The sequence below is a fragment of the Streptococcus sp. ST16 genome (genome assembly GCF_046098135.1).
In the GTDB taxonomy this organism is placed as follows: Bacteria; Bacillota; Bacilli; order Lactobacillales; family Streptococcaceae; genus Streptococcus.
The window spans coordinates 113795-171465 of record NZ_JBJUSE010000004.1 but is presented as its reverse complement, the minus strand read 5'-3'; the positions used below and the strand labels follow the sequence as shown (position 1 = coordinate 171465).

Genomic DNA, 57671 nt, shown 5'->3' with positions numbered 1-57671 from the left:
AAGCTATACCGTAGTTGAGAAGACGCGAAAATCTTTGTCACTTTTGCAACGTTTTTGGATTACTAGTATCTTTACTGTGCCTCTTGTGATTCTCATGATTGGGATGTTGACAGGGACTATTAGTCATCCAGTCATGCATTGGGGTACCTTTTTAGCTACAACACCTATCATGCTAGTGGCCGGTGGTCCTTATATTCAGAGTGCTTGGGCCAGCTTTAAAAAACACAATGCCAACATGGATACCTTGGTGGCACTGGGAACTCTAGTGGCCTATCTTTATAGTCTAGTAGCCCTCTTTGCTGGGCTTCCTGTCTACTTTGAAAGTGCTGGATTTATCCTCTTCTTTGTTCTTTTGGGAGCCGTTTTTGAGGAAAAAATGCGGAAAAATACTTCCCAAGCTGTGGAGAAACTACTGGACTTGCAAGCTAAAACAGCAGAAGTCTTGCGTGATGACCGCTATGTTCAAGTCCCCTTGGAGCAAGTCAAGGTAGGTGATCTGATTCGAGTGCGTCCCGGTGAAAAGATTGCGGTTGATGGTGTTGTAGTCGAAGGTGTGTCCAGTATTGACGAATCCATGGTGACAGGTGAGAGCCTGCCGGTAGACAAAACAGTTGGAGATACCGTCATTGGCTCCACCATCAATAATAGTGGAACGCTTGTTTTTAGGGCAGAAAAAGTTGGTTCAGAGACTGTTTTGGCACAGATTGTGGACTTTGTGAAGAAAGCCCAAACCAGCCGCGCACCGATTCAGGATTTGACAGATAAGATTTCAGGGATTTTTGTCCCAGCAGTTGTCATTTTAGCGATTTTAACTTTTTGGATTTGGTTTGTCTTGCTTGGGGCTAGCTTTGTGGCCTCTCTTCTTTATGGGGTGGCAGTTTTGATTATCGCCTGCCCTTGTGCCTTGGGACTTGCAACACCAACAGCCCTCATGGTGGGGACTGGTCGTAGTGCCAAAATGGGTGTTCTCCTCAAGAATGGAACCGTCTTACAGGAAATCCAGAAAGTCAAAACTCTCGTCTTTGATAAGACAGGAACTTTGACGGAAGGAAAACCAGTAGTCACCGATATCATCGGTGACGAGACAGAAGTGCTTGGCTTAGCTGCCTCTTTAGAAGAAGCCTCTCAACACCCATTGGCTCAAGCTATTGTGAAACGGGCGAGTGAAGCAGGACTTGAGCTTCAACCTGTAGAAAATTTCCAAGCCCTACACGGAAAAGGTGTTTCAGGGCAAATCAATGGGAAACAAGTCTTGCTTGGAAATGCTAAAATGCTAGATGGAATGGATATTTCGAGTGCTTATCAGGAGAAACTTGAAGAACTGGAAAAAGAAGCTAAGACAGTTGTGTACTTGGCTGTTGACAATGAAATTAAAGGCTTGCTTGCCCTGCAAGATATTCCCAAAGAAAATGCCAAGCTCGCCATCAGCCAGTTGAAAAAACGTGGTCTCCGAACAGTTATGCTGACAGGAGATAATGCAGGTGTCGCGCGTGCCATTGCAGATCAGATCGGCATTGAGGAGGTTATTGCTGGTGTCTTGCCAGAAGAAAAAGCTCATGAAATCCATCAACTGCAACAGGCTGGGAAAGTAGCCTTTGTTGGTGATGGTATCAATGACGCTCCTGCTCTCAGTGTAGCAGATGTGGGGATTGCTATGGGAGCTGGAACCGATATCGCCATTGAGTCAGCAGGGATTGTTCTTACTCACAATGATTTGACAGGAGTTGTTCGTGCCTTTGATATGAGCAAAAGAACCTTCAATCGTATTCTTCTCAACCTCTTCTGGGCTTTTATCTACAATGTTATCGGAATTCCGATTGCAGCAGGAGTCTTTTCAGGAATTGGTCTCGTTCTCAATCCAGAGCTGGCTGGTCTTGCCATGGCCTTTAGTTCTGTATCTGTTTTAACCAGTTCACTCATGCTAAACTTTAGTAAAATAGACTAAAAGCGAGCTTGCTCGCTTTTTATTATAAAACAGTTATATAAAACGTTTTCAAACTGTACTGTAATAGAGAATAAAAACTTCTGAGCACATTCTTAGGAGACCCAAAACAAATGTGGTAAAGTAGTAGAGTAAAAATTTGCTGAAACGTTTCCAATTAGTATATGAAAACGGATTTATCAAGTTTTAAAAATATTTGAAGGAGAGTTATCATTATGACTCAAGGGAAAATTACTGCATCTGCAGCAATGCTCAACGTATTGAAAACATGGGGCGTAGACACAATCTACGGTATCCCATCAGGAACACTCAGCTCATTGATGGATGCTTTGGCTGAAGACAAAGATATCCGCTTCTTGCAAGTTCGCCACGAAGAAACAGGTGCTCTTGCAGCGGTTATGCAAGCTAAATTCGGCGGCTCAATCGGGGTTGCAGTTGGTTCAGGTGGTCCAGGTGCGACTCACTTGATTAACGGTGTTTACGATGCAGCTATGGATAACACTCCATTCCTTGCTATCCTTGGATCACGTCCTGTTAACGAACTCAACATGGATGCCTTCCAAGAGCTTAACCAAAACCCAATGTACAACGGCATCGCTGTCTACAACAAACGTGTAGCTTACGCAGAGCAATTGCCAAAAGTAATCGACGAAGCTTGCCGTGCTGCAGTTTCTAAAAAAGGTCCAGCTGTTGTTGAAATCCCAGTAAACTTCGGTTTCCAAGAAATCGACGAAAATTCATACTACGGTTCAGGTTCATACGAGCGTTCATTCATTGCTCCTGCCTTGAACGAAGTTGAAATCGACAAAGCGGTTGAAATCTTGAACAATGCTGAACGTCCAGTTATCTACGCTGGTTACGGTGGTGTCAAAGCGGGTGAAGTGATTACTGAATTGTCACGTAAAATCAAAGCACCAATCATCACAACTGGTAAAAACTTTGAAGCCTTCGAATGGAACTATGAAGGTTTGACAGGTTCTGCTTACCGTGTTGGTTGGAAACCAGTCAACGAAGTTGTCTTTGAAGCAGACACAGTTCTTTTCCTTGGTTCAAACTTCCCGTTTGCTGAAGTTTACGAAGCCTTCAAGAACACTGAAAAATTCATCCAAGTGGATATCGACCCTTACAAACTTGGTAAACGTCATGCCCTTGACGCTTCTATCCTTGGTGATGCAGGTCAAGCAGCCAAAGCTATCCTTGACAAAGTGAACCCAGTTGAATCTACTCCATGGTGGCGTGCAAACGTTAAGAACAACCAAAACTGGCGTGATTACATGAACAAACTCGAAGGTAAAACTGAGGGTGAATTGCAATTGTACCAAGTTTACAATGCTATTAATAAATATGCTGACCAAGACGCTATCTACTCAATCGACGTAGGTGACACTACTCAAACATCTACTCGTCACCTTCACATGACACCTAAGAACATGTGGCGCACATCTCCACTCTTTGCGACAATGGGTATTGCCCTTCCTGGTGGTATCGCTGCTAAGAAAGACAATCCAGATCGCCAAGTATGGAACATCATGGGTGACGGTGCATTCAACATGTGCTACCCAGACGTGATTACCAACGTTCAATACGACCTTCCAGTTATCAACGTTGTCTTCTCAAATGGTAAATATGCCTTCATCAAGGACAAATACGAAGACACAAACAAACACTTGTTTGGTTGTGACTTCCCTAACGCGGACTACGCGAAAATCGCTGAAGCTCAAGGAGCTGTTGGATTTACAGTTGACCGTATCGAAGATATCGATGCAGTTGTTGCAGAAGCTGTTAAATTGAACAAAGAAGGTAAAACTGTTGTTATCGATGCTCGCATTACTCAACACCGTCCACTTCCAGTAGAAGTACTTGAATTGGATCCAAAACTTCACTCAGAAGAAGCAATCAAAGCCTTCAAGGAAAAATACGAAGCAGAAGAACTCGTACCATTCCGTCTCTTCTTGGAAGAAGAAGGATTGCAATCACGCGCAATCAAATAATTCCTCTCATCGAAAATCAAATGTAAACTTTGTAGATTTTATTCTTTGATTTTCTTAGAGCAGAACTTGAAAAGATCGGAGCAATCCGGTCTTTTTGTGGAGGATAGTAAATGAATTTAAATCAATTAGATATCATCGTTTCAAATGTTCCTCAGGTCTGTGCTAACTTGGAGCGTATTTTGGATAAAAAAGCCGATTATGTTGATGACAGTTTTGCTCAGTTTACGATTGGCAGTCATTGTCTCATGTTATCTCAAAATCACCTGATTCCTTTGAACAATTTTCAGTCAGGAATCATTCTTCACATCGAGATTGAGGATCTAAATCAGAATTACCAACGGTTAAAAGAGATTGGCACTGAGATTTTACACGGTCCAGCTGTAACTGATTGGGGAACAGAATCGCTACTAGTTAAAGGCCCTGCTGGTCTAGTGATTGATTTTTATCGTATGAAATAGGTCGCTTAATCATTTGAAGCTAACCATAATTATTCTTAAAACAGAATGTGAGAATAGGAACTATTGAAAGATCGGAGCAATCCGGTCTTTTTCTTATCACAAGATTGTGATAGTTTACATCTTCATAACAAAAGCATCAAAGTCTTGATTGTTTTGGAAAAAGATTATAAAATATGATTCATAAAAATGAAAGAGGTTTTGAAAATGTCTGAAAAACAAATGAAAGTTTTGGGTTGGGTAGCGACCTTCATGTCTGTTATGATGTACGTGTCTTACTTCCCACAAATTATGAACAACCTAGCTGGTCAAAAAGGAAATTTCATCCAGCCCTTGGTTGCTGCAATCAACTGTAGTCTCTGGGTTTACTACGGTCTTTTCAAAAAAGAAAGAGATATTCCACTTGCAGCTGCCAATGCACCGGGTATCGTTTTTGGTCTAGTAACGGCTATTACAGCTCTGATTTAACTTAGATTAAAGAGGAAGGAAATTAGTTACTCCTTTTAATACCAGACTCAACTGTATCACGTATAATACACCAGAAATAAAGTGTGGTAAGATATTCGTAAACGTCGTTCCAATAAGATGTGATTCAAAATTTGGAAGCAGTCATTGAGAAGTTTTAAGATGGTATATAAGGATGAGGATCGAAAATGACATGACCTATCATTAATTGTTCATTGGACTAGAATACTTTTTGAAAGAAGATGAGACAAGTAATGCTAACTCAAGTTTGTCCTGCTGTGTCAGTCTTTGAAACCAATTATATTGGTGCTTCTTTTACTGATTATTTATTGTTGGTTGTTGTAGTTTAAAATGATGTATATGAAAAAAGCTGAAAGGCCAGATATTCTGGTCTTTTTTTGTTATTCAGCCCGTTCTATTTATTTCTCTACTATAAAAAAACAAGCGCCTATCTAGCTTCTTCAAAAAAGTATATACTTTTTTGATAAAAGTATATACTTTTAAAAAATATTGTGCTATAATCTTATTAAAAGATATCTTTAAAACAAAAACACACAACAACGGAGGAAAATCTGATGAAAAAAAGTTTGATAGGTATTGGCGTGGTGACTCTAGCTTCAATGGTCTTGGTAGGATGCTCAAACGGAGGATCTCAAGAAGCGAAAGATGGAAAGGAAACCATTACCTTTATCAACCATCGAACAGACTGGGAAGCAAACGGCAAATGGGATGAATACATCAAAAAATTCAATGAAAAGAATCCAGATATTAAAGTGGAAATTCAAACTATTACTGATTACGCTGGACAAGTTAAAACTCGTATGAACAGTGATGATTACGGTGACTTGTTAATGATTCCTGGTGATATTAAGGCTCAAGATTATGCGAATTTCTTTGAGCCTTTAGGACAAAAATCGGAACTATCAGAAAAATACCTTTCATTGAACGATCGTTCTTACGAAGGTGTCAGCTATGGTATTCCAAGCCAGTTGAATGCGACAGGTATGGTTGTCAATATGAAAGTTTTTGAAGATGCAGGTATTAAAGAGTTTCCTAAAACTCCAGAAGACTTCGTAAAAGCTTTAAAAACAATTAAAGAAAAGAATCCTGAAGTGACACCTCTTTATACAAACTATGCGGCAGGTTGGACCTTGTCAAACTGGGATTTTGTAAAAGCAGGTGTTGCAGGTGATATGGACTACAGTTTCAAAATGACATCAGACAAATCTCCATTTGACTCTGGCAAACCATTAAATACAATCTACAATCTGCTCTATACAGTAACCAAAGATAAATTGGTTGAAGCAGATCCAACCACATCAGATTGGGAACAATCAAAAGTGGATCTTGCAAATGGAAAAATCGCGGTTATGGTTTTGGGAAGTTGGGCTGTTCCACAAGTTCAACAAGCAAATCCTGATAATGCTAAAAATATTCAATTTCAAGCATTTCCAACAACAGCAGCTGATGGGAAACAATACATGACTTCGGCTGGTGACTATAACTATGGTATTAATGTTCACAGCAAACACAAAGAAGCTGCTCGCAAGTTGCTTGATTGGTTGGTCAATGAATCAGACTACGCAAAAGATAATGGTGGAATTCCGACACTTAAAGGTGCAGAATACCCAGACTCACTTAAATCTAGTCAAAAGGCAGGCGTCCAAATTGTAGAAGAAAATCAAGCACCAAAAGGAAAAGAATCACTCTTTAGTGACTTGAATAACGAATCTCAACTTGGTATCGGTACAACTGATAAAGAGAAACAACGCATTATTGATGCAGCGCTTGGTAATTCAAAAGAAAGCTTTGAAGATATCATGAAAGATTTCAACCAACGTTGGTCTGATGCAATTTCAAAAATAGCAACAAACTAATCAAATACGGGAGTGGAAACTGAAGGATGATACTAGGCATTCCGCTCCCTTATCTATTGAAGGAGGATCCGTATGGTGAGAAAATCATTTGGGAAGAATTTCGAAAAGAATCTTGTGATTTTTTGCTTCACTATTATTCCAGTTTTACTAATTTTAACTTTTTCTTACTACCCTTTATTAAAAATGTTTCAGTATAGTTTACAAGACTGGAATGGCTATAGTACAAATCCCAAATTTGTAGGTCTTGAAAACTACAAAACTGTATTGACAAATCCGAACTACTTTACAGTTTTTAAAACAAGTCTCTATTATTTCCTAGCGACCTTCTTACAGTTGGCTCTAGCATTGCTATTTGCAACCATCCTTTCATTCAAGGTGAAATTTGCCAATCTATGGAAAGGGATCTTATTCTTCCCTTATTTGCTGAATGGGGTTGCTATTGGTTTCATTTTTCTATACTTCTTTAAGGGGGATGGAACACTTGATACAGTCTTGAAAGCAATCGGTCTTGGAGACCAAATTCATTTATGGCTAGGGGACCGCTCGATTAATAATATTTCCCTTGCCTTCACATCAGTTTGGCGCTATACTGGATTTAACTTTCTTGTCTTTTTAGGGGCAATCCAGTCTATCAACCCTGAAGTATATGAGGCAGCTGAGATTGACGGTGCTAATAGATGGAATCAGTTTCGATACATCATTATGCCAAGTATCCGAAACATTATCTTCTTAAATATTATTTTGGGAGTTAGTGGTTCCCTTAGCGTCTTTGATATTCCTTATATCATGACGGGTGGTTCAAATGGTACAACCACATTTGTTATCCAAACAATTGATACAGCCTTTAAATATAATAAAGTTGGTTTAGCCTCTGCAATGGCGATCATCTTACTTGTGATTGTAATCGTTGTTTCATTGGTTCAAAAATACGCTACACAAGAAAGGAAACGGAAAGTATGAAAAGCAAAAGAATTACGGTAGGGAAATGTTTTCAATACCTTGTCTTAATAGCTGGGGCAATCGTTGCTTTATTACCTATCTTGGTGGTATTCATTGGTTCTTTCAAATCAAATCAAGAATTTTTAACTAGTGGCGTTTTAGAATTGCCCAAGTCACTTGATTTTTCAAATTACAAAACAGCCTTTGTCAATGGTCAAATGTTGTTGGGCTTTAAAAATACTTTGATTATATTTGTAGTAAGTATGTTAGGAAAGCTGACCTTGGCTTCTATGTTTGCTTATGCTATGAGTCGATTTGATTTTAAATTGAAGAAACCGATTTTAACATTATTCGTACTGGCAATGCTGATTCCTGGGATTACTAGTCAGGTGGCTACTTTCCAAATCATTAATTCTCTTGGATTGTTCAATAAGATTTGGTCAGTTATTTTGCTGAATCTAGGTACAGATGTTATCTCAGTATATGTATTTCTTCAATATTTAGATGAAATCCCAATTTCTTTGGATGAGTCAGCTTTTCTGGATGGTGCAGGGTACTTTGGAATCTTCTGGCGCATCATTTTGCCAAATTTGAAGGCTCCTATCGTTACTATGCTTATCATTTCAGGGGTTGGTGTCTATAATGATTTTTATAGTCCCTTCCTTTATATGCCAGATCGGAATTTGAAAGTTATTTCAACTGCACTCTTTGCTTTTAAGGGACCATATGGAACGAACTGGCCGGTTATTTTGGCAGGCGTTGTGATTGTAATTTTACCTATTTTGATTGTCTTCCTGACACTACAAAAATACATCTACAACGGAGTATCTGGTGCAGTCAAATAATTAGGAGGAGTGAATTAGATGACAGAGAAAAAATCGAAGCTCAAGCTGTTTGCGGATACTTGTTTGTTGGTTGTCCAAGCATCGTTAGTATTTTGGACGACACTCTTTAAAAGGGGATTTGTCTATGCTTGGATCCCTGCAATGAAATTAACATTTTCGTATGTAGAGTCTACTTCATCGACAGAACATTCCTTGCTAAGGTTTCTCAAACAAAAAGTACCAGCTTCAGGTTCAGATCGATTTTTCTCTTTCCTCCTATCAACCAGTTTGACTCTTAGTCTAGCTTCTTGGTTATTGTTTATTCAGAGGATGGGAGATGTGTCCCGAATTCTTTTTCTTGGATCAACAATCTTCTGGGCTATCTGCTTTATCATAGGAAGCATTTTTAGCCAATTTAAAGAGAATAGTGGAGAACAAACCCTAACTTGGTTTCGTCGTAGTTGGATCTTTGCTCTAGGTCTTCTTCTCTGTTTGCTACTTTTATTTTGGTACTCTTTAACTCAAAATATTATTGGTTGGATGATACTTCCGGGATTGTATTTCAAGACAATCCAATTTTATCAAAAATTCGAAAAGAGGAGTGCGACATGATTTTTGTCGATGACAATCAAAAACTATTTCACTTACAAAATGAACAAGTAAGCTATATCTTCCGTGTAATGGAAGATACGGGAGTGCTCGAACAATTGTACTTTGGAGAGCGGATTCCCCAACAGGGGGATTTTGGTTTTCTTATTGAACGTGAGATTCGCCCATCCAACAACTTGGTTGAAGGGAGTCAATTGACTTCCTTGGAGCATATTAAACAAGAAGTTCCGAGCTTCGGAACGACAGATTTTCGTTATCCTGCGATTGAAATTGAATATGAATCTGGTGATCGAATCAGTCAATTTCAATATCATTCCTATCGGATAGTAAATGGAAAATTAGTAGAAGGACCTTTGCCAGGAACTTTTGGTGATAAGAATCAAGTAGAGCAATTAGAGGTTAAGTTGAAAGACCGCTATTCGGAGGTTTACTTATACCTAACCTATTCACTCTATCTTGATGAATCTGTTTTGACGAGGCAGGCAAGGATAGAAAATGCTGGTGTAGAACCAATTTCCATTCATCGTTTGATGAGTTTAAATCTAGATTTACCAAACGAAAATTATGACTGGCTTCACCTAAATGGTGCTTGGGCTCGAGAAGCTCATATCAGTAGAGAAGGTATTCATATAGGTGTTCAACAAGTATCAAGTACACGGGGTGCAAGCAGCCATATGCACAATCCTTTCGTGGCTTTGTGTCAAAAGACTACGACAGAGTATCAGGGAAATGTCTATGGTTTTAACTTGATTTACAGTGGCAACTTTCTAGCTCAAATTGAACGAGATAACTATGATATTTTGCGTATTCAGCTGGGAATCAATCCATTTCAATTTAGATGGACTTTGAGAGCAGGTGAAGAGTTTGTTGCTCCAGAGGCAGTGATGGTCTTTAGCAACCAAGGTTTTAATCAAATGAGTCAAACCTTTCATCGTTTCTATAGAAAGCATTTGATTCGCAGTTCTTGGAAAAATCGTAAACGACCTGTTTTGATTAATAACTGGGAAGCAACCTATTTTGATTTTACAGAAGATAAGTTGTTAGAGATTGTCAAAGAAGCTAAGGATCTAGGCATCGATTTATTTGTCCTAGACGATGGATGGTTTGGAAACCGAAATAGTGATTCAGGCTCATTAGGAAATTGGAAAGAAAACTTAGAAAAATTCCCGTCAGGGCTAAAAGCTTTTTCGGAAAAAGTTCATCAAGAGGGCCTCTTGTTTGGTTTATGGTTTGAACCAGAAATGGTTTCGAAGGATACTTCCATTTATAAAGAACATCCTGAATGGGTGATTGGAAATCCTGCAAAAAATATTTCTCATGGTCGAAACCAGTATGTTTTGGATTTTGGCAATCCAAAAGTTGTAGAAGATATTTTTCAACAGATGAAAGAAATTTTATCCAATGTTCAGATAGATTATTTGAAATTAGACATGAATCGCTACATTTCAGAAGCTTTTTCTCAAGTTTTATCTAGCAACCAACAAGGAGAAGTTCTTCATCGCTATATTCTCGGGGTTTACTCTCTTTATGAACGCCTAGTGAAGGAGTATCCAGAAATTCTGATCGAATCCTGTGCTGGTGGAGGAGCTCGTTTTGATGCAGGAATGCTTTATTATAGTCCACAAATTTGGGCCAGTGATGATACGGATGCGGTTGAGCGCTTATCCATTCAAAGTGGCCTATCTATGGTCTATCCAATCTCTAGCATGGGTAGTCATGTTTCCGCAGTCCCAAATCATCAGGTAGCAAGAATAACTTCTCTTGAAATGAGAAAAGCAGTTGCGTTCTTTGGAACCTTTGGATATGAGTTGGATCCAACTCGATTGACTCAATCTGAAAAGGATGAAATCAAGACACAAATCAAGGATTACAAGAAATACCAAGAACTCATTTATCAAGGGGATTTCTATCGTTTGGAGACATACGATATGAATCGAGTTGCTTGGATGGTTGTTAGTAAAGATAAAAAGGAAGCTTTGGTAGCGCATTATCAGATTTTGGCTGAGCCCAATCCAAACTATAAGCGTTTAAAACTGTCTGGACTAGATAGTCATACTCGCTACCATATTAAAGAAAAATACATTGACCAAGTGAGATCTGGTGCAGATTTGGAGAATATCGGATTGCTTCTCAATCAAAATTACATTGGACGTGAACAGGAATATTGGTCTCGCGAAATGCCAGGAGATTTTCATTCAAGGATTTTCTATCTCAAGGCTCAAGATTAATACATCTCTTCTCGGAGAGTTAGAATGGATATAAAATGGAAAAATATAAAATCATAGCAAATAGTATTCGCAAGCGAATTATCGAAGGTGATTATGTATCGGACCAAAAGCTCCCCTCCGAGAAGGAAATGGGAGATGAATTTGCCGCAAGTAAATTAACTGTAAAGAAAGCCCTAGATATCTTGGTCGGAGAAGGGCTGATTATCAAACGCCGTGGAGCAGGAACTTTTGTAAAATCTTTGTCTGTTGAGGATAGGGAACGCCTGATTGTTGATAACCAGATGCGTGGGACAACAGCCTTTAACCCTGATAAGAAGGTTACCAGTAAGGTTTTGTCCTTCTCAGTTGTACAGGCTTCTCAATTGGTCAGCCGTAAGCTCAATCTGACTGAAGGAACCCCAGTCTATGAGATATACAGGGTTCGTTTAGTTGATGGCAAGCCAACAGTCATTGAAAAAACCTATATGCCCTTAGATGTTATTCTAGGACTGACGAAAGCTGATGTAGAAGGTTCTATTTATGAATACATTGAAGAAAAATTAGGATTGAAAATTCAGAGTGGGCATCGAACGATTTCTGTACGCAAAGCGACTGATTTTGAAGCAGATGAGTTGGCTTTGGAACATGGCGATCCAGTTGGCATTGCCGAGCAGATTGGGTATTTAAATACAGGTGTTCAATTTGAGTATTCCATCAGTGTTCATCGATATGACCAGTTCTCAGTTGAGATGATGGTCACACACTACTAAAGGAGAAATCATGGCCATTCTAGCATTTGATATGGGGGGAACAGCTGTTAAATATGGACTGTTCCGGGACGGAGCATTAGAGCAAACAAACTCTTTTCCTACTCCTGCGACTTGGGAAGAAATGAAGGGAACCTTGCTTACAGTTCGCAATCAATTTTTAGATGAATCTTTAGAGGGGGCTGCATTTAGCTCACCAGGGTCAGTAGACTCAGAAGCAGGCATTATTTATGGCAGCAGTGCTATTCCTTATATTCATCGTTTTGAAATTGTGAAAGAACTAGAAGAAACATTAGGCTTACCTGTATCAATCGAAAACGATGCGAATTGTGCGGCTCTTGCAGAGGTTGAATTTGGTGTTGCAAAATCTGTGAAGGACGCTGTCTTCTTCATCATAGGTTCAGGAATAGGTGGGGCGCTTGTCTTAAACCGTAAATTGCACAAGGGGAATAGTCTTTTCGGTGGTGAATTTGGTCGCATGCAACTTAGAGGTGACGAGACCTTGAGCGTGTTGGCTAGTCCAGTTCAGAGCGCGAAACGGTATGCAGAATCTCAGTCTATTTCTTCATCTTTCTCAGGTAAGGATTTATTTTCATTGGCGGATCAGGGAGTTATCGCTGCTCAAAATGCAGTTTCAGATTTATATGATAGCCTAGCTCTCGGAATCTACAATGTTTTAGTAGTTTTAGATCCAGAACTCGTTGTGCTTGGTGGTGGTTTATCCAAACAGGAGGAATTGTTAGGAGAAATTGACAGACGTGTCCGTAAATTGTTGAAAAATAATAATGCGACAGAACTGAAATTTCAATTAGAAAGATGTCAATATTTCAATGATGCCAATCTTTTAGGTGCTGTAGCTCATTTTCAATCACAGGGGGCGAGCAATGAAGCTAAAAAAGAATGATAGAATTGTCTTCTTTGGGGATAGTATCACTGAATGGGGGCGAAATAGAGAAGATAAAACAAGTCTAGGTAATGGTTATGTTGCAGCTCTTAGTCAGATGTTGACTGAGAGATTCCCTGAATCAGATTTTTATTACTTTAATCGTGGAATTGGAGGCAATCATATTCATGACCTAAATAATCGCATTCGTGATTGTTTGGATTTGAAACCAGATGTTGTCTTTTTACTTATTGGGATTAACGATGTTTGGCACCAAGTAGGCCAACAATCTTTCGGAAGTGAAAAAGAAGAAAAACGATTTGCAACGGAGTATAGAAAATTACTAACACAGTTACAGAAAGCGGGAATTCATCGTATCCTATTAATGGAGCCTTTTGTTCTACCTGAGCCAAGCGATCGAGAAAGCTGGAGAGTGGATTTAGACAAAAAAATTCAGGTGGTTCGAAAACTTGCTCAGGAGTTCCAGTTAGAATTTGTTCCTTTAGATGGGTTGATTAATGAAGAAGCTATCAAAGTTGGAGCCAAATCGCTGACGGGTGAGGATGGGGTGCATCCTACCCCTCAAGGGGCTCAGTTTATTGCTAGTGAAATTTTTAAGAGAGTAGAAGTAGGCAAGTGATATGTTGAAAGAAGAAGTAATCTCAAAGTGGGGAAATTATAATGGAAGCCAGAAGAAACCAGTTGATTTTGATAATTTTTGGGATAAAGCGAAGTTAGAAGTTGACACCTTGGGAACAGAATATCAACTGGAGAAAATGCTTCTCCCTTCCAAACAAGTTGATTGCTTTCTTCTTACTTTTAGGGGAGTTGGTGGTTCTAAAGTTTCTTGCCAGATGGTTTATCCCAAGAAATATATGAAACCACTCCCAGCCCTTCTCCAGTTTCATGGTTACCATTCGAGCTCAGGTGACTGGAGTGATAAAATAGGTCTGGCCTCAGAAGGGATGATTGTCTTTGCCATGGATGTTCGTGGTCAAGGCGGGATATCAGAAGATGGATCTTCCACCAAATATGCTACTTTGAGAGGACATTTAATTCGAGGAATAGAAGAAGGTGCAGAGAACCTTTTTTATCGCTCCATCTTTCAGGATGTTTATCAATTGACAAAAATTATAATGACGATGCCTGAGGTTGATTCTAGTAGAATAGTGTCCTATGGAGTATCTCAAGGTGGAGCCTTGGCTCTCGTTTGTGCAGCTTTGATGCCATCTGTTTCGAAAGTTTTTGTGCAATATCCTTTTCTTAGTGATTATCGTGAGGCTTATCGTTTAGATGTAAATCAATCCGCTTACGAGGAACTAGCCTATTGGTTTCGACAAAGAGATCCTCGTCATCAGCGAGAAGATGAGATTTTTTCAACTCTAGATTATATTGACATTCAATATTTGGTACCAAGGATTGAGGGAGAAATCTATTGGGCGATGGCGCTTGATGATTCTGTTTGTCATCCAAAAACTCAATTCGCTGTTATTAATCAGGCAAAAACTATCCAGGAAATTCTGTTTTATCCAGAATATGGACATGAGTATCTGCCACAATATCAAGATTTTATAAGAAAAAAATTATTTGAAAGAGAAGTGATTCTATGAGACAATTTCCAGAAAATTTTTGGTGGGGAGCTGCAACGTCAGGTCCTCAAAGTGAAGGTCGTTTTGACAAAAAACATAAAAATATGTTTGACTACTGGTATGATATGGAGCCAGAAGCTTTTTATAACTATGTAGGACCAGATACGGCTTCAAACTTCTATCATAGTTATGCGGATGATATTGCAAAAATGAAAGAAGTTGGCCTAAATAGCGTACGCACATCTATCCAGTGGACGCGATTAATCGATGATTTAGAGACGAATACGGTTAATCTTCAGGCAGTAGACTATTACAATCGCGTCATTGATACCTTTTTAGAGAACGGTATCCGTCCTATTTTTAACCTTCATCATTTTGATATTCCAGTGGAACTTTACCACAAATATGGGGGGTGGGAATCTCGTCATGTAGTGGAACTTTTTATCGGATTTGCAGAAAAGTGTTTCCAATACTTTGGTGATAGAGTAAAGGAATGGGTGGTTCATAATGAACCAATGGTAGTCGTTGATGGTGAGTACCTCTACCAATTCCACTATCCAAAGCTAGTAGATGGTAAAAAAGCGGTGCAGGTAGCCTATCATTTGAACTTAGCAACAGCTAAAACAATTCAACTCTACCGTGAAAAGGGATTTGATAAAGAAGGTGGACGTATCGGTACTGTTTTAAATCTAACTCCTACCTATGCGGCTTCTGAAGAACCAGAAGATCAAGCTGCGGCTCATTTTGCAGAACTTTGGAATAACAAGATGTTCTTGGAGCCTGCAGTACATGGACATTTTCCAGAGGAGCTTGTTTCAGTCCTTGAAAAAGACGGAGTCCTTTGGAAAACAGAAGATGGCGACGAAGAACTTTTTGCTACTAATACAGTTGATTTCTTAGGGGTGAATTTCTATCATCCAAATCGTGTAAAGAGACCAGATATCTCTCCAGACTCAGTTGGGGACTGGCTTCCAAGTCGTTACTATGATAATTACGACATGCCTGGACGCAGAATGAACATTGACAAGGGTTGGGAAATTTATCCCAAAGCCTTATATGATATCGCTGTAAATGTGAGAGACAATTACAAGAACATACCATGGTTCGTATCAGAAAATGGAATGGGAGTTTCTCGAGAAGAACGTTTCATGGATGAAAATGGACAAATCCAAGACGATTATCGTATTAACTTTATCAAGGAACATTTGGACTGGCTTCACAAGGGAATCCAAGAAGGATCAAACTGTTTTGGTTATCACTTGTGGACGCCTATTGACTGTTGGTCTTGGACAAATGCCTATCGCAACCGTTATGGTCTAATTTCAAATGACATTCATACGCAAGTTAAAACCATCAAAAAATCAGGATACTGGCTCAAAGGAGTCATTGAAAAAAATGCAATAGATTAAACAGAAGAGAAACGGATTCGTGAGCGGATGCTTGATAGAGCCTGCGAATGGCATCTGTTTCTCTTTTTTTAGAATAAAAAAGGAAGCAATTCATGAAAAGACAATTTATCCTAGGTCTTACACTAGGAACTAGTTTACTACTAGCTCCCTCTGTATTAGCCGCAGAAAATTCAGTACCTGTTTCTACAGATGAAAATACAGTGACTGTAGAAACACCTCGTGTTGAAAAAGTAGAAGAAAAAGAAGCTACTGGAGAGGTAAACGAAGAAATTACTCCAGTAACTGGTAAAGCATCGGAAACTAATGCCCCCTCTTCTGAAAAGAAGGCCGAGGAGAATAAGATAGCTATTGTTGATACCCAAGCAACACAAGAAACAAAAGAGTTATTTAACTACTTAAAAGAGTTGAATGGGAAAAAAGAAGTTTTATTTGGACAACAACATGCGCTAGATGAAGGAGTGACGCTGACAGAAAAAGGTCAAAGGATTGCTTCAGAAGAGTCTGATGTGAAAAATGCAGTTGGAGATTATCCAGCAGTATTTGGTTGGGACACTCTTTCAATTGATGGACACGAGAAACCTGGTGTTGAGGGAGATGTTCAACAAAGTATTCAAAATCTCAGCCAATCTATGAAAAAGGCCCACAATCTCGGGGGAATTTTAACTCTCAGTACCCATCCTTATAATTTTGTGACTGGTGGAGATTTTAAAGATACATCAGGAGATGTAGTGAACGAAATATTACCTGGAGGGAAGGCAAATGATAAGTTCAACGCTTGGTTAGACAATATTGCAACGTTAGCTCATAGCTTGAAAACCACCGACAATAAGTCTATTCCCTTTATTTTTAGACCATTTCATGAACAAACAGGCAGTTGGTTCTGGTGGGGAGAAAGTACGACTAACCCAGAGCAGTACAAGGCTTTGTATCGTTATACTGTAGAGTACTTGAGGGATAAAAAAGGCGTTCATAATATTTTATATGCTTACTCTCCTGGAGCAGGCAATGATCGCTATTTGAAAACTTATCCGGGTGATGATTATGTTGATGTTTTTGGCATTGATAGTTATGATAACAAAGAGAATGCTGGATCGGAAGCTTATATTTCATCCTTGTTAAAGGATCTTAATAAAATTGTTTCTCTAGCTGAGTCTAAGGGTAAGATTGCTGCATTAACAGAGTTTGGCTATAGTGCACAAGGACTGAAAGAAAAAGGAAATACGCTGGATTGGTATACTCGGATTTTTAAGGCTATCAATGGAGATTCGGAAGCTTCAAAGATTGCTTATATGATGACTTGGGCTAATTTTGACACAGTTAATAATCTTTATACTCCTTATAAAGACATTAATGGAAACTTAGGTGGAAATCATGAGTCATTGAAGGATTTCCAAGACTTCTATAAAGATAATCATACTCTTTTTCGAAATGAAGTTGGTAAGATTTATGGGACAAATAAAATAATACCTGTAAGTGAAAGAAAGAGCCAGCGTTATTTGATTCGACCGGCAGATCATTCTCTTGTAGAGTCAAGAAAATCAACTATAGTTACCAAGGGTCTTCCTGAGGACAGTCGAGTAACCTATGTATTTGCTGGTGAGGAAAGGGAATTATCAAGAGTAGGTGATTATTTCCAGGGGGAATTACAGATATCAGATAGTATAGATAAGAAAGCTCATACTTTAACTTTGAGATACTATGATAAAAATGGTTTAGTAGAAACTCAATCTTATACACTTTTTGTAAATACTAAGAAAGTACAACCGTCACCCTATTTAGTAGATGATTTTGAAAATTATCTGGGGGAAGATAGTCTGTTAGAAAAAGCTTACTCTTCAAATGGAGATCCCATCTCACTTTCTCTGCAACCAGCAGCGGAACAAGGAAAGTATAAGATGCGATATGACTATACGATTGCAAATAATGGCTATGCGGGACGTCAGCTTTCTTTTGATAAGAACTGGGAAGATCGGAATGCTCTTACTTTTGAAATGAAAACAACGGCCCATCCTAAACAGCATTTGACTGTTCAAGTTCAGATTGGGGGAGTTAGTTTTGAAAAAGATATTGATCTTGCTCAAGCGAGAGATGGAAAAGTGACCATTCCATTTTCTGAATTTAAACCAGCAGGTTGGGAAAGTCATCAAGAAGCACGCATTACAAAGGAACGCTTAAAAAAAGTGACACAATTCGCCTTTTATGTGGGGGGAGAAAAAGGAGTAGGAAGTATTGAGTTTGACACTATTGAAGCAATCAAAGATTCTCAGTTACCACCTGTTCCAGATAAGGAAGGTGAGAAAAAATACCAACCTTTGACCTATACATTTGAAGGTGATTCATTAGATTGGCAGGGGCCGGATATTCATGTCAAAGAAAAACAACTAGTAGCTCAGGTAAATGCTGAATCAGGTGAGAAGACTGAGGTGAAACTGACAAAAGGTCAGGACTTGAGTAGTTATGATTGGTATGTGGCACGTGTGAAAACAACAGTGCCTGTATCAGCTAAACTATTTTTAAAAGTTGGCGACAGTTGGCAATGGGTGAATTCAGAAGCCCAAAAGGTTTCAGATGAGTTGACAGAATTAAGATTTGATATTAGTGGAATTAAAAATCGTGATAGTGTTAAAGAAATTGGTATTGAATTTACTGGGCAGTCACAACAAAAACAAACTGGTTTTGTTAGCATAGAGCTGGTTAGTTTTGTGAAGAATTTATCTGAATTGACTCAAGAGAAAAAGCCTACGGAAGACCATAACACTGCTTCGCCTACTGAAAACAATCAATCGAATATGGGTGGAGGTAAAGAAAATGAGGAAAATAAAGTAGAGAATCCTGACGCTTCTATTTCTCCTTTAGGTGTAGATAAGACACAAATAAAAGCGAAAGAAAATAGTGTCGAAACAAAGGATTCGAATAAGCCAGAACAAAAAAGAAACCTCCCAAATACAGGAGAGAAGAAAAGAAATGGATTATTTGAGTTAGGCTATATTTTCCTAATAGTTCTCACTTTTTTGGTAGCAAGAATGAAACGACTAACCTCTGGGAAAATGTAGAAAATAACAAGAAGTAGTGATAGGATTGAAATGTACTCTAAAAGTGAGGTTCAGCTAATGGAATAATATAGAACAGTATCAAACTTTCACTACTTTTCATGGTATACTAGAATTAGCAAATCAATCGAGGTAAAGTGATGACAGAAATACTACAATTTCCAGAAGGATTTCTCTGGGGTGGTGCAACGGCGGCTAATCAATGTGAGGGTGCTTATAATCTCGATGGTCGTGGTTTAGCTAACGTTGATGTCGTCCCCATCGGTCCAGATCGTGAAGCCATTATCACGGGTCAGAAAAAGATGTTTTCGTTTGAGGAGGGTTATTTTTACCCATCCAAGGAAGCCATTGATATGTACCATCATTACAAGGAAGATATTGCGCTTTTTGCAGAAATGGGCTTTAAGACTTATCGACTTTCCATTGCTTGGACTCGGATTTTTCCTAAGGGAGATGAAGCAGAGCCAAATGAAGCTGGTCTAGCCTTTTATGAGGATTTATTTAAGGAGTGTCACAAGTATGGGATCCAACCTCTGGTGACTATTACGCATTTCGACTGTCCTATGCATTTGATTGAAGAATACGGTGGTTGACGCAATCGTCGGATGTTAGACTTCTATGAAAAACTTTGTCGTACACTCTTTACCCGTTATAAGGGTTTGGTCAAATACTGGCTTACCTTTAACGAAATTAATATGATTTTCCATGCGCCCTTTATGGGAGCTGGTCTCTGTTTTGAAGAAGGAGAAAATCAAGAACAGGTCAAATATCAAGCGGCTCACCATGAGTTGGTGGCTTCAGCCCTTGCGACGAAAATTGCCCACGAAATTGACCCAGAAAACAAGGTGGGATGTATGTTAGCTGCAGGGCAATACTATCCTAACACAGCTCATCCGAGAGACTACTGGGCAGCCATGGAGGAAGATCGCAAGAGTTACTTCTTCATTGATGTTCAAGCGCGTGGGGAATACCCAAACTACGCCAAGAAGCAGTGGGAGCGCGGGGGTATTGAGATTCAAATGACGGCAGAAGATTTGGACTTGTTGAAGAATCACACTGTTGACTTTGTTTCCTTCTCTTACTATGCGAGTCGAGTGGCCTCGGGCGATCCAGAGGTGAGGGATCTGACTGCTGGAAATGTCTTTGCCTCTCTCGAAAATCCTTATCTTGAATCCTCAGAATGGGGTTGGCAGATTGACCCACTTGGCCTTCGTATCACCCTCAATGCCATCTGGGATCGTTACCAAAAGCCTATGTTCATCGTAGAAAATGGACTCGGTGCTATGGACACACCAGATGAGAATGGTTATGTAGCAGATGACTATCGGATAGCTTATCTAGAGGCCCACATCAAGGCTATGCGAGATGCCATTTACCAAGATGGAGTTGACTTGCTCGGTTATACGACCTGGGGTTGTATCGATCTGGTTTCTGCTGGAACAGGCGAAATGAACAAGCGCTATGGTTTTATCTATGTGGATCGTGATAATGCAGGTCAAGGAAGTCTCAAACGGAGCAAGAAGAAATCCTTCTACTGGTATAAGGATGTCATTGCCAGCAATGGTGCAAGTATTGAGTAGAGCACATTTGTTCACTATTTTTATAAAATCTTCTCCCTACTTTATATGATGTGAAAAAGAGTTCAATTAAATCGAGCTTTTTGCTATAATGAGGGGAGAAAAATCAGACAGGAGAATAAGATGTCAGAACCATTATTTTTACAATCAGTTATGCAAGAAAAAATCTGGGGAGGAACCAAGCTACGTGATGAGTTTGGCTACGACATTCCAAGTGAAAAAATCGGGGAATACTGGGCTATCTCAGCTCACCCAAATGGGGTTTCAAAGGTCGCTAATGGGCTCTTTGAGGGAACAGACCTCGCTACTTTGTATGCGGAGCACCGTGAATTGTTTGGCAACCGTCCAGAGCCTGTATTTCCACTGTTGACCAAAATTCTTGATGCCAATGACTGGCTCAGCGTCCAAGTTCACCCAGACGATGCCTATGGATTAGAACATGAAGGCGAGCTCGGAAAAACAGAGTGCTGGTACATCATCGCAGCAGATGAAGGTTCAGAGATTATCTATGGTCACAATGCCAAGTCAAAAGAAGAACTCCGTCAGCAAATTGAGGACAAGAACTGGGATGGCTTGCTTACCAAAGTCCCTGTCAAGGCTGGAGATTTCTTCTATGTACCAAGTGGCACCATGCACGCTATCGGCGCAGGTATCTTGATTCTTGAAACCCAGCAGTCTAGCGATACCACCTACCGTGTCTATGACTTTGACCGCAAGGACGACAAGGGTAACTTGCGTGAGCTTCACCTTGAAAAATCCATCGATGTTTTAAACATTGGAGAGCCTGCTAACAGCCGTCCTGTGACTGTTAAGGCAGATGATTTGCGTTCAACTTTACTTGTCTCTAATGATTTCTTCGCCGTTTACAAGTGGGAAATCACTGGAAAAGTTGACTTTGAAAAGACAGCTGACTACAGCCTGTTCAGCGTCTTAGCTGGTCAAGGTCAACTGTCTGTTGATGGGACAAACTATCCAATCCAAAAAGGCAGTCACTTTATCCTACCAAGTGATGTTGAAGCTTGGACCTTGGAAGGGCAAGGTTTGGAATTGATTGTTAGCCATCCATAAAAAAAGAAAGGGCCTGAGTTTACTACTCAAGTCCTTTTTGATTACATAAATTGGGCGATAAAGACCACAATGATGATAATTGGAGTGACGAAACGGAGAAGGAAGAGCCAGACTTGGAAAAGTTCCTGTTTCCATGCTGTTTTATCAAGATGGAGTTCCTCCTGGGCAAGTGCTTTCTTAAAGATGTAGCCTGTAAAGAGAGAAAGGCAGAAAGCTCCAAATGGCATGAGGAGATTGGATACCAAGAAATCCATGGCATCAAAGAAGGTCTTTCCAAAAATATGAATATCCGCCATAACACCGTAAGATAGGGCTGAAGGAATTCCAAAAACAAAGGTTAAAATCCCTAAAATGGTACTCCATTTGGAACGTTTGCTGTTATCCTGATTGGTGATATTACCCACATTGATCTCCAGCATGACGACAGAAGAAGTGACTGTCGCAAAAAGGAAGAGCAAGAGGAAGAGGATGTAGAAAATGGTTCCAAAAGGCATCTTGTCAAAGAGTTGAGGCAAGACGATAAAGAGCAGGCTAGGTCCCCCTTCAGACTGGATATTGAAGGCTGACATGGCTGGGAAAATGGCTAGACCTGCCATGATGGATACCGAGATGTTCATGGCTACAATGGAAATCCCTGATTGGACCAGATTGGTTTTCTTGTCTAAGTAGGACGCATAGGTCAGCATGGCTGTAACCCCAAGTGAGAGGGCAAAGAAAGATTGTCCCAGAGCATAGAGGAGACCAGCACTGGTCAGTTTTGAAAAGTCTGGTTTGAGGAAGTAGAGAACGCCTTCCATGGCATTTGGCAAACTGAGAGAGCGTCCAATGATAATGACAAAAATGATAAAGAGCAGGGGCATCATAACCTTTGAGGCTCTTTCAATTCCTTTTTGAACCCCACGTGATACAATAAAGATATTCAACAAGATAAAGGCAGCTTGAGCCCCTAGAGCAATGGCTGGATTTGAAATGATCGAAGTAAATAACTGAGCATAATCATCCGTTCCGCCAAGTTGGAACAATTTCCCAAACTCAATGCCTAGATAGACTAAAATCCAACCTCCAATAACACTGTAAAAGGATAAGAGGATAAAGAGGGCAAAGGCACCAATCCAACCGATAAAGTTGTACTTGTTATTCTTGCCAAGTTTTCCAAAGGTTTTGATAGCCGAAACACCAGCACTACGGCCAAGGGCAAATTCAGCAAGCAGGAGAGGAAAACCGATTAAAATGGTAGAAATGAGAAAGACCAGTAAAAAGCCTCCACCGCCATTAGCAGCAGTCATGTAGGGAAACTTCCAAACGGCACCAAGACCGATGGCTGAGCCAGCAGATGCTAGAATAAAGCCAAGTTTCGAGCCCCATTGCGATTTTTCTGACATAGTTAAACTCCAATTTTGTTTTTAAAATAAGAAAAGGCTACTTGAGTTGTCAAATAGCCTTCTCTCAATGGCTCTTTATGAGCCTTCTGTTTGATTGATAGACTTGACTATCCTATCATGTTTTCTGAAGTCTGTCAAGAAAACCATTTTCAAGTTTTCACAGTTTTCTCATAAAGTTAAAAAATTTTCGCAAAAATACTTGACTCTGACCTAAGGGGAGGGGTTATACTATCATTGTAAGGAGGAAATCATGTACCATATAAAAGAAGCTGCGCAGCTTTCAGGTGTCTCTGTCAAGACCCTGCACCACTATGACAAGATAGGACTCTTGGTCCCCTTAAAGTCGGAAAACGGCTATCGAACATACAGTCAAGAGGATTTAGAACGCCTTCAGGTCATTCTTTACTACAAATATCTAGGCTTTTCTTTAGAGAAAATAGCAGAGCTGTTAAAGGAAGAAAGGACAGATTTATTGCCCCATTTGACTAGGCAGTTGGAGTATCTAACTCGAGAAAGGCAACATCTGGATACCTTGATTTCCACCTTGCAAAAAACCATTCAAGAACAAAAAGGAGAAAGAAAAATGACCATTGAGGAAAAATTCACTGGATTTAGCTATCAAGACAATCAAAAATACCACCAAGAAGCGGTAGAGGAGTATGGACAAGAAGTCATGGATCAAGCCCTCGAACGCCAAAAGGGTCGCGAAGATGAGTCTACGGCCGCCTTTAACCAAGTCTTTCAAACTTTGGCGCAAAATCTTCAAGCTGGTTTACCTGCAACAGCAACTGAAAACCAAGAGCAAGCAGCCAATCTCTTGCAAGCCATTCGTACTTATGGATTTGACTGCTCCGTTGAAGTCTTCGGACATATCGGTAAAGGATACGTCTACAACCCAGAGTTTAAGGAAAACATTGATAAATTTGGAACTGGAACAGCCCAGTACACGTCAGATGTGATTGCCCACTATGTCCAAAATCAGACAAAATAAAATCGGAGGAGTATTCTTCCGATTTTTACTAAATTCAAGCACTACTTGCTTAATAATTTTTCTACCACATTTAGTTTTCGCATGGTCAAATCTACATTAAAAAGCTTTTCAAGATAGTTGGTATTAAGTTTCTTTTGTTTTGCAGTTCTAGGGAGATAGAGGTAAAGGCAATGGTTACCGATACAAATTTCTTCTTCACCGTAATCAATTTTTAATTTTTCTAAAGGGAGACTTTGAATAGATCCTTGATAAAAAATCACGTGTATACGGTCATAAAGATAGTGTTCTCCAAACGGGTTTTCTTGGATAATTTTTGTAAAATCACTTTTGCTCTTGATTACCATTTTTAAGTCAGCACCAATTTTTTCCTTTATCAGAGTATGAACACATTCTCGTATTCTTTCTAAATCTAAGTCACTTTCAAGAATGATATTCCCACTTTGAATATAGGTTCGAACGTGTTGAAAATCAGCTTCTGTCAAAATATTTACCAAATAAGACATTTTCGGGATAGCATTTTTTCCATTAGGAGTAACGCCTCTTAGTAAAATAATATGTTCCAAAGGACTTCCTTTCTTATTGGGGATTCTAGCCATTCAATTATTTATATATTGGATTTGAGCCTGCCACCCAGCCGGTACAGAGGGCAGAAGTGATGTTAAAGCCACCTGTGTGGGCATTGATATCCAGTACCTCGCCAGCAAAGTGGAGGCCAGGGACTAGCTTACTTTCAAGGGTTTTAGGATTGATTTCCTTAAGACTGACGCCTCCTTTGGTGACAAAGGACTTAGCCAATGACATTTTACCTGTGACAGGGATTTTGAGGGCCTTGATAGACTGGAGCAGTTGCTCGCGTTCCTTTTCGGTTAGCTGTTTAACTTTGTCAGGATAGCCTTGCACAAAAAATTCTGCTAAGCGTTCTGGCAACAAGGTTTTTAAAGCATTTTTCAAGGATTTTTCCCGATTTTCTTCTAGAAATGATACCAAGTCGTCCACTGAAAGTTGAGGCGAAACATCAAGTGAGAGAACTTCCCCACCCTTGACAAAACTAGACATACGCAGAGCAGCTGGACCAGATAAACCAAAGTGGGTAAAGAGCAAATCATGAGTGATGACATGCTTGCCGTAGCTTAAGGTCACATCGTCTAGTGAGATTCCCTGCAAGGCCTTATGCGGAAAATCAGTCAACAAAGGACTCTCAGCGGCTTCAAGATTGGTAATGGTGTGCTTAAAATGGCGGGCAATCTCGTGACCAAAACCAGTCGAACCTGTAGAAGGATAAGATTTACCACCTGTTGTGACTATGAGTTTATCACAAGTGAAGGTCTGGTCCGCGGACTTCAGGACAAACTGGTCGTCTATCTTTTTAACCGAAACAATTTCTGTTTGAGTGAGAACTTGTCCGCCTAGCTCAGCGATTTTCTTTTCCAAGGCCTCGATAATAGTCCGAGATTTATCGCTAGCAGGAAAGACACGACCGTGGTCTTCAACCTTAAGTTTAACATCGTTTTCTGTGAAAAAGTTGATGATATCATGGTTATCAAACTGGGAAAAGACACTGTACAGAAAGCGTCCATTTCCAGGGATGCCAGCTAGTAGGTCATCTAGAGTTCCGTTGTTAGTTACATTGCAACGTCCCCCACCAGTCCCAGCTAATTTTTTTCCGAGTTTCCGATTTTTTTCGATGAGAAGAGTCTTCTGACCATAAAAGTTACTGGAAATGGTAGCCATCATACCAGCAGGCCCTCCACCGATGACAATAGTATCAAAATGTTTCATAGCTCTATTGTACCACAAAAAACAAGAGATGCTTGGCATCTCTTGTTGCTAATGATTTTAGTTGATTTCATATCCCATCAACAAACCGCCATCTTCTGCATAAAAACTACAGAGACCAGATGTTGGGATGATATTGATATCAGCTTGAGGAAACGTTTCCAGCAAGCGTTCCGACAATTGCTGACAGAATTTTTCATTACTGCGATGAGCCATGACGATACGTCCACCAGCATAACCAGCTTTGATGAGTTCTTCATAGGCTGCCTGAAGGGATTTTTTAGCACCGCGAGCCTTTTGTAGCAACTCTAGGGTTCCTGTTTCACTAGCCTCTCCAACCATACGGATGTTGAGAAGGCCAACGACCGCACCGATAAGCTTACTCAAACGACCATTTTTAACCAAGTTATCAACCTTAGCGAGGACAAAGAGCAACTTTGTTTTTTGGGGGTAGGCCGTAATAGCTTCAACAATTTCTTCAAAAGAAAGTCCTTGATCAATCAATTCATTGATTTTTTCAACAATCAAGTCAACCTCACCACCTGCAGACAATGTATCGATCACATGAATCTGAGTGTCAGGATGTTCTTCAAGATAGATATTCTTAGCGAGCTGTGCACTATTATGGCTACCTGAAAGAGTACCAGTAATGGTAACGACAAAGATATGCTTAGCACCTTCAAATGCACGCAGGTAATCATCAGGGCTAGGACAGGCTGATTTTGAAGCCTCGGAAGTCGCATACATGGTTTCCATCATGTGGTCAATGTCAAGATTGGCATCATCAATAAAGACCTGATTAGCTACTTGAATGGTTAAAGGAACACTAACAAATTCAGTATCAATAGCAGGAGTTGCCAGTTGACGATAATCACAACCAGAGTCAGCTACAATCTTCCAAGTCATAGAAATTCTCCATCTTTGTCACTTATACATTGACAAAGGTTCTGTCTTTTTTTACAATTATATCATGAAAGCCCTTGAAACAAAAGTACTACCTCTCTGTTGTCACAAGTAGAAAGAAATTGTTATGTCTGAACGTAAAATATCTGAAAAATCTCTTGAGAATCTCAGAAAATCAAATCAAGAATCCAATTTTTTAACCAGAGAAGCGATTGAGACTGCTCTTTTGCAACTACTGGAGAAAAAGGACATGGCCAAGATTAGCATTTCGGAGCTGGTTAAACGTGCGGGCGTCTCTCGTGCCGCCTTCTATCGTAACTATGACTCCAAAGAAGAGATTTTGGAAAGTGTCTTTAAACGCAGTGTCCATAACATTATGGGACAGTTGAGCCACTACGATGTCAAAACAGACCTTTATCTAGTCTGGGTACACCTTTTCCGAGCAGCCAAGAAAGAAGCCAAGGTTATCCAACTCGCTCTGGACTACCACTTGGAAAAGATTTTTGTCCAAGCTATGCAGGAATTTCTGGAAAAATACCATGGAAAGTCAAAAGGTGTCAGCAGCTACCTTCATTCCTTTTGGAGCTCTGCCATCGTATCGGTTCTGCTCAAATGGATCAAGGATGGCATGAAGATTCCAGCTGAAAAGATTGCCGATTTACGCTTGCCATTTTTCAAAAAATAGGGGATAAGGAGAAGACTTATGACAGAAAAAAGACTGGCTTGGGATGAGTACTTTGCAGCCCAGGCTTTACTGATTGCTAATCGTTCGACCTGTAAACGTGCCAAGGTGGGAGCTGTACTAGTCAAGGATAATAAGGTCATTTCAACAGGCTACAATGGTTCCGTATCAGGAACGGAGCACTGTATTGACAACGAATGTTTGGTCATTGAAGGACACTGTGTTCGAACCCTTCACGCGGAGGTCAACGCCATCTTGCAAGGGGCTGAACGAGGGGTTCCAAGAGGATTTACAGCCTATGTGACCCATTTCCCGTGTCTGAACTGCACCAAACAACTGCTACAAGTTGGTTGCAAGCGCGTGGTTTACATCAACCAGTACCGAATGGATGACTATGCCCAGTACCTTTATCACGAAAAAGGCACTGAATTAACACATTTACCATTAGAGACTGTTCAGACAGCTCTCCAAGAGGCAGATTTGATTTAAAAATTAATAAAAATAAATGGTTTAGAAAGCTTTTTAAACCGTTTTTTGATATAATAAGAAGAATAAATTGAAAGAAGGAACTCAGAAAATGGGAAAAATTGAAGTCATTAATCATCCACTCATTCAACACAAATTGTCAATCTTGCGTCGTACAGACACTTCTACAAAAGCTTTTCGTGAGCTAGTAGATGAGATTGCAATGTTGATGGGATATGAAGTACTTCGTGATCTTCCACTTGAAGACGTTGAAATTGAAACACCTATCACAAAGACCGTTCAAAAACAATTGGCTGGTAAAAAATTGGCGATTGTCCCAATTTTGCGTGCAGGTATCGGGATGGTAGATGGTCTCTTGAATCTGGTTCCAGCAGCAAAAGTTGGACACATCGGTATGTACCGTGATGAAGAAACCCTTCAACCAGTTGAATACTTGGTGAAATTGCCTGAGGATATTGACCAACGTCAAATCTTTGTCGTTGATCCAATGTTGGCAACAGGTGGCTCAGCAATCTTGGCAGTAGATTCCCTTAAAAAACGTGGCGCTTCAAATATCAAGTTTGTCTGCCTAGTATCTGCTCCAGAAGGTGTGAAAGCTCTTCAAGAAGCGCACCCAGATGTAGAAATCTTTACAGCAGCCTTGGATGAACGCTTGAACGAACACGGTTATATCGTTCCAGGTCTTGGAGATGCTGGAGACCGCTTGTTCGGTACTAAATAAAATCCCAAAGTAAATAGTGAAACTAGAAGTTCGTTTTTGACTTGAAAGGAGGTTGAGTTTTTGTTTCTGTTTAGAGAATAGAGCAAAAATTTGACCTTTTTTGACCAAAAAGATATAATAGTTCTGTATTGAGTCGTAAGACTAAGAAAATTCAACATTAAAAGGAGAAATGAATGATTCCTGTAGTTATTGAACAAACAAGCCGTGGAGAACGTTCCTATGACATTTACTCTCGTCTTCTGAAAGACCGCATCATCATGCTAACAGGTCCAGTTGAAGACAACATGGCCAACTCGGTTATCGCACAATTACTTTTCTTGGATGCCCAAGACAGCACAAAAGATATTTACCTTTATGTCAACACACCTGGAGGATCTGTTTCAGCTGGTTTGGCAATCGTTGATACCATGAACTTTATCAAGGCAGATGTCCAAACAATCGTTATGGGAATGGCTGCATCCATGGGGACTGTCATCGCATCAAGTGGAGCAAAAGGCAAACGTTTCATGCTTCCAAATGCAGAGTACATGATTCACCAACCAATGGGTGGTACAGGTGGTGGTACCCAACAAACCGATATGGCAATCGCTGCAGAGCACTTACTTAAAACTCGTAAGACTTTGGAGCAAATCCTTGCAGATAACTCTGGTAAATCAGTTGAGCAAATTCATGCAGATGCAGAACGTGATTACTGGATGAGCGCTCAAGAAACACTTGAGTATGGCTTCATTGATGAAATCATGACCAACAATTCGTTAAGCTAACCAAAAAAGCAAACTCGACGGAGTTTGCTTTTTTTGATATAATTAGGAAAAGATTTCTTAGAAAGAGGATTTATCATGTTTGAAAAGGTCAATCGCTCAGGGCTAATCATCTATCTTTATTATAATCGGGATGCAAAAAAAATTCAGGAATACGGTGATATCTACTACCATTCAAAAAAACACCGTTACTTGCAACTCTATGTTCCAACTGAGGAGTTAGATGACTTAGTTGAGAGATTAGGTAAGGAAAGATTTATCAAGAAAATTAGACGTTGCCATATTCAAGAGTTAGAGACACCCTTTGTTGGCAATCTCTATCGTAACGAAGAAAACGCAATCATTTAATAGAATGCGTTTTTTATGTTGACAATTTTCAGATAATTCTGTATATTAGTAGGTATTACATTATTCGCAATAAGGAGACGATTATGATAAAAAAACTTGCTCTAGGGGCTTTTTCTTTGTTCTGCCTGATGAGCTTGGCAGCTTGTGGCCAGTCGCCTGATGTTACTGCCAATGCCAAAGGAAACAAAATAGGAGAAGAGACCATCAAAATTGGTGTTAACATGGAGCTTTCAGGGGCAGTAGCAGCTTATGGTACTGCTGAGTACAATGGAATTAAGCTTGCCGTTAAGGAAATCAATGCCAATGGCGGTGTTGATGGCAAGATGATTGAACTAGTTGCCAAGGATAACAAATCTGAAATTGCTGAAGCTTCCACTACAGCTACAAACCTTGCTGTTCAAAGTCAAGTGACTACCATTATTGGACCAGCGACTTCAGGTGCAACCGCAGCTTCTAGTCTAGAATCTCAAAAAACAGGTGTTCCTCTTTTAACACCTTCTGGAACACAAGATGACTTGACAGTCAATAAAGATGGTTCGACGAAAGAGTTTGTCTTTAGAACAACATTTAAAGATAGCTTCCAAGGTCAAGTCTTGGCTCAGTTTGCAGCTGAAAATATGAATGCGAAGAAGGTTGTCCTCTATTATGATAACTCTTCAGACTATGCACAAGGTATCGCTGCAGAATTCAAACGCAAATACAAAGGGGAAATCGTTGCTGAATCTACCTTTATCGCAGGAGATAAAGACTACAAAGCAGCCTTGACTCGTTTCAAAGACTTGGACTTCGATGCCATTGTTATGCCTGGTTACTATACGGAGACAGGTATCATTACAAAGCAAGCGCGTGAGATGGGCATCAATAAACCAATTCTCGGGCCGGATGGCTTTAGTGATGAAACATTCGTGAAATTGTCTGATAAGAAAAATGCGACAGATGTTTACTTTGTATCAGGATACTCATCAAAAGTGAACTTAAATGATAAGGCTGCAGCCTTTATCGAGAACTATAAGAAAGAATACAATGATGTTCCTAATATGTTTGCAGCCCTTGCCTATGATTCAGTTTACATGGTAGCAGAGGCTTCAAAGGGAGCTTCAGATTCTACAGAGGTTGCCAAAAATCTTGGGAATTTGAAAAACTTTGAAGGGGTCACCGGTGTAATGTCCATTGATGGGCAACACAATCCAATCAAGTCAGCCCTAATGGTTCGTCTTGAAAATGGTGCAGAGGACTCTGCTACACCAGTTGAGGTGAAAGACTAGATTCGAGGGAGATTCTATTATTCATCCTCTTCATTGATATAAGAGAATGACTAGAAATTATAGAAAGTTTGGTAGTATATGTCAAATCAGATTTTACATCAGCTTGTAAACGCCTTGGTATCGGGGAGCATCTTTGCTCTCCTTGCTTTAGGATATACCATGGTTTACGGGATTATTAAATTAATTAACTTTGCGCATGGGGATATCTTCATGCTAGGAGCTTTCATGGGGTATTTCCTCTTTAACAATTTCAATATTGCTCCTTATTTAACCTTTATTCCATCAGCAGAATGGCGTTTTTATATCGCTCTCTTGGTAATTATCGCGGTAACGATGGTTGTGACTGCGACAGTTGGAATGTTGATTGAATTTTTAGCCTATCGTCCGATTCGAAATGCTTCAAGAATTTCGGCCTTGATCACAGCGATTGGTGTATCATTCTTCTTGCAATATGGAATGGTCTTCCTCTTTGGAGCGCAACCACGTTCTTATCCCGAAGAAGCCCTTGTGGTTAAACCTCTACAAATTGGTTCAATGACCTTTGATTTTATCACTAATGCAGAGTTTATCATTTTTATCGTTGCAATCGTTCTGATGTTTGTCCTCCAATATGTCGTGAAACACACAAAAATGGGAAAAGCCATGCGTGCTGTTTCAGTGGATAGCGATGCTGCCCAATTGATGGGGGTTAATGTAAACTCAACTATTAGCTTTACCTTTGCTTTGGGCTCAGCTCTTGCAGGTGCTGCAGGTGTCTTGATTCCACTTTCTCAACCATCTATCGAGCCCTTGATGGGGATGGTTCCAGGTATCAAAGCCTTTGTCGCGGCCGTTTTAGGTGGTATTGGAATTATTCCAGGTGCAACCTTGGGAGGATTCTTGATTGGTGGAGTCGAAACCATAACAGTTGCCCTTGGTTTTTCAAACTTCCGTGATGCCATTGTTTATATTGTATTGATTTTGATTCTCTTGATCCGTCCAGCCGGTATCCTTGGCAAAAATGTGAAAGAAAAGGTGTAAGCGATGAAGAAAAATTTAAAAGTAAATTTAATTTGGCTTGCGCTAATCGTGGCTCTCTTTGCCCTTTTAAAGCTAGCTGAAGTAATAGGTCTAATGAACATGTATTATGTTCGCATTTTGATTGGTATTGGAATCGCTGTTCTCATGGGATTAGGAACCAACCTTGTTCTTGGATTTACAGGACAGTTCACCCTTGGACAAGCTGGTTTTATGGCTATCGGTGCTTACGCCACTGCAATCATGACAACCAAAACTCCGACCTATGATAGTTTTTACTTATCTATTGTAGTAGGTGTGATTCTAGCAGCTATTGTTGCCATTATCTTTGGTTTGCCAACTCTTCGTTTAAAAGGGGACTATCTGGCAATTGCAACGCTTGGGATGGCAGAAATCATCCGCAAACTGATTGAGAACGGTGGTGAATTAACCAACGGTCCAGCTGGTATGACCAACATCCTTCCTTATGTCAGTTGGGAAGCTATCTTTGTCATTGTTGTTGTCATTACCATTCTTGTTCTGAACTTCCTTATTTCCTCAACAGGTCGTCAAGCCATCACTATTCGTGAAGACGAAATTGCGGCTGAGGCCATGGGAGTGAATGTGACCAAGATGAAAGTCATGATTTTCGTCATTGGTGCCATGATTTCCGCCGTAGCGGGTTCTATCTATGCAAGCTATATCGGTGTTGTAGTTCCAAACAACTTCCGTTTGATGAACTCTATTGACTACCTTATTATCGCGGTTCTAGGTGGACTTGGTTCCATTACAGGAACCATCATTGCGGCGGTAGTCCTCGGAATTTTGAATATGTACCTCCAAAACTTTGCTGAATTGCGGATGATCATTTACGCTTTGGCTCTAGTCCTTGTGATGCTTTTCCGTTCCGAAGGCTTGCTTGGAACCAAAGAATTGTATCTTTCAAAATTCTTTAACAAGAAAAAGGAGGAGACAAACTAATGGCATTACTTGAAGTTAAAAATTTAACAAAACACTTCGGTGGACTAACTGCAGTTAGTGATGTGACCATGGAACTGAACGAAGGTGAATTGGTTGGTTTGATTGGACCAAATGGTGCTGGAAAAACAACACTTTTTAACCTTCTAACAGGTGTCTATGTTCCTTCGGAAGGAACTGTAACCTTGGATGGACACGTGTTAAACAACAAGGCTCCATACAAGATTGCTTCCTTAGGTCTCTCTCGTACCTTCCAAAATATCCGTCTCTTTAAAGATATGACCGTTTTGGAAAATGTCCTAATCGGGATGGCCAACCATCAACCTTCTCATCTTTTGGCTTCTCTATTCCGTCTTCCTGCTTACTATAAGAGTGAGAAACAATTGAAGCAAAAGGCTATGGAACTTTTGTCTATCTTCCATTTGGAAGGTGAGGCAGATACTTTAGCAAAAAACTTAGCCTATGGACAACAACGCCACTTAGAAATTGTCCGCGCCTTGGCAACAGAACCGAAAATCCTTTTCTTGGATGAACCAGCTGCTGGGATGAACCCTCAAGAAACAGCTGAATTAACAGATTTAATCCGTCAGATTAAAAATGACTTTGGAATCACCATTATCCTCATCGAGCATGATATGAACTTGGTTATGGATGTGACTGAGCGAATCTATGTATTGGAATACGGCCGCTTGATTGCCCATGGAACTCCAGAAGAAATCAAGAATAATAAACGCGTAATTGAAGCTTACTTAGGAGGTGAAGCCTAATGTCCTTACTGAAAGTTGAAAACTTATCCATCTCCTATGGAGCTATCGAAGCCGTCAAGGATATCTCTTTCGAAGTAAACGAGGGGGAAGTAGTTACCTTAATTGGCGCCAATGGTGCTGGAAAAACGTCTACCCTTCGCGCTATCTCAGGTTTGGAGAAAGTAACTTCTGGCAAAATCATTTATAAAGAGCAAGAAATCCAGAAACTTCCAGCTCGCAAGATTGTAGCAGAAGGCTTGTCACAAGTTCCAGAAGGTCGTCATGTCTTTCCAGGGATGACAGTTCTGGAAAATCTTGAGATGGGAGCATTCTTGAGTACTGACAAAGATAAAAACTTGCTTAATCTCAAGAAGGTATTTTCACGTTTCCCTCGCCTAGAAGAACGTAAGAACCAAGATGCAGCAACTCTTTCAGGTGGAGAGCAACAGATGCTGGCTATGGGGCGTGCACTTATGTCCATGCCTAAACTTCTCTTGTTGGATGAACCATCTATGGGGCTCGCTCCTATCTTTATCCAAGAGATTTTTGACATTATCCAAGAGATCCAGAAACAAGGAACAACCGTTCTCTTGGTTGAACAAAATGCCAATAAGGCACTAGCCATCTCTAACCGTGCTTATGTACTTGAAACAGGTAAGATTGTCCTATCAGGAACAGGAAAAGAACTCGCAGCATCAGATGAAGTCAGAAAAGCATACCTTGGTGGCTAAACCAATCCAGTGGATTGTTTTAGTCGGTGGATGAGAGTTGCGGAAGCAATTCCCCTATAGTCCGAGGGACCTTTTTAGTCGGCAGATAAGGATTGCATAAGCAATCTTCATATAGTATGGGAGACTAGTTTAGGTTGCAGATGGAGATTGCGCAAGCAATCATCCAATTCAGTGGATTATTTTGTAGATGAATTTGAAGAGCTCCAAATTTGGGGCTCTTTCTTCGTTTTGTCACTATTTTGATGGACCTGATTTGAGCACCCGTTTTCTTGATATAGAATTTAACTTGACAAAAGCATGTGTTCATCATATAATTAAATAAATAAAAATATTGAACAAAAGAGGCTGAAGATATGCTATCAGAAAAACAATTTAAACTTTTACGTTTTTTGTTGACTCACAAAGACGAAAGCTTTACGCAGAGACAATTGGCTGAACAGCTAGACATCTCTTTGGGGACGGTGAATAACCTTCTTAAGGAATGTAAAGAAAAGAAGTGGATCGGTGAGGGAAATCACTTAACTGACCTAGGTGAGGAGGCTTTAACTCCGTATCAGGTGAAGAATGCCATTATCATGGCTGCAGGTATGAGTAGCCGCTTTGCTCCTCTATCTTATGAGCTGCCTAAAGGATTGCTTCAAGTCAAAGGTGAGCGTTTGATTGAGAGAGAAATCAAGCAGTTACAAGAAGCTGGGATAGAGGATATTACAGTTATTGTAGGCTATCTGCAAGAAAAAATGTTCTATCTGGCAGAAAAGTTTGGCGTTAAAATCGTTGTGAATAATGATTACTACAAGTACAACAACTGTTCTTCTCTCATGCTAGTCAGAGACCAACTTTCTAACACTTACATTTGCTCGTCGGATAATTATTTTGTGGAAAATCCGTTTGAACGATACATTTACAGGGGTTATTATTCGACTATATTTGCAGAAGGAGACACAGACGAATACTGCTCTAAGGAAGACTCTAATCACACGATTATTGATGTTCAAATCGGTGGGACGAATACTTGGGCTATGGTGGGGCACGTTTATTTTGATCGTGCATTTAGTGAAAAATTCGTAGATATTTTAGAAACTGAATTTAAACATGAACCATATCGCGAACAGCTCTGGGAAGATTACTATAGTCGCCACGTCAAGGAGCTTCCTTTGGAAGCTCGGCATTATTCAGCAGATATTGTTAAGGAGTTTGATTCACTAGATGAGTTGCGTCAGTTTGATGAACACTATTTGGTGAATACGAATTCGGAAATCATTGATAATATCTGTAAGACATTAGGATGTATAGCTTCAGATATTGTCAATATCAAACCTCTAAAAGATGGTCTAACTAACACTTCGTTTTCATTTGACTGCCTAGGAAAGAAATATGTTTACCGTCATCCAGGTAGAGGAACGGAGAATTATATCGATCGTGCTAGTGAAGCGGCTTCCATGGAAATTGCTGCAAAATTGAAGATTGACCGTACTTTTGTTGCCATGAACAAGGATGAGGGCTGGAAAATTTCAGAATTTATCCCTAATGCCAAGCAACTAGATTATGATAATTGGGATGATGTAGCAAAAGCAATGGAGCTCTTGAGACGCTTGCACCAATCTGGAGAAAAAACGGATCATTCCTTTGATCAATTTGAGGGGATTGATGATTTTAGACAAAAATTAAAGGCCAGCAATCGTTTTGAATTTGATGGGCTTGAAGAGTTGGATAAGAATGTCTCAGTTCTCGAGAAGTTTTTACAAGAAGATCAAGCGAAAAAGGTTCTCTGCCATGGAGATTCTTATAGCCCGAATTTCTTGTTGAATGAAGCTGGAGAAATGAGCTTGATTGATTGGGAATATTCTGGTATGGGAGATCCAGCAGGAGATTTAGGAACCTTTATTGGATGTTCAAATTATACAGTAGAAGAAGCTGAAAAGGTACTTGAAATCTATCTACAAGAAGTTCCAGACAAGAAAACCAAACGTCATTATTTTGCCTATGTATCAGTGACTTCATATTATTGGTTTTTGTGGGCCCTGTTCCAAGAAAGTGTTGGAAAACCAGTAGGTGAATTTCTTTATATCTGGTATCGTTATACCAAGCAGTATGGAAAACTTGCATTAGATTTGTACTTAGAGGAGAATTGAGATGAAACCGACATCAGAAATTGAAGAATTAGTGGCAAATGAAACGAAAAGAAGGCTAGAAGAAATGGAATCACCAAACTATGTGTTTGCTCAGCCATTTTTAAAAAGTGATTTTACTATAGTCATCGTCTTAGTTCTAATTAACCTTATTCTGATTATTCTAGCCATGACAGGAGGTATTCAATAGGATGTCTAAGATGAATGACTTTATTCAACAGGAGACGATAACGGGAATTGTTCCCATGACCAACAAGGATCGTCAGTATTCTTTCTGGGATCTCTTCCTGTCGACAAGTGGTTTTGCCATTGCAACTTGGTGTTATACCCAAGGAGCCTATGTGGCTCAATATTTGACCTTTAATCAAATGTTGATTAATATTTTTAGCTTTAATATTATCTGGGTCTTTATTGAATGTCTCCCAATCTTGTTTGCGGTTAAATATGGAATTGATTTATGGATTTGGTTGAGGGCTGTCTTAGGAAAAAAAGGGGTAGCCTTGCTATCAACCATTATTAGCTTGGCTAACTTTGGCTGGTACGCCGTTGCGGCCAATCTTTTTGCCAATTCTATGATCCACTTGGGAAATAATTTTGGACTTGGTTTAGACAAGGAAGTATGGGCACCGATTTTAGGTACTCTCTGTGTTCTTCTTGGAACGTTGATTGCTCTTGGAGGTCCAGAAGTAATCAAATGGACCAATCGATTCTTGGTCATCGCCCTGTTGATTGTCGGTCTGATTATCGTTGGAATTTGCTTTGTGGCCGTTCCTATTACTGACATTATGAACATTCAACCGGCTACCCAAGGAGATTTAACTCCATTAGAACGCTTCATGCTTTCTGGGGAAGGAAATGTAGCCTTTGCTTTCTCTTGGTCTACACAGGCATTGGTTTTACCGCGTTTGGCAAAATCAGAACGCAGTGGTTATTGGGCTACAGCCTTATCATACGGAGTTGTGGCTCCATTCTTCGTTGCGACTGGTGGAGTGATGGCTCTAGCCATGTTTGTCAAAACAGGTGTCTATGAAAGTGATCCAACAACGATGCTATCAACTCTAAGCACTCCAGCCTTTGCACTCTTAAGTCTACTACTAGTAGCCTTTGCCAATATTGGAACCCAAGGGACAGGATCATACGTGAACTGTATGATTGTAAAAAGTGGGATGCCAAAAGTAAGCTACAAACTAATGGTTTGGATTGCCATGGTTTACGTGAGCCTACTCACCATCTGGGGAGGAGTAGAAGAGTACTTCGGTTCCTTCATCTCACTAGCCGCTTATATTCAGGGACCAATTATCGGAATGATCGTTGTTGACTACTTTATCTTAAGAAAACGAAAACTCGATTTGCGTTCAGCCTATTTCCTTGAGGGACATAAAGCTTATGAGTTTACAAATGGTTTTAACTTGGTGGGATTATCTTGTGTAATCATTTCTTTATTAGTTGCGGTACTATTTGTTTATAACCCTGTAACTGCACAAATTCAAAGTTCAATCTTTTTAATCACAACTGGTAGTGGCTTTACTGCGATATTTGGTGGTTTATTGTATTGGCTAGCTAGCTTAACTCCGTTAAAACGCTATATGATCAAGGATCGAGATTCCGTTACGATTTAAGGATAGAGGATTGATTAGAAATATTCGAGTATGCCCCCTGCTGGAGGCTTTAGAAAATCTTTATTGATACGGTAGAATAGGCTGAACAGGTACTTGAAATCTCTTTAGAAGAAGTTCCAGATGTGAAAACGAAATACAGCTATCTAGCTCAGGCGTTTGGGGCATCATACTATTACTCCTTTGTGAGGATTATTTCAGGAGAGTGTCTGTAAATCTATTAGGTGAGTTTTTCGATATTTGGTACCAATATAGTGGGCAGTATGGTCAACTAAAATTAATTTTTAGTCGGAGGACTGACAATATGAAAATTGGTATTGAACTTGAACAATTAGTTGTAGGTGAAACTAAAAAATGAAAGCCTTAATCTATGTGTATTTATCTCCCCTTTCTTAAAAGTTTATTTTACATAAGTAATTGATATGATTCTAGTCAATCATATTCTGATCATCTTAGCCATTACAGGAGGTATTCAATAAAATGTCCAAGATGAATGACTTCATTCAACAGGAGACGATAACGGGAATCGTTCCCATGACCAACAAGGATCGTCAGTATTCTTTCTGGGATCTCTTCTTATCGACAAGTGGTTTTGCCATTGCTACTTGGTGTTATACCCAAGGAGCTTATGTGGCTCAATATTTGACCTTTAATCAAATGTTAATAAATATTTTTAGCTTTAACATTATCTGGGTCTTTATTGAGTGTCTCCCAATTCTGTTTGCGGTTAAATATGGAATTGATTTGTGGATTTGGTTGAGAGCTGTCCTAGGTAGAAAAGGGGTAGCTGTTCTATCAACTGTGATTAGTCTGGCAAATTTTGGTTGGTACGCTGTTACCGCCAATCTTTTTGCCAGCTCCATGATTCATTTGGGAAATAATTTTGGACTTGGTTTAGATAAGGGAGTATGGGCACCGATTCTAGGCACTCTCTGTGTTCTCCTTGGAACTCTGATTGCTCTTGGGGGTCCAGAGGTGATTAAAGGCACTAATCGCTTTCTAGTGGTAGCCTTGTTATTTGTTGGGCTAATCATCGTTGGAATCTGTTTTGTTGCGGTTCCGATTAGGGATATTATGAATGTCCAACCTGCCATTCAAGAAAATTTGACACCGATTGAACGTTTTATGATGTCGGGAGAAGGAAATGTGGCTGTAGCCTTTTCTTGGTCTACACAAGCCTTTGTCTTGCCACGTTTGGCAAAATCAGAACGTAGTGGCTATTGGGCTACAGCTTTGTCATACGGGGTTGTTGCGCCATTCTTTGCTGCGACAGGTGGGGTGATGGCTTTGGCCATGTTTGTCAAAACAGGTGTTTATGAAAGTGACCCAACGACAATGCTTTCAACTCTAAGCACTCCAGCCTTTGCACTCTTAAGTCTACTACTGGTAGCTTTTGCTAATATTGGAACCCAGGGTACAGGATCGTACGTGAACTGTATGATTGTAAAAAGTGGTATGCCCAAAGTAAGCTATAAACTAATGGTTTGGATTGCCATGATTTATGTGAGCCTACTCACCATCTGGGGAGGAGTGGATGAATACTTCGGTTCCTTCATCTCTCTGGCTGCCTATATTCAAGGCCCCATTATCGGAATGATTGTTGTTGACTACTTTATCTTAAGAAAACGAAAACTTGATTTGCGTTCAGCCTATTTCCTTGAAGGACATGACGCCTATGAGTTTACAAATGGTTTTAACTTGGTGGGATTATCTTGTGTAATCATTTCCTTATTAGTTACGGTATTATTTGTTTACAACCCTATAACAAAGCATATCCAGAGTCCTATGTTTTTGCTCACAACTGGTAGTGGCTTTACTGCGATCTTTGGTGGTCTATTGTACTTGGGAGCTAGCTTAACTCCGTTAAAACGCTATATGATCAAGGATCGAGATTCCGTTACGATTTAAGTTTAAGAGAGAAGGCTGTTTCTCTCTTTTTTTGTGATTGAATGTTACAAAATTTTGAAAAAGAGATGAAAGCGTTTGATAGATTTTCTAAGAAAGTGTATAATAAAAGTAGCAATATAGAAGGAGAAGTCCCATGGCAGTTAAAGATTTTATGACCCGTAAGGTAGTTTATATCAGTCCTGATACGACTGTAGCACACGCAGCGGATTTGATGCGCGAGCAAGGTTTGCACCGTTTACCTGTTATCGAAAATGATCAATTAGTAGGATTGGTAACAGAAGGAACCATTGCGGAAGCCAGCCCATCTAAAGCAACAAGTCTCTCAATCTATGAGATGAATTACCTTCTGAATAAAACCAAAGTAAAAGATGTAATGATTCGAGATGTCGTGACTGTTTCTGGCTATGCTAGTCTAGAAGATGCGACCTATCTGATGCTGAAAAATAAGATTGGAATTTTACCAGTCGTAGACAATCATCAAGTCTACGGTGTAATTACAGACCGCGATGTTTTTCAAGCTTTCTTGGAAATTGCCGGATACGGAGAAGAGGGGATTCGTGTTCGTTTTATTACAGAAAACGAAGTCGGAGTGCTGGGGAAAATTGTAGCTCTAATCGTAGAAGAAAATCTAAATATCTCGCACACAGTTAATATTCCGCGTAAGGATGGCAAAGTCGTCATCGAAGTTCAAATTGATGGAAAAATCGATTTGACTTCATTAAAGGATAAGTTTGAAAAAGAAGGAATTCAAGTGGAGGAGATCACTCATACCTCTGCCAAAGTCCTTTAAACCAGAGGCTTTAGGGCCTCTTTTTTTCTGCCACAAAAAGCGGTGAAAAGCAAAATATGGAAAGAAATGAGAGATTATGGTATAATAAAACGATATGAAAAGGAGTATCTATGGACATTTCAGAAATTCGTCAAAAAATTGACGCAAATCGTGAAAAATTAGCTTCTTTCAGGGGGTCTCTTTGACCTCGAAGGCTTAGAGGAAGAGATTGCCATCTTGGAAAACAAGATGACAGAACCTGATTTTTGGAACGATAATATCGCGGCCCAAAAAACGTCGCAAGAATTAAATGAATTAAAAAACACCTACAACACCTTCCGTAAGATGGAAGAGTTGCAGGATGAAGTTGAAATTTTATTGGACTTTTTAGCAGAAGACGAGTCAGTCCATGATGAACTGGTCGAACAGTTGACAGAACTGGATAAGATGATGACAAGTTACGAAATGACGCTTCTCTTGTCAGAACCTTATGACCATAATAATGCAATTTTGGAGATTCATCCAGGATCCGGTGGTACTGAGGCTCAGGACTGGGGGGATATGTTGCTCCGTATGTATACTCGTTATGGAAATGCCAAAGGTTTTAAAGTAGAAGTCTTGGATTACCAAGCAGGTGATGAAGCAGGTATCAAGTCTGTGACCTTGTCTTTTGAAGGACCGAATGCATACGGACTACTTAAATCAGAAATGGGTGTTCACCGTTTGGTCCGTATTTCGCCATTTGATTCTGCCAAACGTCGCCATACATCATTTACATCCGTAGAGGTTATGCCTGAGTTGGATGATACCATCGAAGTGGAGATTCGTGAAGATGATATCAAAATGGATACCTTCCGTTCAGGTGGTGCTGGAGGACAAAACGTCAATAAGGTGTCAACAGGTGTGCGTTTGACACACATTCCTACGGGAACTGTCGTCCAGTCAACGGTCGATCGTACCCAGTATGGAAATAGAGATCGTGCCATGAAGATGTTGCAGGCTAAGCTCTATCAAATGGAGCAAGAAAAGAAAGCTGCGGAAGTTGATTCCCTCAAAGGTGAGAAAAAAGAAATCACATGGGGAAGTCAGATTCGTTCTTATGTCTTCACACCTTATACTATGGTAAAAGATCACCGTACAAGCTTTGAAGTTTCCCAAGTAGATAAGGTCATGGATGGAGACCTTGATGGTTTCATCGATGCCTACCTCAAGTGGCGAATTAGCTAAGAAAGAAAGGAACTCATATGTCAATCATTGAAATGAGAGATGTTGTCAAAAAGTATGACAATGGAACGACTGCCCTGCGTGGTGTCTCTGTCACCATTGAACCAGGAGAGTTTGCCTATATCGTAGGACCTTCTGGTGCAGGTAAATCAACCTTTATTCGAGCTTTATACCGAGAAGTAAAGATCGAAAAAGGAAGCCTAACAGTTGCAGGCTTTAATCTAGTTAAAATCAAGAAGAAAGATATCCCGCTTCTACGTCGTAGTGTTGGGGTTGTCTTTCAAGATTACAAACTCTTGCCTAAGAAAACGGTTTATGAGAATATTGCCTACGCAATGGAAGTTATCGGAGAGAATCGCCGTAACATCAAAAAACGTGTTATGGAAGTATTGGACCTGGTTGGTTTGAAACATAAGGTTCGCTCTTTCCCTAATGAACTCTCAGGTGGAGAACAGCAACGGATTGCGATTGCCCGTGCGATTGTCAACAATCCTAAAGTATTGATTGCTGATGAACCAACAGGAAACTTGGATCCAGATAATTCGTGGGAAATTATGAATCTGTTGGAACGCATCAATCTTCAAGGTACAACTGTTTTGATGGCGACCCACAACAGCCAAATCGTAAATACCTTGCGCCACCGTGTCATTGCCATTGAAAATGGCCGTGTCGTTCGTGACGAAGCTAAAGGAGAATATGGATACGATGATTAGTAGATTTTTTCGCCATTTATTTGAATCATTAAAAAGTTTAAAACGGAATGGCTGGATGACAGTAGCAGCAGTAAGTTCGGTTATGATTACCTTGACACTCGTTGCTCTGTTTGCATCTGTAATTTTTAATACAGCAAAACTGGCTACTGATATTGAAAACAACGTTCGGGTCATGGTTTACATTCGTAAGGATGTGGCAGATAACAGTGAAACGATTGAAAAAGAAGGTCAGACAGTTACCAATAATGACTATCACAAGGTCTATGATGCTTTGAAAGCTATGCCTGCTGTAAAAAGCGTCACCTTCTCAAGTAAAGAAGAGCAATACCAAAAACTGACGGAAACAATGGGTGACGATTGGAAAGTCTTTGAAGGGGATGCAAATCCTCTCTATGATGCCTATATCGTTGATACAAATACTCCGAGTGATGTTAAAACAGTAGCTGAAGAAGCGAAGAAAATTGAGGGAGTGTCGGAAGTTCAAGATGGTGGAGCCAACACTCAACGACTTTTTGAACTGGCTTCCTTTATCCGTGTTTGGGGATTGGTTATTGCAGGGCTCTTGATTTTTATCGCAGTCTTCCTCATTTCCAATACCATCCGTATTACCATTATTTCACGTAGTCGTGAGATTCAGATCATGCGTCTTGTTGGAGCGAGAAATGGTTATATCCGTGGCCCATTCTTGCTAGAAGGTGCATTTATTGGCTTGCTTGGCGCAGCGATTCCTTCAGTTCTTGTATTCTTTGTTTACAATATCGTTTATCAATCGGTCAATAAATCCTTGGTAGGTCAAAACTTATCAATGATTACACCAGATGTGTTTGTCCCTTTGATAACAGTTCTACTATTTGTAATCGGAATTTTCATTGGTTCAATTGGTTCAGGAATTTCGATGCGTCGGTTCTTGAAAATTTAATTGGATATAAATGCAAATTACAGAACAAATCAGAAAAATAATATATTTTTAAAAGAGAAGTTTTCGTAAACTTCTCTTTTTCCTTCTAAAAATTAAAAAAAGTAGACAATTTTTTTATAAAAGCCTTTACAAAAAAAAATAAAGTGGTATAATTGAGTTATAAATAAGTGCAAACGTTTTCGTAAAACGTTTGCCTAAATAAAATAAAGGAGATTTGAATGATGAAAGCTACATTCAAAAATGTCTTGTCTTTCGAATTTTGGCAAAAATTCGGTAAGGCATTGATGGTGGTTATCGCTGTTATGCCAGCGGCTGGATTGATGATTTCAATCGGTAAGTCGCTTGCATTGATTGACCCAAATCTTGCCCCACTTGTTATTACAGGTGGAATTCTTGAGCAAATCGGTTGGGGAGTTATCGGTAACCTTCATATTTTGTTTGCTCTTGCTATCGGTGGTAGCTGGGCTAAAGAACGTGCAGGCGGTGCTTTTGCAGCAGGACTTGCCTTTATCTTAATCAACCGTATCACTGGTACTATCTTTGGAGTTACAAGTGATATGCTGAAAAACCCTGAGGCTATGGTCACTACTCTCTTTGGAGGCTCAATCAAAGTTTCTGATTACTTCATCAGTGTTCTTGAAGCACCAGCATTGAACATGGGTGTTTTTGTAGGGATTATCTCTGGTTTTGTAGGGGCAACTGCCTTTAACAAATACTACAACTACCGTAAACTTCCTGATGCGCTTTCATTCTTCAATGGGAAACGCTTCGTACCATTCGTTGTCATCCTTCGTTCAGCTATTGCAGCAATTGTACTTGCAGCTTTCTGGCCAGTTGTTCAAACAGGTATCAACAACTTTGGTATCTGGATTGCCAATTCACAAGAAACAGCACCTGTTCTTGCACCATTCTTGTATGGTACTTTGGAACGTTTGCTCTTGCCATTTGGTCTTCACCACATGTTGACTATCCCAATGAACTATACAGCTCTTGGTGGTACTTATGACATTTTAACTGGTGCAGCTAAAGGTACTCAAGTATTCGGTCAAGACCCACTATGGCTTGCATGGGTAACAGACCTTGTAAACCTTAAAGGTACTGATGCTAGTCAATACCAACACTTGTTAGATACTGTTCACCCAGCTCGTTTCAAAGTTGGTCAAATGATCGGTTCATTCGGTATCTTGATGGGTGTCATCGTTGCTATCTACCGTAATGTTGAAGCAGACAAGAAACACCAATACAAAGGAATGATGATTGCAACAGCTCTTGCAACTTTCTTGACAGGGGTTACTGAACCAATCGAATACATGTTCATGTTTGTTGCAACACCTCTTTATCTTGTATATTCTGTTGTTCAAGGTGCTGCCTTCGCTATGGCTGATATTGTTCACCTTCGTGTGCACTCATTCGGTTCAATTGAATTCTTGACTCGTACTCCGCTAGCTATCAACGCTGGTCTTGGTATGGATATCATTAACTTTATCTGGGTAACTGTCCTCTTTGCAGTCATCATGTACTTCATTGCCAACTTCATGATTAAGAAATTCAACTATGCAACTCCAGGACGTAACGGAAACTATGAAACTGCTGAAGGAGCATCAGAAGATGCAGCTCCAGGAGAAACAAAAGTTGCAGCAGCTTCTCAAGCTGTAAATATCATTAACCTTCTTGGTGGTCGTGCAAACATCGTAGATGTAGATGCATGTATGACTCGTCTTCGTGTAACTGTTAAGGATGCAGATCGTGTTGGTACTGAGGAACAATGGAAAGCAGAAGGCGCTATGGGTCTTGTCATGAAAGGACAAGGTGTCCAAGCTATCTACGGACCAAAAGCTGACGTATTGAAATCTGATATCCAAGATATCCTTGACTCAGGTGAAGTAATTCCTGAAACTCTTCCAAGCCAAATGACAGAAGCTCAAAAAAATACTGTACATTTTAAAGGTGTAACTGAGGAAGTTTACTCAGTAGCTGACGGTCAAGTTATTGCCTTGGAACAAGTGAAAGATCCAGTCTTTGCTCAAAAAATGATGGGTGATGGTTTTGCAGTAGAACCAGCAAATGGAAACATTGTATCTCCAGTTACAGGTACTGTATCAAGTATCTTCCCAACAAAACATGCACTTGGACTTGTTACTGAATCAGGTCTTGAAGTACTTGTTCATATTGGTTTGGATACTGTAAGCCTTGAAGGAAAACCATTTACTGTTCACGTTTCTGAAGGACAAAAGGTTGCAGCAGGTGATCTTCTTGTTACAGCTGACTTGGATGCTATCCGTGCAGCAGGTCGTGAAACATCAACAGTGGTTGTCTTTACAAATGGTGATGCTATCAAATCAGTTAAATTAGAACAAACAGGTTCTCTTGCAGCTAAAACAGCAGTTGCTAAAGTAGAATTGTAATATACTCGAGGTTGGAAGCTGTTTTCCAACCTCTTGTTTTAGGAGAAAAGCATGAAATTTCTAACACTCAATACCCACAGTTGGATGGAAAAAGAAGCAGAGGAAAAATTCCAAATCTTACTCCAAGACATTCTCGATAAGGACTATGATTTGATTTGTTTCCAAGAAATTAATCAAGAAATGACTTCGCCTGAGGGAGAGGTTAACAATCACTATCAAGCTTTACCATCAGCAGAACCCATTCACCAGGATCACTATGTCCGACTCCTAGTCGAAAAATTGGCTGAGAAAGGGAAAAGCTACTACTGGACTTGGGCTTACAATCATATTGGCTATGACCGCTACCATGAAGGCGTAGCAATCTTGTCCAAAACACCTATCAAGGCGCGTGAGATTTTGGTATCAGATGTAGATGATCCAACGGACTACCATACTCGCCGTGTTGCCTTGGCTGAGACAGAGGTTGAAGGCAAGGAACTTGCTCTTGCAAGCGTCCATCTCTCATGGTGGGATAAAGGTTTCCAAGAAGAATGGGCACGATTTGAGGCTGTACTGAAAGATTTGAACAAACCTCTAATATTAGCAGGTGATTTTAATAATCCAGCTGGTCAGGAAGGCTATCAAGCGATTTTAGCTAGCCCATTAGGATTACAAGACGCGTTTGAAGTTGCGAAAGAAAGAAGTGGTAGCTATACCGTTCCACCAGAAATTGATGGCTGGAAAGGCAATACCGAACCACTACGAATCGACTATGTCTTTATGACAAAAGACTTAGAAGTGGAAAGTTTGCATGTAGTTTTTGATGGGCAGAATAGTCCACAAGTCAGTGATCATTATGGTTTGAATGCTGTATTGACCTGGAAATAATGAAAGAGGTTGGAATCAGAGGTTCCAACCTTTTAAGCTACTTGAATCTTTAATACAGGACTGAGATTCAAATGAAGCTACTGAAATAGGACAAAATATGGTATAATTGAAAGGATAGAATCGAGGATAGCATGTCATTTAAGAAATTTCAATTTAAAAATTATATAGCAGAAGCCTTGGAGGAGTTGAAGTTTACGACTCCTACTGAAGTTCAGGAAAAGTTGATTCCTATTGTCTTGGCGGGTCGTGACTTGGTGGGCGAGTCAAAAACAGGTTCAGGAAAAACCCACACTTTCTTACTACCCATTTTTCAGCAATTAGATGAAACTAGCGATAGTGTGCAAGCAGTCATTACTGCACCAAGTCGTGAGTTGGCTACTCAAATTTACCAAGCAGCTCGTCAGATCGCAGCTCACTCAGATGTCGAAGCTCGTGTGGTTAATTATGTGGGTGGTACGGATAAGGCGCGTCAGATTGAAAAACTGGCCAGCAACCAACCACATATCGTTATCGGAACGCCAGGTCGCATCTATGACTTGGTCAAATCTGGTGATTTGGCTATTCACAAGGCCAAGACCTTTGTCGTCGATGAAGCCGATATGACCTTGGATATGGGATTCTTGGAAACCGTTGATAAGATTGCAGGGAGCCTTCCAAAAGACTTGCAATTCATGGTCTTTTCAGCGACCATTCCACAAAAATTGCAACCGTTCTTGAAAAAATACTTGTCAAATCCTGTCATGGAAAAAATCAAGACCAAGACAGTCATCTCAGATACGATTGATAACTGGTTGATTTCAACCAAGGGCCGCGACAAGAATGCTCAAATTTACCAGCTGACTCAGTTGATGCAGCCTTATTTGGCAATGATTTTTGTTAACACAAAGACACGTGCTGATGAGTTACATGCCTACTTGACTGCTCAAGGATTGAAGGTAGCAAAGATTCATGGAGATATTGCCCCTCGTGAACGCAAGCGGATCATGAATCAGGTGAAAAACTTAGATTTTGAGTATATTGTCGCAACAGACTTGGCAGCGCGTGGAATTGACATTGAAGGTGTCAGCCATGTTATCAATGATGCCATTCCGCAAGACTTGTCCTTCTTTGTTCACCGTGTTGGACGAACTGGGCGCAACGGACTGCCTGGTACGGCTATTACCCTTTACCAGCCTAGTGATGACTCGGATATCCGTGAGTTGGAGAAATTAGGGATTAAGTTTACTCCTAAGATGGTCAAAGACGGAGAGTTTCAAGATACCTATGACCGTGATCGTCGTGCTAATCGTGAAAAGAAGCAGGATAAGCTTGATATTGAAATGATTGGCTTGGTTAAAAAGAAAAAGAAAAAAGTCAAACCTGGCTATAAGAAGAAGATTCAATGGGCGGTGGATGAAAAACGCCGCAAAACCAAGCGTGCTGAAAATCGCGCACGTGGGCGTGCTGAGCGAAAAGCCAAACGTCAAACATTTTAAAAACACAGTAGAATCACCTGATTCTACTGTGTTTTTATTTAGAGAAAATACTGCAAAAAAAAGTAAAAAGTGGTATAATAATAAGGTTATATAGTCCCGATAAGGTGGTAGAAATTTCTATCAGTACTTTGTAACTCGCAAAGAATGATGGCTCCAAAGCCGCTCGTCCTTCTACGGTTGCCGCTATAACGCGGTCACCCTATGCGCCTTACTAGCTTCAGAAATAAAAAACATCGTTTTTATTTCTTTCGCGTCGTAACTCTTAGACTATAGAAATACCTATCAGTACTTTGTAACTCTATAACAATATTTTTTAAGGGGGGACATTTTTATGTCAGAACGTAAATTATTCACGTCTGAATCTGTATCTGAGGGGCATCCGGATAAGATTGCAGACCAAATTTCAGATGCGATTTTGGATGCTATTTTAGCTAAAGATCCAGAGGCGCACGTTGCTGCTGAGACAGCTGTCTACACAGGTTCTGTCCATGTTTTTGGTGAAATTTCTACAAATGCTTATGTGGATATTAACCGTGTAGTTCGTGATACCATTGCAGAGATTGGATATACGAATGCAGAATATGGTTTTTCTGCGGAAACAGTTGGAGTTCATCCATCGCTTGTTGAGCAGTCACCGGATATCGCCCAAGGGGTTAACGAAGCCTTGGAGGTTCGTGGAAATGCAGATCAAGATCCGCTTGACTTGATTGGAGCTGGAGACCAAGGGCTCATGTTTGGATTTGCGGTGGATGAGACAGAAGAACTCATGCCATTACCAATCTCGCTTAGCCACAAACTGGTTCGTCGTTTGGCAGAACTTCGTAAGTCTGGTGAAATCAGCTATCTCCGTCCAGATGCTAAATCACAAGTTACAGTTGAGTATGATGAAAATGACCGTCCAGTGCGTGTGGACACAGTCGTGATTTCAACTCAGCACGATCCAGAAGTTAGCAATGAACAAATTCACAATGATGTGATTAGCAAGGTTATCAAGGAAGTTATTCCAGCATCTTACTTGGATGAGCAAACCAAATTCTTCATCAATCCAACTGGTCGCTTTGTAATCGGTGGACCTCAAGGGGACTCAGGCTTGACTGGTCGTAAGATCATCGTGGATACCTATGGTGGCTACTCTCGTCATGGTGGAGGTGCCTTCTCTGGTAAGGATGCGACTAAAGTGGACCGTTCAGCCTCTTATGCAGCTCGCTATATTGCCAAAAATATCGTTGCAGCTGGTTTGGCTAAGAAGGCAGAAGTGCAATTGGCCTACGCTATCGGTGTGGCGCAGCCTGTTTCTGTTCGTATCGATACTTTTGGTACTGGAACGGTAGCTGAAAGCAAGCTTGAAAAAGCAGCGCGTCAAATCTTTGACCTTCGTCCTGCAGGAATTATCCAAATGCTGGATCTCAAACGTCCAATTTACCGTCAAACAGCGGCTTATGGACACATGGGACGTACAGATATTGACCTTCCATGGGAACGTTTGGACAAGGTAGAGGCTTTGAAAGAAGCTGTGAAATAAAATAAAAAAGAAAACCAGCTTTTGGCTGGTCTTCTTATTTTATTGGGATTGAAATCTCAATCAATTTATCTGAATAAAGTGTCTTGATATTGGCTTCATCAATGCTTCCTTTGTCGATTTTACGTTTCAAGAAGAAGTCTTGGATGGTTTCGATTTCAGGTTCACGAATAGCACGGTGTTTGTTGGAAATGAGGATTTCATAGTGAAGCGGGGCCTGTGTGAAAACTACATCTGTGTTTCCAGCAGAATAGACCTCGACAAGAGTTGCGTCTGTGCTTTCTAATTGGCTTTTAACAAGTTGCGAGTGTGAGTTTGTCGTATTGATAAGCTTCATAACAGTTCCTCCGATTTTCTAACTCTATTATAGCACTTTTTGGATAAAATCGTGTATTTTAGTCAATTCCATGCTGGATTTTCCAAGCTTCTATTCCCCATTTATGGCTACCACGTTTGAGTTTTTCAATTGCTTCATCAATGGGGAACCAGGCGATATGATTAAAATCTTCCAATGGTTTTTGTACTTCTTGGAAAGAAATAGCTTCATAGAGATAAGCTGGGTTGTAGTAGTAGGTATCACGGTGGCGAGAGTAGAAATACTCATCAGCTTGCCCATAATAGGTTCTGATTTCAGCTGTAAAGCCTAGTTCTTCGATTAGTTCTCTCTTTAGTGCTTCTTGATGGTCTTCGCCCGCTTCAATCTCTCCACCTGGCAAGAACCAAGCACCATTGGGAGCTTGAACTAGGACAATTTGTTTTTTCTCCGCATCCGGAATAACTGCGTACACACCATAGCGGGGCTGGTAGGTCACATTCTCTTTTTTATTACCAAAAGTTGGGTTTACCATTGCATTTTCCTCATTCTCTAGTATCTTTATTATTATCATAATGGACGAGGGGCAAGCTGTCAAGGTTTTGCATTTATTTTAGTAAAAAAGGTGCAGAAATTGATAGACTTCCTGCACCTGTTATATAGTTTTAGTCTTCTTTTTCAGAAGCGATCTCTTCTGTTTTTTCAGTTTTTTTGGCAGATTTGATTTGAATCTTGCCATTACTTGTCATAACTGCCTTGAGGTCTTTCTCGCTTGGATTTTCAAGGTAGTAGTCTGTGATAGCATCCTCGATATGGTCTTGAATGGTACGACGGAGTGGCCGTGCCCCCATTTTTGGATCATATCCCAAGTCAACCAACTTTTCCTTGACCTTGTCAGTCACATCGAGGTGGATGTTGTTGCTAGAGAGGCGTTTGTTGACATCCGCTAGCATGAGTTCGACGATTTGGAGGAGGTTGTCCTTGCTGAGAGGTTTAAATTCGATGATGCCGTCAAAACGGTTCATAAACTCTGGGCTAAAGAAGTTGCCGAGTTCACCGAGAACAGAGTTGGTTCGACCTTCACGAGCAGCTCCAAAACCAACACTGGCTTCGGCCTTACCCGTACCGGCATTTGAGGTCATGATAATGATAGCATCCTTAAAGCTAACTGTTCGTCCTTGCCCATCTGTTAAACGACCATCGTCTAAGACTTGAAGGAACATGTGCATCACATCTGGATGGGCTTTCTCGACCTCATCGAGAAGGATAAGTGAGTAAGGATTGCGACGAACTTTTTCCGTTAACTGACCAGCTTCATCATAGCCGACATAACCTGGAGGAGCTCCGACCAATTTAGCCACACTGTGTTTTTCCATGTATTCACTCATATCAAAGCGAATCATGCTGTCAGCAGAACCAAAGAGTTCAATGGCTAGTTGTTTGGACAGTTCTGTCTTACCGACACCAGTTGGTCCGACAAAGAGGAAACTTCCGATTGGGCGGTTAGGAGTTCCAAGACCAACACGATTACGACGGATGGCCTTGGCAATCTTATCGACAGCTTCATCTTGACCAATGACATGAGCTTTGAGGTCGTCTGCTAGATGGATAAGCTGAGACTGTTCTTTTTCTTTGAGTTCTCCGACAGGAATATTGGTTTTCTGCTCAATGATATGCTCAATGGTTTTCTCGCTAATGATAGGAGTATCCTGGTCAGTCACCTTGTTTTTCTGCATTTCCTTGTACTTGGCAATCTGATCACGGAAATAGGCAGCCTTTTCAAAGTCTTCCTCTCGAGTAGCTTGAGCCTTGAGATTCTCAGCTTCAATTAAACGCTGGTCAATCACTTTGGGATCAACAAAGTTCAGCGTCAGATTCATCTTAGAACCAGCTTCATCTAACAGGTCAATAGCCTTGTCTGGCAAGAAGCGGTCTTGGATATAGCGATTGGAAAGATTTGCAGCAGCTTCGATAGCAGCGTCTGTGTACTTGACGTGATGGTAGTCTTCGTATTTCTTTTGAACCCCTTTGAGGATGGTAATGGTTTCTTCGACAGTTGGTTCATCTACCTTGACAGGTTGCATACGGCGTTCGAGGGCAGCATCTTTTTCAATGATACGGTATTCATTGAGAGTAGTAGCGCCAACCAATTGCAATTCACCACGGGCAAGGGCTGGTTTCAGGATATTGCCTGCATCCATATTGCCATCACCTGCTGACCCTGCACCAACAATTTCATGGATTTCGTCAATAAAGAGGATGATGTCCTCGCGTTTGCGAATTTCTTCCATGAGTTTTTGCATGCGTTCTTCAAATTGGCCTCGAATCCCTGTTCCTTGAACTAGACTAACCACATCCAGACGGATGACCTGCTTGCCTTGGAGTTTATGGGGAACATCGCCATCGACAATCTTCTGAGCTAGACCTTCAACAACAGCTGTTTTACCAACACCTGGTTCTCCAATAAGGACAGGATTGTTTTTGGTTCGACGGTTGAGGATTTCGATAACGCGGATAATCTCCTCGTCTCGGCCGATAACAGGGTCAATATCTCCTCGACGAGCTATTTCAGTCACGTTGATACCATATTCCTCTAGGAGCCCTCTTTCTTGGCTAGGAGGAGGTGTTTGAACAGGTCCGCGGTTTTGAGGTCCGTATCCCCCATTGCCTCCGTATCCCCCACCGGATTGAGTTGGAGGGACGTTATTTGAAGAAGCCCTGAAATTGTTCAAATCATTGAAAAAGTCTCCGAAAGGATCAAAGTCACGATTGTTTAAGTCAGTCATTCCTTTAAAGAGGGTATTATTTGGATCTGTTTTGATAATTTTATAGCAATTTTGACAGAGATCAATTTGTTTTTGCTGCCCATTGATATTGGTATACAGATGAATTGTTGAGTCGTTAATTTTACAGTTTTGACAGAGCATAACATCTACCTCATTTCATTCTTATTCTTGGCCTAAGAAAAAGGTCAAGAATAGTCAAAGTTTTATACTCTCATTATAGCATGATTAAGGTGTAAAGCAAGTAAAAAGATTGGGAAGTGGTAGTTTTTAAAAGAAGGATTTATGGAGAATGAAGCGACATTAAAGGTAAGAAAAAATCCCATTTGTGGTCACAAAAAGGATTCTTATTCATCGGGCCTTACTGCCCGTTGTTTTTATATTAGTAAAGGAGTTCGTAGATCTCCATTGCAATTAAATCAATGCTATCAAAAGTATAAGTTTCACGAGCCTCTACATCGCGAAGGGTGAAGAGCGATCCGTTTTCTTCGTCGTGGCTGTATGCAACTTCTGCGACAACAACACCTTCACGTTCAAAATTACGTTTTAGATTTCCACCATCTTTTGTCATTGCTTCTAGGCGGTTAATGATTCTAACCAAATGTGATTCCATTTTGATTCTCCTCCATTTCTTATCGTTTCTATTTTACCATAAACAAGAGGTAGTTGACTAGAAAAAAACTGTGATTTCTTTCTATTTCTCCATTCTAACAAGTTAGTTGTTAAAATTGGTGAAAAAGGATTGCATTTTAATTCAATTCATGTTATAATCATACAATCTAATACATAGAAAGTTGATTGAATATGAATTTTTCTTTTTTACCAAAGTATTTACCGTATTTTAACTATGGTTCTCTGATTACCGTGTTAATTTCCATCTTTGTTGTCTGCTTAGGAACTATTATAGGTGTGTTACTGGCCTTTGCTCAGCGATCACGCTTTAAACCGCTCGTTTGGTTTGCAAATGTGTATGTTTGGATCTTCCGTGGAACTCCGATGATGGTTCAGATTATGATTGCCTTTGCTCTTATGCATATCAATGCTCCGACTATCCAAGTGGGAATCTTAGGAGTTGATCTTTCTCGTTTGATTCCTGGTATTCTGATTATTTCTATGAACAGTGGAGCTTACGTTTCAGAAACTGTTCGTGCGGGGATCAATGCGGTTCCTAAAGGTCAGTTAGAGGCCGCTTACTCTCTTGGTATTCGTCCCAAAAATGCCATGCGTTATGTCATTTTGCCACAAGCTATCAAAAATATTCTTCCAGCTCTGGGAAATGAATTTATCACCATTATCAAGGATAGTTCCCTCTTGTCTGCGATTGGGGTGATGGAGTTGTGGAATGGTGCAACGACAGTAGCAACAACAACTTATTTACCGCTGACTCCTCTTTTATTTGCAGCCTTTTACTACTTGATTATGACCTCTGTTTTGACAGTGGCTTTGAAGGCATTTGAAAATTACATTGGACAAGGAGACAAGAAATAATGACAGAAACCTTGATTAAAATTGAAGAACTACATAAGTCTTTTGGGAAAAACGAAGTTTTAAAAGGAATTGACCTTGAAATCAAACGAGGAGAAGTTGTGGTAATTATCGGTCCGTCAGGTAGCGGGAAATCAACCCTCCTTCGTTCGATGAATCTGCTCGAAGAAGCAAGTAAAGGTAAGGTTATTTTTGAAGGAGTTGATATCACTGATAAGAAGAATGACCTTTTTACCATGCGTGAAAAGATGGGCATGGTTTTCCAACAATTCAACCTCTTTCCTAATATGACGGTCATGGAAAATATCACTTTGTCACCAATCAAAACTAAAGGTGAAAGCAAGGAAGTTGCGGAGAAGAGAGCGCAGGAACTATTAGAAAAAGTTGGCTTGCCAGATAAGGCGACGGCCTATCCGCAGAGTTTGTCAGGTGGCCAGCAACAACGGATTGCCATTGCACGTGGTTTGGCCATGGAACCAGATGTTTTACTCTTTGATGAACCGACTTCAGCCTTGGACCCTGAGATGGTTGGAGAAGTTCTAGCTGTTATGCAAGACCTTGCCAAGTCAGGGATGACCATGGTGATTGTGACTCATGAAATGGGCTTTGCTCGCGAGGTAGCAGACCGTGTTATCTTCATGGCAGATGGTGCTGTTGTCGAAGACGGAACTCCAGAGGAAATTTTTGATCAAACCCAAGAACAACGGACCAAGGAATTTTTGAGTAAGGTTTTGTAAGACCTCATTTTTAGAAGAAGTGGAGTAGAAATCATGGCTTCAAGTAAGGAATATTTAGACTTTATTCTCGATCAGTTTTCAGAACTAGAAGAGATGAGTTATCGTCCTATGATGGGAGAGTATATCCTTTATTATCGTGGGAAGGTTATTGGAGGAATCTATGATAATCGTTTGTTACTAAAGCCTGTGAAGGTGGTCATGGATCAGCTGGAACAGACTAGACTTGAACGTCCTTATGAAGGAGCCAAAGAGATGATTTTACTAGAAGACCTTGAAGATAAGTCATTTCTAGCGAAACTAATCAAGGATATGTATGAAGTCCTACCTGCTCCCAAGGTTAAAAAGAAAACATGATAGATTAACCTAATATAAATAGGCATAAAAGCTCTAAAGGAGCTTTTTCTTATAGTTTCAGACTATAAGGTCCATTAGTCAAGAAATGTTAGAATGACAAGGTATTTTTTGTTATAATAGAGGATATCTGATAGAAAAGAGAAGAGATATGGCACAGATTATTGATGGGAAGGCTCTTGCGGCTAAGTTACAAGGACAGTTAGCTGAAAAGACTGCCAAACTAAAAGAAGAAACAGGTCTAGTTCCTGGTTTGGTGGTGATTTTGGTGGGGGACAATCCAGCCAGCCAAGTCTACGTTCGCAATAAGGAACGGTCAGCTCTAGCTGCTGGCTTCCGTAGTGAAGTAGTGCGAGTTCCAGAAACTATTACACAAGCGGAATTGTTAGACTTGATTGCCAAATACAATCAAGATTCAGCTTGGCATGGGATTTTAGTTCAATTACCCTTACCAAAACATATTGATGAAGAGGCAGTTTTATTAGCCATTGACCCCGAAAAAGATGTGGATGGTTTCCACCCGCTAAACATGGGTCGCCTCTGGTCTGGTCATCCAGTTATGATTCCATCTACACCTGCAGGAATTATGGAGATGTTTCATGAATATGGGATTGATCTAGAAGGTAAAAATGCGGTTGTTATCGGTCGTTCCAATATCGTTGGGAAACCAATGGCTCAGCTTCTTTTGGCTAAGAATGCAACAGTGACCTTGACCCACTCACGCACCCATCATCTTGCCAAGGTGGCTGCTAAGGCAGATATTCTGGTGGTTGCAATCGGTCGCGCTAAGTTTGTGACTGCTGACTTTGTCAAACCAGGAGCGGTTGTCATTGACGTTGGGATGAACCGAGATGAAAACGGCAAGCTTTGTGGAGATGTTGATTATGAGGCAGTTGCACCACTTGCTAGCTACATTACGCCAGTCCCAAGAGGTGTCGGCCCTATGACCATTACCATGCTCATGGAGCAAACCTATCAGGCAGCGCTACGTACACTAAATAAGGACTAGTAAGATGAAATTCGTATTTGACCTGGATGGAACGCTATCTTTTGACTACATGACCATAGATGAGGAGATTCAGCAGGTTCTTTTAAAGGCTGAAGATTATGGGCATGAGCTTGTGTTTGCCTCAGCCCGCTCTTATCGGGATTGCTTGGGTTTATTAGGTCCTGAACTCAGTCAGCGCTTGGTCATAGGTTTGAATGGTGGCGTAGCCTATCATTTGGGGAAGGCTATCTTCGAAAGGAATCTCGATGCTAGAGTTTATCAGGAGCTAGTGGATTATTGCCAGACCTACAATCTCCCTTTTTTTGCAGATGATTGCTTTGACTATAGCGGTCAGATTGTGGAAAAAATTCCATTTATCTCTAGTGTGGATCCCTTAAAGGTGGCTCGTCATCAGAAACTTGAGGACTTAGGGATTCCGATTAAGGTAGTCGTTTATATGGGTGACCATGAGGATTTGCTTGATGATCTGCTTGGTCAGTTAGAAAGACTGGGGCAGGCCCATCTGTCCTATCATGCGCATGAAAAGTGCCTTTATGTTAATCCCTCAGATACTCATAAGGCGACAACTGTTGAAAAGTTATGTGGGGAGAACTTCATTGCTTTTGGAAATGACCAAAACGATATTGAACTGTTTAAGACGTCGCTCTATTCTGTCCAGATAGGAGAATTTGCTGGCCTTACTCCATATGCAGATGACACGGTTGAGATAAAAGGAGTTCCGTCTCCAGCAGTAGCAGCTAAAATCTTCCAGACCTTTGCGGAATTTAAGGGAAAATAGATAGAAGGAGGTTTGCCCCTCCTTTTGTAGTATAATGGAGTGAGAGGGAAAAAACGATGAAAGTGATTGATCAAACTTTATTAGAAAAAGTCATTATTGAACGTTCTCGTCACAGTCATAAGGGAGATTACGGTCGTCTGCTCTTGCTAGGAGGTACCTATCCTTATGGGGGAGCTATTATCATGTCAGCCATTGCAGCTGTCAAAAGTGGGGCAGGTTTGGTGACTGTTGGCACGGACAAGGAGAATATTCC

At 40.3% G+C, this 57671-nt stretch carries 52 protein-coding genes and 1 pseudogene (2 of these 53 running past the window's edge); 45 read left to right on the top strand and 8 right to left on the bottom strand.

Annotation, left to right across the window (positions count from 1 at the left end):
• The 16 genes and pseudogenes from ACIY14_RS04595 to manA form a co-directional block, all read left to right on the top strand.
• Positions 1-1945, top strand: partial view of a heavy metal translocating P-type ATPase gene (locus tag ACIY14_RS04595; RefSeq protein WP_409001700.1) — the 3' portion only. Its footprint begins 278 nt before the window's first position; only the last 1945 of its 2223 coding nucleotides appear in the window; its start codon lies off the left edge, out of view; its stop codon occupies positions 1943-1945.
• Between the two features lie 212 nt (positions 1946-2157).
• On the top strand, positions 2158-3933 hold the full coding sequence (gene spxB / locus ACIY14_RS04590) for a pyruvate oxidase (protein ID WP_409001699.1): 1776 nt from the start codon (positions 2158-2160) through the stop codon (positions 3931-3933).
• A 110-nt stretch (positions 3934-4043) separates the two neighbouring features.
• Positions 4044-4391 (top strand): VOC family protein, encoded by a 348-nt coding sequence (locus ACIY14_RS04585; RefSeq protein ID WP_409001697.1) that lies wholly within the window; start codon positions 4044-4046, stop codon positions 4389-4391.
• A gap of 204 nt (positions 4392-4595) precedes the next feature.
• On the top strand, positions 4596-4856 hold the full coding sequence (locus ACIY14_RS04580) for a SemiSWEET family transporter (RefSeq protein ID WP_001291476.1): 261 nt from the start codon (positions 4596-4598) through the stop codon (positions 4854-4856).
• A gap of 572 nt (positions 4857-5428) precedes the next feature.
• The gene (locus ACIY14_RS04575) at positions 5429-6730 is read left to right on the top strand and encodes an ABC transporter substrate-binding protein (protein WP_409001695.1); all 1302 of its coding nucleotides are present in this window, start codon (positions 5429-5431) and stop codon (positions 6728-6730) included.
• Between the two features lie 72 nt (positions 6731-6802).
• A complete protein-coding gene (locus ACIY14_RS04570; protein WP_050253164.1) occupies positions 6803-7690 on the top strand; it encodes a carbohydrate ABC transporter permease in 888 nt (295 codons plus the stop codon).
• Entirely contained in the window at positions 7687-8514 is an 828-nt protein-coding gene (locus ACIY14_RS04565) for a carbohydrate ABC transporter permease (protein ID WP_050390070.1), read from the top strand. The genes ACIY14_RS04570 and ACIY14_RS04565 overlap by 4 nt, the downstream gene beginning before the upstream one ends.
• A gap of 587 nt (positions 8515-9101) precedes the next feature.
• Complete coding sequence (locus ACIY14_RS04560) at positions 9102-11330, top strand: alpha-galactosidase (RefSeq protein ID WP_409001694.1); 2229 nt, start codon at positions 9102-9104, stop codon at positions 11328-11330.
• Between the two features lie 35 nt (positions 11331-11365).
• Entirely contained in the window at positions 11366-12079 is a 714-nt protein-coding gene (locus ACIY14_RS04555) for a GntR family transcriptional regulator (RefSeq protein WP_409001693.1), read from the top strand.
• A 10-nt stretch (positions 12080-12089) separates the two neighbouring features.
• A complete protein-coding gene (locus ACIY14_RS04550; protein ID WP_409001692.1) occupies positions 12090-12980 on the top strand; it encodes an ROK family protein in 891 nt (296 codons plus the stop codon).
• Entirely contained in the window at positions 12961-13599 is a 639-nt protein-coding gene (locus ACIY14_RS04545; RefSeq protein ID WP_409001691.1) for an SGNH/GDSL hydrolase family protein, read from the top strand. The genes ACIY14_RS04550 and ACIY14_RS04545 overlap by 20 nt, the downstream gene beginning before the upstream one ends.
• Before the next feature lies 1 nt (position 13600).
• The gene (locus ACIY14_RS04540) at positions 13601-14569 is read left to right on the top strand and encodes an acetylxylan esterase (RefSeq protein ID WP_409001690.1); all 969 of its coding nucleotides are present in this window, start codon (positions 13601-13603) and stop codon (positions 14567-14569) included.
• On the top strand, positions 14566-15957 hold the full coding sequence (locus ACIY14_RS04535) for a glycoside hydrolase family 1 protein (protein WP_409001689.1): 1392 nt from the start codon (positions 14566-14568) through the stop codon (positions 15955-15957). Before ACIY14_RS04540 ends, ACIY14_RS04535 begins: the two co-directional genes overlap by 4 nt.
• Positions 15958-16049: 92 nt before the next feature.
• Entirely contained in the window at positions 16050-19010 is a 2961-nt protein-coding gene (locus ACIY14_RS04530) for a glycosyl hydrolase (protein WP_409001688.1), read from the top strand.
• 137 nt (positions 19011-19147) lie between these two features.
• Positions 19148-20587, top strand: a pseudogene (locus tag ACIY14_RS04525) (6-phospho-beta-glucosidase).
• A 120-nt stretch (positions 20588-20707) separates the two neighbouring features.
• Positions 20708-21652: a mannose-6-phosphate isomerase, class I gene (gene manA / locus ACIY14_RS04520; RefSeq protein WP_409001687.1), complete on the top strand. Its 945-nt coding sequence runs from the start codon at positions 20708-20710 to the stop codon at positions 21650-21652.
• Between the two features lie 41 nt (positions 21653-21693).
• Here manA and ACIY14_RS04515 read toward each other — a convergent pair whose 3' ends face one another.
• Positions 21694-23034, bottom strand: coding sequence for a sodium-dependent transporter (locus tag ACIY14_RS04515; RefSeq protein WP_409001685.1), 1341 nt, complete (start codon positions 23032-23034; stop codon positions 21694-21696).
• Positions 23035-23284: 250 nt separating this feature from the next.
• Between ACIY14_RS04515 and ACIY14_RS04510 the strand changes: the two genes are divergently transcribed.
• Complete coding sequence (locus tag ACIY14_RS04510; RefSeq protein ID WP_409001684.1) at positions 23285-24025, top strand: MerR family transcriptional regulator; 741 nt, start codon at positions 23285-23287, stop codon at positions 24023-24025.
• 41 nt (positions 24026-24066) lie between these two features.
• Here the strand turns inward: ACIY14_RS04510 and ACIY14_RS04505 are convergent, their stop codons facing one another.
• Genes ACIY14_RS04505 through ACIY14_RS04495 form a run of 3 tightly spaced genes read right to left on the bottom strand, consistent with a single transcriptional unit; the run spans position 24067 to position 26707 of the window.
• Complete coding sequence (locus tag ACIY14_RS04505; protein WP_409001724.1) at positions 24067-24588, bottom strand: DUF1697 domain-containing protein; 522 nt, start codon at positions 24586-24588, stop codon at positions 24067-24069.
• A 37-nt stretch (positions 24589-24625) separates the two neighbouring features.
• Positions 24626-25804: an NAD(P)/FAD-dependent oxidoreductase gene (locus tag ACIY14_RS04500; protein WP_409001683.1), complete on the bottom strand. Its 1179-nt coding sequence runs from the start codon at positions 25802-25804 to the stop codon at positions 24626-24628.
• 57 nt (positions 25805-25861) lie between these two features.
• Positions 25862-26707: a DegV family protein gene (locus tag ACIY14_RS04495; protein WP_409001682.1), complete on the bottom strand. Its 846-nt coding sequence runs from the start codon at positions 26705-26707 to the stop codon at positions 25862-25864.
• Between the two features lie 124 nt (positions 26708-26831).
• Here ACIY14_RS04495 and ACIY14_RS04490 point away from each other — a divergent pair, with 124 nt between their 5' ends.
• The 22 genes from ACIY14_RS04490 to metK all read left to right on the top strand — a co-directional run bounded on the left by ACIY14_RS04490 (position 26832) and on the right by metK (position 49965).
• Positions 26832-27389: a TetR/AcrR family transcriptional regulator gene (locus tag ACIY14_RS04490; RefSeq protein ID WP_409001681.1), complete on the top strand. Its 558-nt coding sequence runs from the start codon at positions 26832-26834 to the stop codon at positions 27387-27389.
• An 18-nt stretch (positions 27390-27407) separates the two neighbouring features.
• Complete coding sequence (locus ACIY14_RS04485) at positions 27408-27875, top strand: deoxycytidylate deaminase (protein WP_409001680.1); 468 nt, start codon at positions 27408-27410, stop codon at positions 27873-27875.
• Between the two features lie 88 nt (positions 27876-27963).
• Complete coding sequence (upp, locus tag ACIY14_RS04480; protein WP_000515972.1) at positions 27964-28593, top strand: uracil phosphoribosyltransferase; 630 nt, start codon at positions 27964-27966, stop codon at positions 28591-28593.
• 173 nt (positions 28594-28766) lie between these two features.
• A complete protein-coding gene (gene clpP, locus ACIY14_RS04475; RefSeq protein WP_061416422.1) occupies positions 28767-29357 on the top strand; it encodes an ATP-dependent Clp protease proteolytic subunit ClpP in 591 nt (196 codons plus the stop codon).
• 75 nt (positions 29358-29432) lie between these two features.
• A complete protein-coding gene (locus ACIY14_RS04470; protein WP_409001679.1) occupies positions 29433-29702 on the top strand; it encodes a YlbG family protein in 270 nt (89 codons plus the stop codon).
• An 83-nt stretch (positions 29703-29785) separates the two neighbouring features.
• Positions 29786-30967 (top strand): ABC transporter substrate-binding protein, encoded by a 1182-nt coding sequence (locus ACIY14_RS04465; RefSeq protein WP_409001678.1) that lies wholly within the window; start codon positions 29786-29788, stop codon positions 30965-30967.
• 90 nt (positions 30968-31057) lie between these two features.
• Complete coding sequence (locus ACIY14_RS04460; RefSeq protein WP_409001723.1) at positions 31058-31987, top strand: branched-chain amino acid ABC transporter permease; 930 nt, start codon at positions 31058-31060, stop codon at positions 31985-31987.
• 3 nt (positions 31988-31990) lie between these two features.
• The gene (locus ACIY14_RS04455) at positions 31991-32944 is read left to right on the top strand and encodes a branched-chain amino acid ABC transporter permease (protein ID WP_409001677.1); all 954 of its coding nucleotides are present in this window, start codon (positions 31991-31993) and stop codon (positions 32942-32944) included.
• Positions 32944-33708 carry an ABC transporter ATP-binding protein gene (locus ACIY14_RS04450; protein WP_409001676.1) on the top strand — a complete coding sequence of 255 codons (765 nt, stop codon included), beginning with the start codon at positions 32944-32946 and terminating at the stop codon, positions 33706-33708. Before ACIY14_RS04455 ends, ACIY14_RS04450 begins: the two co-directional genes overlap by 1 nt.
• Positions 33708-34418, top strand: coding sequence for an ABC transporter ATP-binding protein (locus ACIY14_RS04445; protein ID WP_409001675.1), 711 nt, complete (start codon positions 33708-33710; stop codon positions 34416-34418). Before ACIY14_RS04450 ends, ACIY14_RS04445 begins: the two co-directional genes overlap by 1 nt.
• 353 nt (positions 34419-34771) lie before the next feature.
• Positions 34772-36550, top strand: a complete 1779-nt coding sequence (locus tag ACIY14_RS04440) for a phosphotransferase (RefSeq protein WP_409001674.1) — start codon at positions 34772-34774, stop codon at positions 36548-36550.
• Between the two features lies 1 nt (position 36551).
• Positions 36552-36737, top strand: coding sequence for a hypothetical protein (locus ACIY14_RS04435; RefSeq protein WP_093586637.1), 186 nt, complete (start codon positions 36552-36554; stop codon positions 36735-36737).
• Position 36738: 1 nt separating this feature from the next.
• Complete coding sequence (locus ACIY14_RS04430) at positions 36739-38166, top strand: cytosine permease (RefSeq protein WP_409001672.1); 1428 nt, start codon at positions 36739-36741, stop codon at positions 38164-38166.
• Between the two features lie 477 nt (positions 38167-38643).
• Positions 38644-40071 carry a cytosine permease gene (locus ACIY14_RS04425; RefSeq protein WP_409001671.1) on the top strand — a complete coding sequence of 476 codons (1428 nt, stop codon included), beginning with the start codon at positions 38644-38646 and terminating at the stop codon, positions 40069-40071.
• Positions 40072-40204: 133 nt separating this feature from the next.
• On the top strand, positions 40205-40861 hold the full coding sequence (locus ACIY14_RS04420) for a CBS domain-containing protein (RefSeq protein ID WP_000268646.1): 657 nt from the start codon (positions 40205-40207) through the stop codon (positions 40859-40861).
• A 110-nt stretch (positions 40862-40971) separates the two neighbouring features.
• Positions 40972-42067 (top strand): peptide chain release factor 2 gene (gene prfB, locus ACIY14_RS04415; protein ID WP_142357240.1). Its coding sequence is split into 2 segments (ribosomal slippage): positions 40972-41043 and positions 41045-42067, totalling 1095 coding nucleotides; the frame shifts between segments, so codons are not numbered across the junction.
• A gap of 17 nt (positions 42068-42084) precedes the next feature.
• Positions 42085-42777, top strand: coding sequence for a cell division ATP-binding protein FtsE (ftsE, locus tag ACIY14_RS04410; protein ID WP_000022273.1), 693 nt, complete (start codon positions 42085-42087; stop codon positions 42775-42777).
• Entirely contained in the window at positions 42770-43696 is a 927-nt protein-coding gene (gene ftsX, locus ACIY14_RS04405) for a permease-like cell division protein FtsX (protein WP_409001670.1), read from the top strand. Before ftsE ends, ftsX begins: the two co-directional genes overlap by 8 nt.
• A gap of 218 nt (positions 43697-43914) precedes the next feature.
• Positions 43915-46101, top strand: coding sequence for a PTS transporter subunit IIBC (locus tag ACIY14_RS04400; protein ID WP_409001669.1), 2187 nt, complete (start codon positions 43915-43917; stop codon positions 46099-46101).
• Positions 46102-46152: 51 nt separating this feature from the next.
• Complete coding sequence (locus ACIY14_RS04395; RefSeq protein ID WP_409001668.1) at positions 46153-46968, top strand: endonuclease/exonuclease/phosphatase family protein; 816 nt, start codon at positions 46153-46155, stop codon at positions 46966-46968.
• A 131-nt stretch (positions 46969-47099) separates the two neighbouring features.
• Entirely contained in the window at positions 47100-48443 is a 1344-nt protein-coding gene (locus ACIY14_RS04390; protein ID WP_409001667.1) for a DEAD/DEAH box helicase, read from the top strand.
• Between the two features lie 331 nt (positions 48444-48774).
• Positions 48775-49965 carry a methionine adenosyltransferase gene (metK, locus tag ACIY14_RS04385; RefSeq protein WP_409001666.1) on the top strand — a complete coding sequence of 397 codons (1191 nt, stop codon included), beginning with the start codon at positions 48775-48777 and terminating at the stop codon, positions 49963-49965.
• A 34-nt stretch (positions 49966-49999) separates the two neighbouring features.
• Here the strand turns inward: metK and ACIY14_RS04380 are convergent, their stop codons facing one another.
• The 4 genes from ACIY14_RS04380 to ACIY14_RS04365 form a co-directional block, all read right to left on the bottom strand.
• Positions 50000-50299: a DUF1827 family protein gene (locus ACIY14_RS04380; RefSeq protein WP_000767205.1), complete on the bottom strand. Its 300-nt coding sequence runs from the start codon at positions 50297-50299 to the stop codon at positions 50000-50002.
• Positions 50300-50357: 58 nt separating this feature from the next.
• Entirely contained in the window at positions 50358-50810 is a 453-nt protein-coding gene (locus ACIY14_RS04375; protein WP_409001665.1) for an NUDIX hydrolase, read from the bottom strand.
• Between the two features lie 130 nt (positions 50811-50940).
• Positions 50941-53202 carry an AAA family ATPase gene (locus ACIY14_RS04370; protein WP_409001664.1) on the bottom strand — a complete coding sequence of 754 codons (2262 nt, stop codon included), beginning with the start codon at positions 53200-53202 and terminating at the stop codon, positions 50941-50943.
• Positions 53203-53440: 238 nt separating this feature from the next.
• Positions 53441-53671 carry a DUF1797 family protein gene (locus ACIY14_RS04365; RefSeq protein ID WP_000443577.1) on the bottom strand — a complete coding sequence of 77 codons (231 nt, stop codon included), beginning with the start codon at positions 53669-53671 and terminating at the stop codon, positions 53441-53443.
• Positions 53672-53862: 191 nt separating this feature from the next.
• On the opposite strand from ACIY14_RS04365, the gene ACIY14_RS04360 reads away from it, so the two are divergent.
• The 6 genes from ACIY14_RS04360 to ACIY14_RS04335 all read left to right on the top strand — a co-directional run.
• Positions 53863-54546 (top strand): amino acid ABC transporter permease, encoded by a 684-nt coding sequence (locus tag ACIY14_RS04360; protein WP_409001663.1) that lies wholly within the window; start codon positions 53863-53865, stop codon positions 54544-54546.
• Positions 54546-55280 carry an amino acid ABC transporter ATP-binding protein gene (locus ACIY14_RS04355; protein WP_409001662.1) on the top strand — a complete coding sequence of 245 codons (735 nt, stop codon included), beginning with the start codon at positions 54546-54548 and terminating at the stop codon, positions 55278-55280. The genes ACIY14_RS04360 and ACIY14_RS04355 overlap by 1 nt, the downstream gene beginning before the upstream one ends.
• Positions 55281-55313: 33 nt before the next feature.
• Entirely contained in the window at positions 55314-55634 is a 321-nt protein-coding gene (locus tag ACIY14_RS04350; protein ID WP_409001661.1) for a TfoX/Sxy family protein, read from the top strand.
• Positions 55635-55782: 148 nt separating this feature from the next.
• A complete protein-coding gene (locus ACIY14_RS04345; RefSeq protein WP_409001660.1) occupies positions 55783-56640 on the top strand; it encodes a bifunctional methylenetetrahydrofolate dehydrogenase/methenyltetrahydrofolate cyclohydrolase in 858 nt (285 codons plus the stop codon).
• A gap of 4 nt (positions 56641-56644) precedes the next feature.
• On the top strand, positions 56645-57418 hold the full coding sequence (locus ACIY14_RS04340) for an HAD hydrolase family protein (protein ID WP_409001659.1): 774 nt from the start codon (positions 56645-56647) through the stop codon (positions 57416-57418).
• Between the two features lie 56 nt (positions 57419-57474).
• Positions 57475-57671, top strand: the 5' end (the start) of a protein-coding gene (locus ACIY14_RS04335) for an NAD(P)H-hydrate dehydratase (protein ID WP_409001658.1). The gene runs 655 nt beyond the window's last position; 197 of the gene's 852 nt are visible here — the first part of the coding sequence; its start codon is at positions 57475-57477; its stop codon lies off the right edge, out of view.

What these genes read in the sequence shown, in the direction of transcription:
- spxB (WP_409001699.1), top strand. Translation starts at nt 2,158, where the DNA reads ATGACTCAAGGGAAAATTACTGCATCTGCAGCAATGCTCAACGTATTG.
- ACIY14_RS04585 (WP_409001697.1), top strand. Translation starts at nt 4,044, where the DNA reads ATGAATTTAAATCAATTAGATATCATCGTTTCAAATGTTCCTCAGGTC.
- ACIY14_RS04580 (WP_001291476.1), top strand. Translation starts at nt 4,596, where the DNA reads ATGTCTGAAAAACAAATGAAAGTTTTGGGTTGGGTAGCGACCTTCATG.
- ACIY14_RS04575 (WP_409001695.1), top strand. Translation starts at nt 5,429, where the DNA reads ATGAAAAAAAGTTTGATAGGTATTGGCGTGGTGACTCTAGCTTCAATG.
- ACIY14_RS04570 (WP_050253164.1), top strand. Translation starts at nt 6,803, where the DNA reads ATGGTGAGAAAATCATTTGGGAAGAATTTCGAAAAGAATCTTGTGATT.
- ACIY14_RS04565 (WP_050390070.1), top strand. Translation starts at nt 7,687, where the DNA reads ATGAAAAGCAAAAGAATTACGGTAGGGAAATGTTTTCAATACCTTGTC.
- ACIY14_RS04560 (WP_409001694.1), top strand. Translation starts at nt 9,102, where the DNA reads ATGATTTTTGTCGATGACAATCAAAAACTATTTCACTTACAAAATGAA.
- ACIY14_RS04555 (WP_409001693.1), top strand. Translation starts at nt 11,366, where the DNA reads ATGGAAAAATATAAAATCATAGCAAATAGTATTCGCAAGCGAATTATC.
- ACIY14_RS04550 (WP_409001692.1), top strand. Translation starts at nt 12,090, where the DNA reads ATGGCCATTCTAGCATTTGATATGGGGGGAACAGCTGTTAAATATGGA.
- ACIY14_RS04545 (WP_409001691.1), top strand. Translation starts at nt 12,961, where the DNA reads ATGAAGCTAAAAAAGAATGATAGAATTGTCTTCTTTGGGGATAGTATC.
- ACIY14_RS04540 (WP_409001690.1), top strand. Translation starts at nt 13,601, where the DNA reads ATGTTGAAAGAAGAAGTAATCTCAAAGTGGGGAAATTATAATGGAAGC.
- ACIY14_RS04535 (WP_409001689.1), top strand. Translation starts at nt 14,566, where the DNA reads ATGAGACAATTTCCAGAAAATTTTTGGTGGGGAGCTGCAACGTCAGGT.
- ACIY14_RS04530 (WP_409001688.1), top strand. Translation starts at nt 16,050, where the DNA reads ATGAAAAGACAATTTATCCTAGGTCTTACACTAGGAACTAGTTTACTA.
- manA (WP_409001687.1), top strand. Translation starts at nt 20,708, where the DNA reads ATGTCAGAACCATTATTTTTACAATCAGTTATGCAAGAAAAAATCTGG.
- ACIY14_RS04515 (WP_409001685.1), bottom strand. Translation starts at nt 23,034, where the DNA reads ATGTCAGAAAAATCGCAATGGGGCTCGAAACTTGGCTTTATTCTAGCA.
- ACIY14_RS04510 (WP_409001684.1), top strand. Translation starts at nt 23,285, where the DNA reads ATGTACCATATAAAAGAAGCTGCGCAGCTTTCAGGTGTCTCTGTCAAG.
- ACIY14_RS04500 (WP_409001683.1), bottom strand. Translation starts at nt 25,804, where the DNA reads ATGAAACATTTTGATACTATTGTCATCGGTGGAGGGCCTGCTGGTATG.
- ACIY14_RS04495 (WP_409001682.1), bottom strand. Translation starts at nt 26,707, where the DNA reads ATGACTTGGAAGATTGTAGCTGACTCTGGTTGTGATTATCGTCAACTG.
- ACIY14_RS04490 (WP_409001681.1), top strand. Translation starts at nt 26,832, where the DNA reads ATGTCTGAACGTAAAATATCTGAAAAATCTCTTGAGAATCTCAGAAAA.
- ACIY14_RS04485 (WP_409001680.1), top strand. Translation starts at nt 27,408, where the DNA reads ATGACAGAAAAAAGACTGGCTTGGGATGAGTACTTTGCAGCCCAGGCT.
- upp (WP_000515972.1), top strand. Translation starts at nt 27,964, where the DNA reads ATGGGAAAAATTGAAGTCATTAATCATCCACTCATTCAACACAAATTG.
- clpP (WP_061416422.1), top strand. Translation starts at nt 28,767, where the DNA reads ATGATTCCTGTAGTTATTGAACAAACAAGCCGTGGAGAACGTTCCTAT.
- ACIY14_RS04470 (WP_409001679.1), top strand. Translation starts at nt 29,433, where the DNA reads ATGTTTGAAAAGGTCAATCGCTCAGGGCTAATCATCTATCTTTATTAT.
- ACIY14_RS04465 (WP_409001678.1), top strand. Translation starts at nt 29,786, where the DNA reads ATGATAAAAAAACTTGCTCTAGGGGCTTTTTCTTTGTTCTGCCTGATG.
- ACIY14_RS04455 (WP_409001677.1), top strand. Translation starts at nt 31,991, where the DNA reads ATGAAGAAAAATTTAAAAGTAAATTTAATTTGGCTTGCGCTAATCGTG.
- ACIY14_RS04450 (WP_409001676.1), top strand. Translation starts at nt 32,944, where the DNA reads ATGGCATTACTTGAAGTTAAAAATTTAACAAAACACTTCGGTGGACTA.
- ACIY14_RS04445 (WP_409001675.1), top strand. Translation starts at nt 33,708, where the DNA reads ATGTCCTTACTGAAAGTTGAAAACTTATCCATCTCCTATGGAGCTATC.
- ACIY14_RS04440 (WP_409001674.1), top strand. Translation starts at nt 34,772, where the DNA reads ATGCTATCAGAAAAACAATTTAAACTTTTACGTTTTTTGTTGACTCAC.
- ACIY14_RS04435 (WP_093586637.1), top strand. Translation starts at nt 36,552, where the DNA reads ATGAAACCGACATCAGAAATTGAAGAATTAGTGGCAAATGAAACGAAA.
- ACIY14_RS04430 (WP_409001672.1), top strand. Translation starts at nt 36,739, where the DNA reads ATGTCTAAGATGAATGACTTTATTCAACAGGAGACGATAACGGGAATT.
- ACIY14_RS04425 (WP_409001671.1), top strand. Translation starts at nt 38,644, where the DNA reads ATGTCCAAGATGAATGACTTCATTCAACAGGAGACGATAACGGGAATC.
- ACIY14_RS04420 (WP_000268646.1), top strand. Translation starts at nt 40,205, where the DNA reads ATGGCAGTTAAAGATTTTATGACCCGTAAGGTAGTTTATATCAGTCCT.
- ftsE (WP_000022273.1), top strand. Translation starts at nt 42,085, where the DNA reads ATGTCAATCATTGAAATGAGAGATGTTGTCAAAAAGTATGACAATGGA.
- ftsX (WP_409001670.1), top strand. Translation starts at nt 42,770, where the DNA reads ATGATTAGTAGATTTTTTCGCCATTTATTTGAATCATTAAAAAGTTTA.
- ACIY14_RS04400 (WP_409001669.1), top strand. Translation starts at nt 43,915, where the DNA reads ATGATGAAAGCTACATTCAAAAATGTCTTGTCTTTCGAATTTTGGCAA.
- ACIY14_RS04395 (WP_409001668.1), top strand. Translation starts at nt 46,153, where the DNA reads ATGAAATTTCTAACACTCAATACCCACAGTTGGATGGAAAAAGAAGCA.
- ACIY14_RS04390 (WP_409001667.1), top strand. Translation starts at nt 47,100, where the DNA reads ATGTCATTTAAGAAATTTCAATTTAAAAATTATATAGCAGAAGCCTTG.
- metK (WP_409001666.1), top strand. Translation starts at nt 48,775, where the DNA reads ATGTCAGAACGTAAATTATTCACGTCTGAATCTGTATCTGAGGGGCAT.
- ACIY14_RS04380 (WP_000767205.1), bottom strand. Translation starts at nt 50,299, where the DNA reads ATGAAGCTTATCAATACGACAAACTCACACTCGCAACTTGTTAAAAGC.
- ACIY14_RS04375 (WP_409001665.1), bottom strand. Translation starts at nt 50,810, where the DNA reads ATGGTAAACCCAACTTTTGGTAATAAAAAAGAGAATGTGACCTACCAG.
- ACIY14_RS04370 (WP_409001664.1), bottom strand. Translation starts at nt 53,202, where the DNA reads ATGCTCTGTCAAAACTGTAAAATTAACGACTCAACAATTCATCTGTAT.
- ACIY14_RS04365 (WP_000443577.1), bottom strand. Translation starts at nt 53,671, where the DNA reads ATGGAATCACATTTGGTTAGAATCATTAACCGCCTAGAAGCAATGACA.
- ACIY14_RS04360 (WP_409001663.1), top strand. Translation starts at nt 53,863, where the DNA reads ATGAATTTTTCTTTTTTACCAAAGTATTTACCGTATTTTAACTATGGT.
- ACIY14_RS04355 (WP_409001662.1), top strand. Translation starts at nt 54,546, where the DNA reads ATGACAGAAACCTTGATTAAAATTGAAGAACTACATAAGTCTTTTGGG.
- ACIY14_RS04350 (WP_409001661.1), top strand. Translation starts at nt 55,314, where the DNA reads ATGGCTTCAAGTAAGGAATATTTAGACTTTATTCTCGATCAGTTTTCA.
- ACIY14_RS04345 (WP_409001660.1), top strand. Translation starts at nt 55,783, where the DNA reads ATGGCACAGATTATTGATGGGAAGGCTCTTGCGGCTAAGTTACAAGGA.
- ACIY14_RS04340 (WP_409001659.1), top strand. Translation starts at nt 56,645, where the DNA reads ATGAAATTCGTATTTGACCTGGATGGAACGCTATCTTTTGACTACATG.